The sequence below is a fragment of the Agarivorans sp. genome, assembly GCF_050295395.1.
Taxonomy (GTDB): domain Bacteria; phylum Pseudomonadota; class Gammaproteobacteria; order Enterobacterales; family Celerinatantimonadaceae; genus Agarivorans.
Genome location: NZ_JBNKPP010000292.1, coordinates 1 through 53,370, shown reverse-complemented (window position 1 = coordinate 53,370; position 53,370 = coordinate 1). Strand labels below are relative to the sequence as shown.

Here is a 53,370-nt window from a genome sequence, read left to right as displayed (position 1 = left end):
GAGTCAGAAGGTCCAGATGGCGAAAAAATTGCTGCTGTACCGGGTGAGTGGGAGTCGATTAACAAGGCGACTGCATTATGGACGCGCTCAAAAAGTGATGTGTCTAAAGAAGAGTACAACGAGTTTTACAAGCACATTTCTCACGACTTTGCCGATCCATTAACCTGGGCCCACAACAAAGTAGAAGGTAAGCAGGATTACACCAGTTTGCTTTACATTCCTAGCAAGGCGCCTTTCGATTTGTGGAACCGTGAGCGTCAACACGGCTTAAAACTGTATGTGCAACGTGTGTTTATTATGGACGATGCTGATGAGTTTATGCCGGGCTACTTGCGTTTCGTTAAAGGTGTGTTGGACTCAAATGACTTGCCGCTAAACGTGTCTCGCGAAATTCTACAAGACACCAAAACCACCGCTAACTTGCGCAGCGCTTGTACTAAACGCGTACTGACCATGTTAGAACGCATGGCAAAAAATGACGCAGAGAAGTACCAAACCTTCTGGTCTGAATTTGGTCAGGTGCTTAAAGAAGGCCCTGCTGAAGATTTTGCTAACAAAGAGCAAATTGCTAAGCTGCTACGTTTTGCTTCTACCCATAATGATAATGCCGAGCAAAATGTATCGTTTGCCGATTACGTTGAGCGCATGAAAGAAGGCCAAGACAAGATTTATTATGTGACTGCCGATAGTTTCGCAGCCGCTGCTAATAGCCCGCACTTAGAGATCTTCAAGCGTAAAGGCATTGAAGTATTATTGATGCATGATCGCGTTGATGAATGGTTAATTAGTCACTTGCCTGAAGCAGAAGGTAAGAGCTTGGTGTCTATCACTAAAGGCGACTTAGATTTAGGTGATTTAGATGATGAAGAAACCAAGAAGCAAAAAGAGCAGGATGAGACCGAATACGCCAGCTTTGTAAGTCGAGTTAAAGAAACCCTTGGTGACAAGGTGAAAGACGTGCGTTTAACTTACCGTCTGACTGATACTCCGTCTTGTATTGTGGTTGATGATCATGACATGAGCACACAAATGCAGAAACTGATGAAGGCGGTGGGTCAAGATGTGCCTGAGCAGAAGTACATTTTCGAATTGAATCCACAACACGATTTAATTAAGCGTGTGGCCGATGAGCAAGACGAAGAAAAATTTGCCGAGTGGGCAAGTTTACTGTTGGATCAAGCTACCTTGGCAGAGCGCGGTAGTTTAGAAAACCCTTCTGACTTCATTAAAAAGGTCAATAAGTTACTTTTATAGCCCGGTTTTAGTTGGAAAAGGCGGCCATTAGGCTGCCTTTTTTTTGAGCTAAAATCGCTCGAATACTACTTAGATTACAGTAAAATTGTTTAAGTTTTTGGCAGATCATTGAATTGGGAATTATTAGCATAGAAATAGCTCACAGTTAAATTGTTGGATCATTGCTAGAATGTGAAAAAAAATAATAACAGGCGGCTAACATGCGTTTTGGAATACTGGCTTTAACTATGGCCTGCTTGTCGGTGCAAGCAGCCGATAAGCTTACTCTTTGGAATGCGCACAATCCTTCACAATATCTTGATAGTGCGATACTGCAATTTGAGCAAAACCATAAAATTACCATTGAGAAGAACAACTTTTTATCTGAGCGCTTGCGTGAAGAAGTATTAAATCAGGCGCGCACTAATACGCTACCCGATATCTTATATGTACCCAGCGATTTCGTTGGTATGCATCAACTTATCTCATTAAGCCCGGTGCCAAAAGATTGGATTGCCGAAGATAACCAACAGCGGATCCTAAGTGCGGGATTTACCGATGGCGAGCAGTACGGTGTTCCTTTATTCCAAGGTAATCACTTGGTGCTTTATTATAATAAAAACCTAGTAAAACAGCCGGTAACAAGTTGGTCTGAATTATTGGAACAACAAGCCGCTTTGGCTCAGGACGGGCAGGAAGCCATAGTATGGAATTTTGCCGAAATGTATTGGTTTATTCCCTTTTTAACCGCCTTCGATGGTTGGCCCTTAGACCAAGGAAAAATTACCTTAGATACTGAACCTATGCGTAATGCTTTACGTTATTACAAGGAGCTAAGAGATATTGGTTTGGTAGACCCTGCTTGTAACCATGACTGTAGTGTAGAGCGTTTTAAAAGTGGCGAAGCCGCGTACATGATAAATGGCGATTGGATATACAGTGATTTAAGCCAAACAATGGGTGAGCAACTAGGGGTAAGTATGTTGCCAACTATTCAAGGTAAGGCAATGAAACCGATGTTTTCGGGTTATGTTTTAGCTTTCCCAGGCTTGTCTAAAAACAGCAAAAAATATCAGTCAATCAAAGCATTTACCCTGTATATGCAAAGTGCCGAGGCGCAGGGCATTATTTATGAAGAGGGGGGCTTAATTCCGGCAAACAAGCATCTGTTAAGTCGATATCAGCATAGTCAGTCGGCCAACGATCAGCAGATGTTATTGCAAATGGAGCAGACCAAGGCGATGCCCAGCGCCAAGCAAATGACTATTGTCTGGTTGGCTCTTGAGCGTGGTTTTAGCCGCTATATGGAACACAATTATAGCGTGGAGCAGGCGACCCAATATATGCAATCCATTGCAGATAGAGAAACAGAGAAACGCGGACAGTAACAATGACTATCAGACTGCGGTCTATCACTTTTCTGTTATTAATTTTTGTGGCGGTTGTCCCGGTATCGGTGCTGTCTTTTACCTTATATAAGCAAATGTATAATTTTGTTTATAGGTCGGTAGATAGCCGTTTGGCAGCATCGGCCAACCAAATTGCGGCGGAGCTGCGTCATAACAACGAAATATTAACTAGTGGTTTGCGTTTGCTGTCTGAGCAAGATGCCATCGTTAAGGGCATTGATGACCTGCTGTATTCCATTCATTTACCGGATGTACTGTCCAACTTTGTTTTAGATGCTCCTTTAATCGAATCCTTATATTTAGTGGATGACGACGGTTACGTTGTCGACTCTTACGCGGGTAATATTCTTGCCTTAGAGCGCTCTGGCTTAATATTATCGACCTATACTGGGCCCTTTGAAATTAAAGATATTGCGGCTAAAAGTAGGGTGTTTTTAATCAATGATAATGCGCTGGTAGCCAAGGGCGGCAAGCATAAAGCCTTGGCCTATGTCGTACCTATTTATTCTGATAAAGCCATCGACCATATTACCGTTAGTGGCTACCTTGTGGCCATTGTGCCAATTTATAAGCTGGCAGAGTTGGTACAAGGCAACCTTAATCAAAACGAAAGTTTGGGATTTTTCTATAAACAACAGCAAATAGAAGGCAACTTGATTGATGACTCAGACTACGATGTGGCGCATGCTAGCCGTTTAGTCATCACTGGTCGCAATTATCACAACTCAGTTTGGCTGAAAGTGAAGGTGGGTCAAGGTTTAGAAAGTTTAGCCGAGCAGGTCAGAGCTACTATGGCTCCGGGTATGGCTTCTAGCATCGTAGTTATCGCTATTATCATGGTGGTGATTATGTTGTTTGCCCATTTAGTCGCTCGCGCCTTTGGTCGCTTATATGGCTTAATTCACGATTTTGAAAAGGGCCGGGATTCTGATTGGGTGAGCGACAGTAAGTTAGCCATTCAAGAGTTTGCTGATGTGGCCAGTTTATTGGCACAAATGAAAACTACCATTGGTAAACAGCTACGTACCGTTCAAGACAAAAACCAAGAATTAGCTCGTATAGACAAGTTGCGAGCCGGTTACCTAGAAGAAGTGCAAAACCTTAACAGTCAGCTTGAATACAAAGTAGAGGAGCGCACTCGGGATTTAGAATTGTCGATGGACAACCTTGCCCAAAGTAACTTTTTCTTTCAACAGTTAGTGCAGTTTCGCCGAGTATTGGAAGCTAGCACTGGTAATCGTCAAATCGCGATAGATGCGTTGCGAATACTGGCCATGTGTTTTCCTAATATTGGCTTGATGATTCATCTTCCGCAGTCGCGTGGGCATAGAAGTGTACATGAGTCTCTGTCGGTTGAGGTAGAAGAGTTCGATGAATTACAACTGCAGATAACAACTAAAGCCAGGCAGCGTTGGGATCGTTTTAGCGTCGAACTTAACCAACAATGGGTGAATGTATTTGGCATTCGTTGTGGTGGCGATAGCATGGGGTGGTTATTGATAAACGAGCCTAAGTTAAGTGAAGAAAGCAGTAATCGGATCATGCTGTTTGTGACCGAGTTGAGTGCCTTCTTAGAAAACCGCAGTTTGAATGAAGAGCTCGATTACCTTGCTAGAACTGACTCTCTTACCGGAATAAAAAATCGTAAGGCCTTTGATGAATTGCAATTCACCTTAGAAACGCAGTTAGATGCCGAGGTGTGCATGTTCGTTATTGATGTGAATGGCCTGAAGCGAATGAACGATGAAAAAGGTCATGAAAAGGGCGATAAATTGATTCAATCGGTAGCGGAAGTCTTGGCTGAGTGCTGTGCAGACATTAGTAAAGATTATTTTCGTATTGGTGGTGATGAGTTTGCCATCGTCTTGGCTGGGCCTCAGTTACAGCATACCGAGATGCTGGCCGCACGTTTAACTGCACGACAAAATAATCAGGTGGCAATTGACCTGAATAGCTTTGGCGGTGAACCTTTAGTGAGCTTTTCCTTTGGTTACGCGTCTACCCACGAGGTTGATTTTAGTAGCTTGTATAAACAGGCCGATCAGAACATGTACAGTAATAAGCAGCGTTATTATTCGCGGCTTCGTCAGACTCAACTTTAGTCGAGCTTGACTTGTAGTCTGCGGCTCATCAGTGTAAATTCACGTCTCTTGTAAAAAGCACTAAAACTAAATCAAGGAACAGCAATTATGCGCATTATTCTTTTAGGCGCTCCTGGCGCGGGTAAAGGTACCCAAGCACAATTTATTATGGAGCGTTACGGCATCCCTCAAATTTCTACTGGCGATATGTTACGCGCGGCCGTAAAAGCAGGCACTGACTTAGGTAAAAAAGCCAAAGAAGTGATGGATGCAGGCCAATTAGTGTCAGACGAATTGATTATTGGTTTAGTTAAAGAGCGTATTCAACAAGAAGACTGCCAAAAAGGCTTCTTGTTAGACGGTTTCCCTCGCACCATTCCTCAAGCGGATGCGATGAAAGAAGCGGGTATTAGCATTGACGCAGTGCTTGAGTTTGACGTAGCTGACGAAGAAATCGTTAAGCGCATGAGTGGACGTCGTGTTCACCCTGGTAGCGGCCGTGTTTACCACGTGGTTTACAATCCACCTAAAGTGGAAGGCAAAGACGACGTAACTGGTGAAGACTTGGTGATTCGCCCTGATGATGAAGAAAGCATTGTGCGTGACCGTTTGGCTATTTATCACGAGCAAACCAAGCCGCTAGTGAACTACTATGGAAAAGAAGCAGAGCTTGGTAATAGCAAATACTTCAAACTAGACGGTACTCAATCTGTTGAGGCTATCAGCAACCAATTGGTTGAATTACTTGATTAATTGCTACTGCGAATAACTGAAAAAAGCGGCTTTAGCCGCTTTTTTTTATCCGAGTAAATACCGTAAACTGGTGACTCGCAATTTAAGGAAGTGTGCATGTCAAAAGTCGACAACGAATTGAAATGTGCTGTGGTATTGGTCAACTTAGGTACCCCTGAGCAAGCCACGCCAAGTGCTGTAGCCAGCTTTTTAGGGCGTTTCTTATCAGACAAGCGGGTGGTTAATCTGCCTCGTATACTGTGGTTACCATTATTGTATGGACTAATTTTGCCACTGCGCTCTCGTCGCGTCGCAAAGCTTTACCAGCAAATATGGTTAAAAGGCGGTTCGCCACTGAAAATGTTTAGTGAGCAAATTCGTATCAAGTTAGCTAAAAAACTGGCGGGTAAGTATGAAGTTTATTTGGCGATGACTTACAGTGAACCTGATATTCCTAAGGTAGTGCAGCAAGTATTAGCGGCTGGCCATCAACGGGTATTGTTATTGCCGATGTATCCGCAATATTCGGTATCCACTACCGCGCCAGTGTTTGACAGTTATACGAAGTCCTTAAAAAACACTTATAACATTCCTGAGCTGCGTTTGGTAAAAGAGTATTATGACGAGCCTGCCTATATTGCAGCCCTAGCGCATTCGATAAAGCAGCATTGGGAGCTGACAGCGCGCGGCGAAGTATTGTTGTTTTCTTTTCATGGTATTCCAGAACGTTATGCGCGTAATGGTGACCCGTATCCGCAGCAGTGTGAAGATACAGCGGCGAAAGTGGCAGCCCTACTTGGCTTGAAACAAAGTCAGTGGCGCTTATGTTATCAGTCCCGCTTTGGCAAAGATCCATGGGTTAAACCCTATACCGACCAATTGCTAACTCAGCTTGCAGAGCAGGGCGTTAAATCGGTGGATGTGATTTCTCCGGCTTTTTCGGTGGACTGTTTGGAAACCATTGAGGAAGTCTCTTGTGAGCTTCGCGATGTGTTTATTGAAGCCGGTGGCGAGCAATATCATTATATTTCCGCTTTAAATGACAGCCCCGAACAGGTGGACTTATATTGCCAAATAATCGAAAAGCATACTCAAGGTTGGTAGCCTAATAGAAAGGCCTCACCGCGGTGAGGCCTTTCTATTTAAAGTAGCGCGGTTTTAGCCTTAGCGGCCTTTATTCAGTAACTCTTCAAATTCATAAGGCGACAGAATAAGCCCTTCTTCTTGCTCGTTAGGGAATACCGCCACATACAGTTCATCATTGCTAAGGCCGTCGGTCCAGCGGCTTTTCCACTTCGCTAGGGAGATGGACTCGGGTTTACAATGTTGCCAATCACCGGTCGCCCAAGCGGCAGCAAATTCTTGATTAGGCCATACCGGAACACAATCTTCGTCTTCCGAATTCAACATTACACAGCCATCGTCATCAACTAAGATCCATAATTGCTGTTGTTTACGACTTTCTTTCACTAAGTATTGCAAGCGACTCTCGCTGTCTGCCTGGGCAATGTTTGCTAGTGCATCGGGTTGGTTAGAATTAGCCATCAGTCGTCCTCATTGTTGTTCTCCTTCTGAGAATAATGCAATTGAGTTAAAGGGTCACACAAAATGCGTTTAGCGAGGTTTAACTGGTGATTATTCACGCGGTTTGGCTGTGTCGAGCCTGAATTGTGTGATCTTACGCATTAGGTGTGCGAAGTTTAAGCGAGTTGTGGCATAATGCGCGACCAAATATTTAGTCTCATGTTTTAGTAGCGAGTAGCTGAGCTAAAACTCAACCAAGCGGAATACTACATTGCTTATATCTTCTAATGTCACCATGCAGTTTGGCGCAAAGCCTCTTTTCGAAAATGTATCAGTTAAATTTGGCGAAGGTAATCGTTACGGCCTAATTGGCGCCAATGGCTGTGGTAAATCTACGTTTATGAAGATTTTGGGTGGTGATTTAGAGCCCAGCGCGGGTAATGTCTCTAAAGATCCTAACGAGCGTATAGGTAAGTTGAAGCAGGATCAATTTGCCTACGAAAACAATGCTGTTATCGATACCGTGATCATGGGTTATGAAGAGCTATGGGCAGTAAAAGCCGAGCGTGATGCTATTTATGCTAATCCAGAGATGAGCGAAGAAGATGGCATTCGCGCCGCCGAACTAGAGGCCGAATTTGCCGAAATGGATGGTTACACCGCCGAAGCCCGTGCTGGTGAATTGTTATTAGGTGTGGGCATTCCCATCGAGCAACACTATGGGCCGATGAGTGAGGTGGCACCAGGCTGGAAATTGCGGGTATTGCTGGCTCAAGTCTTGTTTGCCGATCCCGATATTATGCTGCTTGATGAACCGACCAACAACTTGGATATTAATACGATTCGTTGGTTGGAAGGGGTACTAAACGAGCGTAACTGCACCATGATCATCATTTCTCACGACCGTCACTTCTTAAACAGTGTGTGTACTCACATGGCGGATTTGGATTACGGTGAATTGCGTACCTTCCCAGGCTCTTACGATGAATATATGACAGCGGCTACCCAAGCGCGTGAACAAATGTTGGCAGATAACGCCAAGAAAAAAGCACAGATTGCCGAGCTTAAGTCTTTTGTTAGTCGCTTCTCTGCCAATGCTTCTAAGTCAAAGCAAGCGACTTCGCGAGCCAAACAAATTGATAAGATCCAATTGGCCGAGGTAAAACCATCAAGCCGTCAAAATCCCTTTATTCGTTTTGAAGAAGAGAAAAAACTGCACCGATTAGCCTTAGAAGTGGAAGGTTTGGCTAAAGGCTATGAAGAAATGCTATTTAAAGATCTTAACTTCATGGTGGAAGTGGGTGAGCGAATTGCGGTTATTGGCCCTAACGGTATTGGTAAAACCACTTTATTAAAATGTTTAGTGGGTGATACAGAAAGTGAAGGGATGATTAAATGGTCTGAGAATGCCCAAATTGGCTATTACGCGCAGGATCATGCCGCCGACTTTGCTGAAGACAAAACCTTGTTAGATTGGATGTGGCAGTGGGGTAAAGAAGGCGACGATGAGCAGGCGATCCGCGGTACCCTAGGGCGTTTGTTGTTTTCTCAACAAGAAATTCATAAATCGGTGAAGGTGATCTCTGGTGGAGAACAAGGCCGGATGTTGTTTGGTAAGCTTATTTTACAAAAGCCAAACATTATGGTGATGGATGAGCCCACTAACCACTTAGACATGGAATCGATTGAATCCTTGAACTTGGCCTTAGAAAATTACCCTGGCACCTTGATTTTTGTGAGTCACGACCGTGAATTTGTTTCTAGTTTGGCGACCCGAATTATTGAGTTAACCCCAGATGGCGTGGTTGATTTCCATGGTAATTATGAAGAGTACTTGGCTAGCCAAGGTGTTAATGGCTAAGCTGTATTGTTAGTAAAAAAAGCAGCTTTAAGCTGCTTTTTTTAGGTCTGCGTAAATTAAGAGTGCGCTATGCAATGTCTGTTAGCGCATGCCTTCTTGGCCCCATTATAACGACGTCATAAAGGTGCCTTGAGGCTGTACCGGCAGGTATTTTTTGTAGAAGTCTTGATAGCTTGCGGCGGGATCTAAGTCACTAAATAATTTCGGGTACATCGCTTTAGCGTAAAATTGCAGCATGGCTCCATCAAAAATGGTACGGCAAGCACCGTGATAGGCGGCATATAAGCGATTATTTTTGACCGCGCTGAGGGTAGACCAACCAACGCGCTGTTTAAAACCCGTTAAGCGTTGCTTGACGGTGGCTTCATCTATACCTTGGCCGATTAGCATGGCGTCTTCACCACTATTTGTTTCGTAACCGGTGATGACGATGAGCTCGGGATCGGCAGCAAGGATTTGCTCAGGGTTAAGTTTTCCCCACCATTCAACATAAGGAGCGGAAATATTGTCGCCACCTGCAGTAGTGGAGATGCCCCCCCACATGTTTTTGCCAAAAGTGTAACCTATTTCATTTACTCCAGCTGCACCAAACTCAGTGTAAATACGTGGTTTAGGTAACTTGGCAGCGGCAAGACGCTGGGTAATGGCCTCAACATTCTCTTGGTATTCTTTAGCAATTTTGGCTGCACGGTCCGCTTGACCAGTAATGGCGCCGATAATCTGGGTGCTTTTGACATGACGCTCGACCGTTTGGGCGTTGTAATCCACTACCACAACAGTGATTCCAGCACTCTCTAAACGTTCGATATCGCTGCCTAGGCCTTTGAATTGCCAATCAGCTAACATGATTAGGTCGGGATTTAAGCTGATAACTTTTTCCACTGAAAAGGTTTTGGTATCAACCCGTCCAATTGCCGGAATGTCATTTAACGAAGGACGGTAGTTGACATACATCTCCCAGTTCGCTGAGCGAGCTTGCCAGATGTATTTTGCCATGCCGACAACATTATCGTAGGCGGCCTCGGTGCCAATGGCCATATAATCTTCAGGATAGAATCCCACGATAACGCGTTGTGCGGGAGAGTTGAAAGTAACCTCGCGGTCTAGTACATCGGTAATGGTCACCGTTTGGCCAACACTGCAGGTGCTGAATATAACAGCGAATAGGCCGAAGAGTTTGTGAAGCATAATAATCCTTTAATAAGTCATGCTAAGTAGGTTAGTCGGGATGGGCTTGATAAATAGTCGTATCAATTACGATTAAAAGCTTGAACGTATTCTATGTTAAAATATAATGCTCATGCAAATCATTATCATTTGCATGGTGTCGAACTTAGTTACCCACAAACTCAGTACGATTACTTATAAACCGATTAGAGTCGCAAGAGTATTTTACGCCATGAGTAACATACAATTTTGCTCTATATGTGAGTGAACAGAGGATGTTCACTGGCTGTCACCAAAAGTTATAGCATGTTAAATCAACAACTTATCGATGATGCCTTACTTGCTCAGCGGCGCCATGAAAAACGGCGTTGGTGGGTAGTAAGTGGCTTGTTACTTATTTTAGTTTTGTCTTTCCTATTTGATCTAGCCACTGGGCCTTCCATGCTGAGTGTGCTTGATGTAGCCAGCGCGTTGGCTAACTGGCTTGGCATGCCAATTGATGTGGCCGCTACCACCAAAGTTATCGTGACCGACTTGCGTTTACCCATTGCACTGATCGCCATTTTAGTTGGTGGTACCTTGGGAGTAGGGGGTGCGGAAATGCAGACTCTATTGAACAACCCCATGGCGAGTCCTTATACCTTGGGGATGGCCGCCGCTGCGGGATTTGGTGCTGCACTCATGTTGTATCTAGGCTCTTTGGGGCTGAGTTCGCAAGTTGCGGTGCCGATAGGCGCATTTGTCTGCTGTATGTTTTCTGCAAGTCTACTGTTCGGCCTAGCGATGATGCGTCATATCAGTTCTGGGCAACTCATTTTGGCGGGCATTGCCTTATTGTTCTTATTCCAATCCTTGTTGTCTTTGGTGCAGTTTGTTTCGTCGCCGGAGTTAAGCCAGCAGATCTTATTCTGGTTGTTTGGCAGCTTAACTAAGGCGACTTGGTCGAATGTGGCGATTATTGCGGTAGTTTGTTCTGCATGTTTTCTGGTGCTACTTAAGGATGCGTGGAAACTCACTGCCTTGCGTTTGGGCGAAGAGAGAGCGAAAAGTTTAGGGGTAAACGTGTCCCGGCTGCGCCTTAAAACCTTAGTTTTGGTCGCAGTGATGACTGCAACGGTCACCAGTGTTGTGGGCATTATTGGCTTTATCGGCATTGTTGCCCCGAATATGGCCAGAATATTGGTGGGGGAAGATCAACGCTATTTTCTACCTTTGTCTTTTTTAATTGGGGCCTTTTTGCTTTCTACTGCCTCGGTGTTATCAAAAATCATTGTTCCTGGTGCTTTGTTTCCGATAGGCATTGTTACGGCGATTATTGGCGTGCCGTTTTTCTTTTGGCTGATTATGAGTAAGAGGCGATAGCGATGTTGCGAGTATCCAATTTAGATTTGGCGTTTGATCAGTTGATTTTGGCTCACAATATGAGCTTTGAGCTAGCCCCAGGTAAAACGCATGTGATTATTGGCCCTAATGGTACGGGCAAAAGCTCCTTGTTAAAAACCTTGTTTGGTGAGGTTCGCCCGCAGCGTGGCGCAATAAGTTTTGCCGAGCAGCCGCTGGATTATAAGCAGCTAAACCAGTGGCGGCAAAGCTTCGGTTATATGCCACAAGATATTCGTTTGGATATTGGTTTATCGGTATTAGAAGTGGTACTGCTTGGCCAGCTTAAAGCCTTATCGTTGAAATTAGCTGATAGTCTATTAGAGCAGGCGCTGCGTGCCTTGGATCAAATTGGTCTGCTGCATCTGGCACATCGTGATATTAGAACCCTGAGTGGCGGGCAGTGTCAGATGATATTGTTTGCTCAGGCCTTAATGCGTGACCCCAAGGTTCTGATGCTAGATGAACCCGTGAGCGCCTTAGACTTACATTTTCAGCAAGTGCTGTTAGAACATTTACACCAGCAAACTCAAGAAAATAACTGGGTGTCGATTATGGTATTACATGATCTGAATCTGGCGGCGCAATATGCCGACAATCTGTTGGTGATAAAGCAGGGCCAGTTAATCGCCCAAGGTTCGCCCAAACAAGTATTAAGCGCCGACTTGATCCATCAGGTCTATGGGGTTGAGACTGACGTGCTTTATGATAGCCTCGGCCTGCCGTTTATTCGTACTCAACGCCGACAGAAGCAAGTGGCTTGAAATTTCTTACCTAGTTGTTTGATTAGTTAGTAACAGATCGTTTATGAATTTTCGACATTTTCTTGCCGATTGGCGGCAGCTGTCTGCGGCAAGTAGAGTATTAGTGATAAATGGCTTTAGCTTTAATCTTGGTTTTTACATGCTATTGCCGTATTTGTCAGAGCATCTACAGACTGATTTGAACCTAAGCCCATGGCATGTAGGCATAGTGATAGGCTTACGTGTACTGAGCCAGCAAGGATTGTTCTTGGTGGGAGGAACTCTTGGCGATTATCTAGGCTATAAGCGGTTGATCTTATTAGGCTGTTTGGTCAGGGTTTTAGGTTTTTTACTATTGGGGTTTTCTCATAGCCTAACTTTATTGCTACTAGGAGCCTTTTTGACAGGCTTTGCTGGAGCGATGTTTACTCCTTCAAGCAATGCCTATTTGGCTAATGAAGCGCCCGACCAGCTAAGTCGTCATCGTCTATTTGCGATGCAAAGTTGGATGAGAGAAGCAGGAATGTTGCTTGGGCCTTTGGTAGGGCTTAGCTTACTAGGGTTTGACTTTTTTTGGGTGGGTTTGAGCTCGGCGCTCATGTTTTTGTTGTTATTTAGTATTCAATGGCGTTATTTGCCCAATCTGGCAGCCTCAAGAGTACATTCCAGCGAACAGCATTTTCTACAGCAATGGAAAAGCATGCTGTTAAATACGGATTTTATGCGGTTTGTTGGCTGCGCGTGCGCTTTCCAACTGTTTTTTCACCAGCTTTATTTGGCACTACCCAGCGAAGTCGCAGCCAGGGGCTTGGGTGCCAATGTCATTACTTGGGTGTTTGTTACTACTTCGCTGCTGGGCATTGGCTTGCAATTACCGATTAACCGTTGGGGGCGCGACTATCTTGGGCGCGCCTGGGCAATGGGCCTAGGGTTGATGTTGATGGGGGCATCGTTTTTATGGTTTCTCATCACTATTAGTCAGTGGCCTTGGCTAAACTTCATTGGTTTTGCAGTGACCTTTAGTATCGGTTCAATGCTGGTATTGCCGTTGTTAGAATCTACGGTAGCGCACTTCGGTCACCGTTCTGAACTGGGTAGTTATTATGGTTTATATTCATGCATTGGCGGTATTGTCGCCTTTTTGGGAAACCTAGGTGTAGGCTGGTTATTATCCCTCGAACAGCTAGCTACTCAATGGATATGGTTAGGCTTGGCCAGCCTCGGTTTTCTCGCTGGCTTTAGCCTCTACCGACAAGTGCATCGCATGGATTATCCCACTCAGGCTACCAGCCTGTAAGGCTAAGCGGCTACACTCGATTAGCTATCATTTTATTTTCTAGCGCGCCACTAACACTTAAGCAAACCATAGCTGTTTGGCCAATTCATTAGCCAAACCAGCTGGTTGCTAACGGTGCTAGTGGTGAGCTAGCAACCCTGCTTCTGCGTTCAGCTAGCAATAGCGCTACTGGTTAACTATTGTACTCTCGCTAAATCTGTGCCAGTGTAATAACAAGGTGTTACGTAAAGTAATGGCCAATCTTGTGTTAAATGGCTGTGCCAATAACACTCTGTAGGAGGACATTATGACGACTCTAGTTAAAATGGATGTTTATATTCCGCCGCGTGCTGGCTTGGTATGCGTCTGTAACCCTACCTTCATGTCGCCTCATTATTAAGCTCTTCTGCACCGCTCTTGGTGCTTTATCTAATTGATTAATCTATTTCTCAGCCACTGAGAAATACCGCCGAACTGTTGGAACTAATCTATGAACCAGAGTCAATTTTGGCTGGAGACGCTTACCTTTGCTAAGCGTTTTCGCCATCTGTTACATCGTCAGCCAGAGCTGAGTTGGGCAGAGGTAGAAACTGCAAAGTTGATCCAAACTGCCTTAACTGAGCTAGGCATTGCTTGGCGCAGTTGTGCTAAGTACGGCACGGTGGCTAGCTTAAATGCTCAAGGCTCTGGCTCACACATTGCTCTGCGCGCCGATATTGACGCACTACCGATTGCAGAACAAACCGACGTGGCGTGGCGCTCTAATTATCAAGGGGTCATGCATGCCTGTGGTCACGATGGTCATGCCGCTGTGTTACTGGGCACCGCACGTTGGTTAAAGCAGCATGAAGCGCAGTTAACTGGCCCCGTTTCCTTGATTTTTCAGCCCGCCGAAGAAGGTGGGCATGGCGCTAAACAAATGATTGAAGACGGCGCCTTGACTGGAGTTGATGTGATTTATGGTTGGCATAATTGGCCCGCTTTGCCCTTGGGCAACATGCTCTGCCCCGATAGCACCATTATGTCGGGTAATGGCACCTTTGTGATAGAGCTGCATGGAAAAGGAGGACATGCCAGTCAACCAGAACAGTGCCGCGATCCGGTACTAGCCGCTGCTGCTTTAACGGTAAATTTGCAGCAAATTGTGGCAAGACGGATCGCGCCACAATCAGCAGCGGTAGTGAGCGTAACCAGTATTGAAGCGCCTAGCGGGCTTACGGTTATCCCCGATAAGGCAAAAGTGTCTGGCTCGATACGTTTTTCTGAGCCTAGCGACCAGCCCTTAATCGAACAATATTTGTTAGAGATTAGCGAGGATACCGCTGCCAGCTATGGCGTAGCCTGTAGCGTTGAGCTTCAGCCGCGTTACGCCCCAACGGTAAACCACGCAGCGCCAGCAGAGCACGCTAGAGCATGTTGGAAGGCGCTGTATGGTGAATCGGCTTTATTAAACCAAGGACTGGCGCCTTTGATGGCCTCTGAAGACTTCAGTTATTACTTAAACGAAATAGCCGGAGCCTACGCCATTATTGGCGCGGGAGAGTCAAGTGATTGTCCACCTTGTCATAGTCCTCATTACGATTTTAATGACCAACTACTCGAAACCGTCATCCGTTGGTACAGCCAATTGGTTGGCGTATCTAGTCCACCACCTAGATGAAGGTAGCTTGATGTAACGACTAACCAATCAGCCCATAGGAGAGATTGATGAGTATTTTTGATGAACGAGAATCCAATTTGCGCGCCTATTGTCGAGTATACCCAACGGTGTTTGACAAGGCCTTTAACGCTCGCCAAATTGATGAAAACGGAAAACAATATATCGACTTTTTCGCCGGGGCCGGAGTGTTAAATTTTGGCCATAACAATCCCAAAATGACCACGGCGATTATTGATTACATTCAAAATCAAGGTGTGACACATAGCTTGGATATGAGCACCACCATTAAACGTAGATTTATGGAGGTATTTAGCGAGCTTATCTTACAGCCGCGTAAGCTGCCTCATCGTATGCAATTTGTAGGTCCCACTGGGACTAATGCGGTTGAGGCTGCGCTAAAACTGGCTCGCCGCGTTACTGGGCGTCAGTCGGTGGTGGCCTTTAACCATGCTTTTCATGGAATGACTTTAGGCTCGTTAGCCGCCACGGCCAATAGCTATTTCAGAGGCGCCGCAGGTGTGCCGCTTAACCATGTGATTCATTATCCCTTTGGCGCAGAAGATTCGCGACTGAGTGCAGAGACCGGCAATGGCGCCGAGCAATTAGATGCCTTGCGCGCACAATTTTCTGATAGTTCGTCGGGGCTTGAAGCGCCAGCGGCCTTTATTGTGGAAGTGGTGCAGGCTGAAGGCGGGGTGAATGTGGCCGATAAAGCTTGGTTGCAAGCCTTAGCTCAGTTAGCTAAAGATCTAGGCGCGCTGCTGATTGTTGATGATATACAAGCGGGTATGGGGCGAACCGGCTCGTTTTTTAGTTTCGATGACTACGGCATTGAGCCTGACATTGTCTGCCTTGCTAAAGGGCTGGGTGGTTTTGGTACGCCATTGGCGATGAATTTGGTTAAGCCAGAGCACGATGATCATTGGTCACCCGGTGAACATACCGGCACCTTCCGTGGGCAAAGCTTGAGCTTTGTCGCGGGCATAGAAGCGCTTAACTATTTTCGTGATGAGCAGCTGATGAATCAGGTGGCAGAAAAAAGTGCTCAAATGCGTGAAGCGCTTAGCGCATTGGCTCAGCATCCGGCGATTCAAGTTCGTGGTAAAGGCATGATGCTGGGCATTGATGTGGGCGATGGCGCAGTGGCCAAGTCGGTTGTGGCCAACTGCTTTGAGAATGGTTTGTTACTGGGCGCCTGTGGCACTGGTGGACGAGTGGTTAAATTGATCCCTCCTCTAACGATTGAGCAAGATGACTTAGCACAGGGCATGTCGATAGTGATTGACGCGGTTAAGCACGCACTAGAGACCAGCTAGTAAAGTAACAATATCAAGGAGGTAGTGATGATAGTGACAACCAATCCTAGCACCGGAAAAGTGATTAAAGAGTATGCTGCGCTGAGCGAGCAGCAAGTCGATCAGCAGGTTAAGCGCGCCAAAGCGGCATTTCCAGCTTGGTCGGCACTAAGCTATGCAGAACGCGCTCAAGTGTTACAGCGGGTCGCAGCGAGCTTGCGCAACAACAAGGCTAAGCTCTCTCAACTGATGACCGATGAAATGGGCAAGCCGGTGAAAGAAGCAGGCCCCGAGGTAGAAAAATCCGCTTGGTGTGCTGAGCATTATGCCGAGCATGCCCAAGCCTATTTAGCCGATTTAGAGCTGCCTTCCGATGCCCAGCGCAGTTACGTTAAACATCAAGCTTTAGGTACCTTGTTGGGCGTTTTACCTTGGAATGCACCGTTGTGGATAGCCTTTCGTTATTTAGCGCCAGCGCTAATGGCGGGGAATACTTGTGTATTAAAGCATGACCCGCATGTAGCCGGCTGCGGCGAGGCCATCGTTGAGCTGTTCCATGAGGCTGGGGCACCCGAAGATATAGTAGTGAATTTGCCGATAGCTAACCAACAAGTGGAACAGGCAATTCGCCACCCAGATATTGCCGCAGTCTCTTTCACCGGTTCTGCTAAGGCTGGCGCAATAGTTGCCAGTATCGCCGCTTCTGAAATTAAGCATGCGGTGCTGGAGTTGGGGGGCTCCGATCCGCTGATTGTATTAGAGGACGCTGACCTAGAGGCCGCCGCCGATATTGCGGTATTATCACGCATTATCAACGCTGGGCAATCCTGTATTGCGGCTAAGCGGATCATCGTGGCGCAGTCAATCTATGCCAGCTTTATCGATAAACTGCAGCAGCGCTTAGGTCAACTTACTGTGGGTGATCCTAATGATGTGGCTACCGATGTTGGCCCCATCGCACGCGCTGATTTACGCGACAACCTCCATCGACAAGTGTGCGAAAGCATAGCACAAGGCGCCAAGTGTTTACTCGGGGGAGAGATGTCAAAAACGGAAGGCTTCTTTTATCCAGTGACGCTATTGGTTGATGTAAGCCCCACTATGACAGCCTTTAAAGAAGAGGTGTTTGGTCCGGTGATGGTGGTCAGTTCGGCTCGAGATGTTGAACACGCGATTGCCCTAGCTAACGATAGTGAATATGGGCTGGGGGCCGGCGTGTGGACTAACAATGCGCAATTGGCAGAGCAACTGGCTTGGCAAATCGAAGCCGGGCAGGTGGCGATTAACGGCATTGTTAAAACCGATCCAAGGCTTCCCAGTGGGGGGATTAAACGTTCAGGCTTGGGACGCGAGCTGGGCCCTCATGGCATTAAAGAGTTTGTTAACGCCAAACAAGTGTGGATTAAATAACCAGCAACTTAGTCGAACTTGTTGCGGAGCCTTAGGGCTCCGCTTTATTGTTATTTGATAAACAGCTTTCTGGGAAAGTTGCTTAGCAACTCGACACCGCTATCGGTAATGTGGATGCTTTCGGTGATTTCCATTCCCCAGTCATCTTGCCAGACGCCAGGCATCAGGTGAAAGGTCATACCGCTTTCCAATACTGTTAAATCGCTAGAGCGCAGCGAACAGGTGCGTTCTCCCCAATCTGGTGGATAAGACACACCGATGGGGTAGCCGCAGCGAGCCCCGTTTCTATCTATGCCATATTTCAGCATTACCGAGTCGATGGCGTTGGCAATGTCGGCAGTGAGGTTTCCCGGTTTGGCGACTGCTAAACCGGCGTCGATGGCTTCAATGAGCGCTTTTTCAGCATCGAGAAATTTTTGCGGGGGCTTTCCCATAAAGATGGTGCGTGACATAGGAGCATGATAGCGCTTATAACAACCGGATATTTCAAAAAAGGTGGCCTCGTTACGCTTAAATGGTCGCTCATCCCAAGTGATGTGCGAGGCGCTGGCATCGGCGCCAGATGGTAGTAGGGGGACAATTGAAGGGTAGTCGCCGCCATGGCCATCTACCCCGGCAATAGCTGTTTCGTAGATTTGCGATACCACATGACTTTTAGGTATGCCAGCACTTACCGTATCTAGTATTCGGCGGTGGATTTTCTCGGTAATGCTTCCGGCGATGCGCATATACTCGATTTCTTTTTTGGATTTAACCCCGCGCACCCAGTTAACCAAGTTATTGGCGTTTACCAGGTTGGCCTTGGGCAAGGTGGCCGCGAGTCTAAAGTGGGCCTCGGCAGAATAGTAATAATTGTCTCGTTCGGTAGCGATGACGCAACGTGACCACCCATTTTTTTGAAATATGTTTTCGCCAATCCAAGTCATCGGATGTTCGTCAATATTTTGTACATACTTTTCTGGATAACCAACCAGATTGTCGCGTTGCATAAAACACTTTAACAATGCGGCATTCCTGTCCATGGCGCGGCCAAACCAAATCGGTTCTTCCATATCCAGTGAGATAATTACACCTTGATGCACGTAAAAGGACCAGCCGTCGTAGCCGGTTAGCCAATTCATATTGCCGGGATCGGTGGCCACCATCACATCGATACGTTGTTGCTGCATGATGGATTTAACTTTCTTGACCCGCTGTTGATATTCTTTCTTGGTGAAGGGCAGTTTAGCTTTCAAGATAGTCTCTCCTTATTCATTTACTGAGGCTGCTGCAGTTACAGGGCCGCTGAGGATCGCTTGCTTGAGCTGTCGATAAGCTAATGATTAATTAATAAAAACCTATCTACACTCTACGCTAGCACGATTAAGGCTTGGCTTGAAGGGGATGGGCAATACTAAGTAGGAATATAAGGGGGCGAGAGGCTGCAGGGTGTTTAATTATTAATAAAAAAGCCACAACGCTGTTGTGGCTGCTAAAGCATGTGCTTATGGCTGAGCAGATTGCCAGCCTTAGCTTAACTTACAGTAGGTCAACCAGTTTTACCGCATCACCGATGTAGTTAGCTGGTGTCATTTTTTTCAGCTCTTCTTTAGCTGACTCTGGCAACTCCAAACCGTCGATAAACTCACGCATGGCTTGTGCATTAACACGCTTACCGCGGGTTAGCTCTTTGAGTTTTTCATAAGGTTTTTCGATGCCATAACGACGCATAACAGTTTGTACAGGCTCGGCCAATACTTCCCAGTTGCTGTCTAAATCGCTCAACAGATTTTCTTGGTTAACTTGCAACTTGCTTACGCCTTTTAGGGTTGCTTGATAGGCGATCAGCGAGTAACCCATGGCCACACCCAAGTTACGTAGCACGGTTGAGTCGGTTAGGTCGCGCTGCCAACGTGATACTGGCAATTTAGCCGCTAGGTGGCCAAACAAGGCGTTAGCAATACCTAAGTTACCTTCTGAGTTTTCAAAGTCGATGGGGTTAACTTTGTGTGGCATGGTGGATGAACCAATTTCACCGGCTACGGTTTTTTGCTTGAAGTGACCTAGGCAGATGTAGCCCCAAATATCACGGTCGAAGTCCAGCAGAATCGTATTGAAGCGGGCAATCGCATCGTACAATTCGGCGATGTAATCATGTGGTTCAATTTGCGTAGTGTAAGGGTTCCATTGTACCCCTAGGCTAGTCACAAACTCTTCTGAGAACTGGTGCCAGTCTACTTCAGGGTAAGCGCTTAGGTGAGCATTGTAGTTACCTACCGCGCCGTTAATTTTACCTAGTACTTCAACTGCTTCAATTTGCTTAAGCTGACGGCGTAAACGTGCTACCACGTTGGCCATTTCTTTACCCATGGTGCTAGGAGACGCGGGTTGGCCGTGGGTGCGAGAAAGTAGCGGGGTATCGCGTAGCTCTTTAGCTAAGGCGGTAATCGCATCAATCAGTTTTTGTAAGTAAGGCACTAATACTTCACTGCGGGCTTCGTTAAGCATTAGTGCATGTGAAAGGTTGTTAATGTCTTCAGAAGTACAAGCAAAGTGAATGAATTCAGATACTGCGTCCAGTTCAGCATTGCTGGCTACTTTTTCTTTTAGGAAATATTCAACCGCTTTGACGTCGTGGTTGGTGGTGCGCTCAATCTCTTTGACACGAGCAGCATCGGCTTCACTAAAGTTGTCGTTAATGCTATCTAGAAAGGCGATAGCTTCAGGAGAAAAGGTGGGCACTTCAGCGATGTTTTGCTGTTGAGCCAGTTTTTGTAACCAACGAATCTCTACTCTAACGCGGTATTTAATTAAGCCAAATTCGCTAAAAATACTGCGTAGTTCAGAAGTTTTATCCCCGTAGCGTCCGTCTATTGGGGAAATGGCTGTCAAGGCCGACAGTTCCATGGTGCTCTCCTAAATTAACTAATCAATGGTGTGTAAAAGTTGTAGTGTTTGCTCTAGATATTTCTTACGTGAGAACAATAGCTGACGGCGCTGACCGCCAAGCTGTCGCCACAATACGCAGGCGCGGATCCCTGCCAGCAGTAATGCTCTCACTTTGTGCTGAACGATATTTTGCTGTAGATAGTTAACATTACCCGCCACTTGAATACGTGGCCCCAAGGGACTGATGATGTCACTATAAATATCGGCAATGCCACCCAGCACTTGGGCATCTAATAACTTGAAATGTTGTAATTGGCGCTCTAACTGAGAGATGCGTTCACCCATCATGTTTAATAAGTCTGGGCGTTTGTTCAAGCGGCGCTCTAGGGCTAGCAAACTGACTAAGTAGCGGGTGATCTCGGCATTACGCTTTTCTTGTTTCTGGCTTAGCTGAGTATTCATCACACTTAAGCCCAACTTGAGTTGCGGCAAAGAGCCAAAAACGTCCACGGTTTGTTCGGGATTGGTGACCAAGATACTGTTTAAGCTGGTACTTAACGCGGCCTCTTCACAAGTACTGGTGCGTGCGACGTCTTGAACTAACTTGGCCGCTTGGCAAATTCCAGCAAAGGCAATGACGCGGTTTTCAAGAGAGTGACTCATAGTGCTTAAAGGCCAATTTTTTGTTCGATAATACCACCACCTAAACAGACTTCGTTTAAGTAAAATACCGCTGACTGACCGGGGGTCACTGCAATTTGTGGTTCATCGAAGGTAACTTTAATTTCGCCATTTTCCAAAGGCACGATGGTGCATGGAACATCTTGTTGACGATAGCGTATTTTAACGCTGCAGCGTAGTGTTTCAGTTAAGGGCTTGCGATCTACCCAGTGCAGCTGCCCAGCGATTAAAGCGGTGGACTTTAGGCGAGGGTGGTCGTGGCCTTGACCTACAATTAACACGTTGCGATCAACGTCTTTGTCTACCACATACCAAGGTGTTTCATCGCCGTCTTTGGTTCCACCAATGCCCAAGCCTTTGCGTTGGCCAAGGGTGTGATACATCAAACCTTGGTGGGTGCCCATTATCTGACCCTCGCAATTTTCTATATCGCCGGGTTGGGCTGGTAGGTATTGTGCTAAAAAGTCGCTGAACTTACGCTCGCCAATGAAGCAAATCCCAGTTGAATCTTTTTTATTGGCAGTGACTAAACCTTGCTCTTCGGCGATGCGACGCACTTCGGGTTTTTCTATTTCACCTACAGGAAAGAGCGTTTGTGCGATGTGCTTTTCTTCTAAGGTATATAAGAAGTAGCTTTGGTCTTTATTACTGTCTAAGCCGCGAAGCATTTGCCAGTGACCGTCTTGAAAACGGCGTTGCACATAGTGACCGGTAGCGATGTAGTCGGCAGAGAGTTCTTCTGCGGCAAACTCTAAAAAGGCTTTAAACTTAATTTCCTTGTTGCACATGATATCAGGGTTAGGCGTGCGACCGGCTTTGTACTCTTCGAGGAAGTGTTCAAACACGTTATCCCAGTATTCGGCAGAGAAGTTAATGGTATGAAGTTTAATGCCCAATTTGTCACAGACCGCTTGTGCGTCGGCTAAATCTTCGGCCGCTGCACAATATTCGCTGTTGTCGTCTTCTTCCCAGTTCTTCATAAAAAGGCCTTCAACCTGATAGCCTTGCTCTAATAGCAAGTAGGCTGAAACGGAAGAGTCGACACCGCCGGACATTCCGACGATCACTTTTTTTGTGCTGTTTGAATTCATGCTTAGCTATCGGGAAAAATTTGCGGCGAATTCTATCAGAAAAACTGTGATGAAAACAGCATTTCAATGCCGCAAACTATGCGATCTCCTGTTCTAATAATTGCCGGTATTTTCCGCTGTCTATTCCCTCAAGAGTATAGGGGCCAATTTGATAGCGAACCAGCCTTAAGGTAGGAAAACCAATGGCGGCAGTCATTCGTCTGACTTGGCGATTACGCCCCTCTTTAATGGTTATACTCAACCAAGTGGTGGGAATAGATTTACGTTCACGCACCGGAGGCTCCCTAGGCCAGAGCTCAGGCTCTTGGATCAAGGTTACTTTGGCCGGTAAACACGGCCCATCTTTGAGAGTAATACCTTGGCGCAGTGGGCTTAAGTCTTGCTCACTCGGGACGCCTTCCACTTGTACCCAATAGGTTTTGCTAGTTTTGGACTTAGGGTTAGCTAACTTGTGTTGTAATTTGCCATCGTTGGTCAGTAGTAACAGTCCTTCACTATCACGGTCTAAGCGCCCCGCAGCATAAACATCAGGAATGTTAATGAAATCTTTTAAGGTGGCGCGACCTTGGCCGTCGGTAAACTGGCTTAATACGTCAAAGGGTTTGTTAAACAAAACTAAACGGCGCGGTCCGTTGAGCGGTTTATTAGCTTTAGCTTCCGTCTTTCGTTTAAAACGGCGTGACGGTAACGTTTTTGCAAACTTATTCATGTCGGCAATTGTAACAGCTATTGGATGTACCACTAGTAAAACAATGTTAATGCGTTTGTAAATGGTTTATTATTTTGGCCGAATTAATTGGATGAACGGGGCATAAGTCGTCGAATGATGGATTTAACACCCTGTTACAAACCATCTCGCGGAGGCGAGCAAGTCGATAAATATCGCTAGTAATAGCGAGAGCAACCACAACTTTAGGGACCGACATGACGTCAAAGATTATTTATACCTTAACGGACGAAGCGCCAGCCTTGGCCACGTACTCATTGCTACCTATCGTACAAGCGTTTACTAATGCTGCCGGCGTAGCCGTAGAAACTCGTGATATTTCTTTAGCGGGTCGTATTATTGCCAGTTTTCCAGAATGTTTAACTGAACAGCAACGTATTTCTGATGCCCTAGCCGAATTGGGCGAGCTGGCTAAAAAGCCAGAAGCAAACATCATCAAGTTGCCAAACATTAGTGCTTCGGTTCCTCAGCTCAAAGCGGCGATTAAAGAGTTACAAGCTCAGGGCTATGCGCTTCCAGACTACCCAGAAGAGCCAGGTAATGAGCAAGAGCGCGAAGTTAAAGCCAAATACGACAAAGTAAAAGGCAGCGCGGTTAACCCGGTATTACGCGAAGGTAACTCAGACCGTCGCGCACCCAGTTCGGTAAAACAATATGCCCGTAAAAACCCACATTCTATGGGCGCTTGGTCTAAAGATTCGCTAAGCCATGTAGCTAGCATGAGCCAAGGTGATTTTTACGGTAGCGAAGTATCAACCACCATCGCCGAAGCTGGCAGCGTAGCGATTCAACTTAAAACTGAAGCGGGTGAAGTGATTACCCTAAAAGAAGCCTTCCCGGTATTAGCGGGCGAGGTGATTGATGCCGCCGCCTTAAGTGTGAGTGAGCTGGCTTCATTTATTGAAGCGGAAATTGCCGATGCCAAGGCTAAAGGTGTGTTGTTCTCTTTGCACATGAAAGCCACCATGATGAAGGTATCTGATCCACTGATTTTTGGTCATGTAGTGAAAGTCTTCTTTAAAGATGTATTCACTAAATACGGTGAATTATTTACCCAGCTTGGTGTGGATGTCAGCAATGGGCTGGGCGATGTTTACAGCAAAATTGTTAACTTGGATGAAGCCAAGCAAAACGAAATTAAAGCTGCTATTGAAGCGGTGTATGCCTATGCACCAAGTTTGGCGATGGTAGATTCTGATAGAGGCATTACCAACTTGCATGTGCCTAGCGATGTCATTATCGATGCTTCTATGCCAGCGATGATTCGCTCTTCAGGTCAAATGTGGAATGCCGCTGGCAAACTACAAGATACTAAAGCGGTGATCCCTGATCGTTGCTACGCGGGTGTATACCAACAAACCATCGATTTTTGTAAGCAAAATGGTGCATTTAATCCTACCACTATGGGCTCGGTGGCCAACGTGGGTTTGATGGCGCAAAAAGCCGAAGAATACGGTTCGCATGATAAGACTTTTGAAGTGCCAGCAGCGGGAACCGTTGAAGTGGTGGATCAAGACGGTCAAGTCCTGTTGAGTCAGTCGGTAGGTCAAGGCGACATCTTTAGAATGTGTCAGGTTAAAGACGCGCCAATTCGTGATTGGGTGAAACTGGCAGTGAATCGCGCACGTTTAACCGATACTCCGGCGATTTTCTGGTTGGATGCGCAGCGCGCCCATGATGCACAGTTGATTGCTAAGGTTGAGCGTTACTTGCAAGATCATGATACTGCTGGTCTAGACATCCAAATTATGGCGCCAAACGAGGCAACTCAGTTCTCTTTGGAAAGAGTGAAACAGGGGCTAGATACCATTTCGGTTACCGGTAACGTATTACGTGATTACCTTACCGATTTGTTCCCTATTCTAGAGCTAGGTACTTCGGCAAAAATGTTGTCGATTGTTCCGCTAATGAACGGCGGCGGTTTATTTGAAACTGGCGCGGGCGGTTCTGCGCCTAAACATGTGCAGCAATTTGAAAAAGAGAATCACCTTCGTTGGGATTCTTTAGGTGAGTTCTTGGCCTTGTCGGCGTCGTTAGAACACCTTAGTCAGGTGAGTGACAATCCAAAAGCCGCCGTATTGGCGAGTACTTTGGATAAAGCTACGGGCATTTTCCTTGATCAAAATAAATCGCCTTCGCGCAAGGTTAACGAGTTGGATAACCGCGGTAGCCATTTCTACTTGAGCTTATACTGGGCACAGTGCTTGGCCGAGCAGACTGAAGATCTGCAACTACAAGCAAGCTTTGCCGCTGTAGCTGAAAAACTAGCAGCCGAAGAAGCGACCATTGTTGAACAGTTGAACGCGGCTCAAGGGCCGTCGGTTGATATTGGTGGTTATTACCAACCTAATCGAGAAAAGGCATCAGCAGCAATGCGCCCAAGCCCGATTTTTAACGAAATCATCGATAGCCTTAAATAACCCAGATGTTACCGGAAAAGCGAGCTTAATTCGTTTGTCCTTGGTTCGATAAACACAATAAAAAATGCCAGCATTTAGCTGGCATTTTTGTTGGTTCAACTTAAAGGGCTATTTTTGACTGTCGTCAAAAACAATACTCACTGCATGGCTACCCTTCGGCCCTTGCTGAGTCTCAAACTGAACCGATTGGCCAGCTTTTAAGGTGCGGTACCCTTCCATTTGAATGGTCGAATAGTGAGCGAAGATATCTTCTCCACCGGTATCCGGGCAAATAAAACCAAATCCTTTTGCGTTGTTAAACCACTTAACTGTTCCGCTTGGCATACGACATATCCCTATAATGTTTACCTACCATACTAATTCGAACTAACCGAGTTGCTCACTTTTGAGGCAACTTAGAGTCAGTTGTTTAACAATTTAGTAAAATATTTACTACAGTCAAGTTTTGAATGTATTTTTCTACTAGCCTTGTTAAGTCAAAGGCGTTATGTTGAGAATAGAGTCGTGTTTTAACCACTATAGTTGTTATGAGTAAATTATCAGATTGGCTAGATATAGAAGAAATAGTCAAAGAAGCCGAAAGTAAGACGGCACCCCCACCAATGTATAAGGTGGTTTTGAATAATGATGACTATACTCCTATGGAGTTTGTTATTGAGGTGTTGCAGTTGTTTTTTAATATGGAGTTGGACACAGCGACCCAAGTCATGTTGACCATTCACTATAAGGGAAAAGGAGTTTGTGGGGTTTTTACGGCCGAAGTAGCTGAAACCAAAGCTGCACAAGTAAATAGCTATGCCAAGCAAAATGATCATCCATTGATGTGCACCATGGAGAAGGCATAGCTAAGTAGTATTGATTGTCTTTAGGGGGCCTATGTATGCTAAATAAAGAGTTGGAACAAACGTTAAATCAAGCGTTTAAAGAAGCAAGACAGCAACAGCACGAATTCATGACAGTGGAACACCTGTTATTAGCTTTATTAGAAAATGCCGCCGCAAAAGAAGCCTTATTAGCCTGTGGCGCCAATCTGCATCAGTTAACTCAAGAACTCAGTAGTTTTATTGAGCAAACCACCCCAGTTATTCCCGAAGATGATAGCGATAGAGAAACTCAGCCTACTTTAGGTTTTCAGCGAGTGCTGCAGCGCGCAGTGTTCCATGTACAGTCATCGGGTAACAGTGAAGTGAGTGGCGCTAATGTGCTGGTGGCCATATTTAGCGAGCAAGAAAGCCAAGCGGTGTACTTCCTGAAAAAGGCGGATATTAGTCGCCTGGATGTAGTGAATTTTATTTCCCACGGTATTCGTAAAGATGAAGAACCTAGTTCTGAACAGGGCCAAGTGGATAGCGAGGCTCAGTCTGAAGAAGTTAAGCAGCTAGAAAGCTTCGCCAGTAATCTAAATCAGCTGGTGCTTAAAGGTAAAATAGATCCCCTTATTGGTCGTGACAAAGAGCTGTCTCGCACTATCCAAGTATTGTGCCGTCGTCGCAAGAATAATCCCTTGTTGGTGGGTGAGGCTGGTGTGGGTAAAACCGCGATAGCTGAAGGTTTAGCCTACCGCATCGTGCATGATGACGTTCCTGAAGTGATTAAAGACGCCACCATCTATTCTTTGGATATTGGTTCTTTATTGGCGGGGACTAAATATCGTGGCGACTTTGAAAAACGCTTTAAGTCCTTGCTCAAGCAGTTAGAGAACGCTGAGAACGCCATTTTATTTATTGATGAAATTCATACCATTATTGGTGCTGGAGCGGCATCTGGTGGTCAGCTAGACGCGGCTAATTTGATTAAACCTCTGTTAAGTAATGGTTTATTACGCTGCGTGGGTTCAACGACCTATCAAGAATACAATCAAATCTTTGAGAAGGACCGCGCCTTAGCTCGTCGTTTCCAAAAAATTGATGTAGTCGAGCCAACGATTGAAGATACCACAAAAATCTTACTTGGCTTGAAGAGTCGTTATGAAGCGCACCACGATGTGCGTTATACCAAACAGGCCATGCGCAGTGCTGCTGAATTGGCGGCTAAGTACATTAACGAACGGCATTTACCGGATAAAGCGATTGATGTGATTGACGAAGCGGGCGCTAGCATGCGTATGCTGCCAGCAAGCCGTCGCAAAAAAACCATTGGTACGGCCGATATCGAGGCGATAGTTGCCAAAATTGCGCGGATCCCTGAAGCAAAAGTTTCTTCGTCAGACCGTGAGACTTTACGTAGTTTGAATGACACCCTCAAAATGGTGGTATTTGGTCAAGATCAGGCCATTGATGTGCTGGTAGATGCTATTCGGCTAAATCGTTCAGGCTTGGGCGCAGAACAAAAACCTGTGGGTTCGTTCTTGTTTGCCGGGCCGACTGGGGTGGGTAAAACAGAAGTGACTCAGCAACTGGCCAAAGCGCTTGGCGTTGAGCTGATCCGTTTTGATATGTCGGAGTATATGGAGCGACATGCTGTATCAAGACTCATTGGGGCTCCTCCGGGCTATGTGGGTTATGACCAAGGTGGTCTGTTGACCGACGCGGTGTTAAAACACCCTCATTGCGTGGTATTGCTGGACGAGATAGAAAAGGCTCATGAAGACGTATTTAACCTATTACTACAGGTAATGGATCACGGTACCCTAACCGATAACAATGGCCGTCATGCTGATTTCCGTAACGTTATTTTGGTGATGACCAGTAACGCAGGGGTTAAAGAGACTCAGAAAACTGCCATCGGCTTTAAAGAGCAAGATATGAGCTTTGATGCGATGGATGAAATCAACCGTATTTTTGCTCCCGAGTTCCGTAACCGTCTCGATAATATCATTTGGTTTAACCATCTTAATGAAGAAATCATTGAACAGGTGGTAGATAAGTTTATTGTTGAGTTACAAGCGCAGTTGGATGCTAACGGCGTATCGATGGAAGTGGATTTTGATGCGCGACAATGGTTGTCTGAACAAGGTTATGATAAAGCCATGGGGGCAAGACCAATGGCCAGAGTCATTCGAGAGCAATTGCGTAAGCCCTTGGCTAACGAAATTCTGTTTGGTCGCTTAAATCAAGGTGGGCATGTTGATGTAGGGCTTAAAGACGGCAAACTTGATTTTCAATATGAAGATGAAGTGGCTGAGGTATAAGCCCAACTAAGTTGCATACTAAAAAGCCAGCTTCAAGCTGGCTTTTTAATTGCAGTTCTCTGCAAATGGAGCGGATTAGCGCGCGCGGAAAACAATGCGCCCTTTTGACAAGTCGTACGGCGTTAATTGAACCGTAACTTTATCTCCAGTTAAAATGCGGATGTAGTTCTTGCGCATTTTTCCAGAAATGTGGGCAGTAACAACATGTCCGTTTTCTAGTTCTACACGGAACATTGTGTTAGGCAAGGTGTCTAACACTGTGCCTTGCATTTCAATATTGTCTTCTTTCGCCATTGAGTCCTCTGTTTGACACGCACTTATAAAAACGCAGGGAGAATGCCAGATTTACCGCCTTGTGTAAAGTTTATCCGCTAAAACTCTTGCCATTTCCCATCAATATATCGTTGATTTGGTAAATAGTGGCTTTTGTAGTTCATTTTTTGGCAGGCGTCGATTTGATAACCAAGGTACAGCCAAGATTTATTGGCTTTATTACTCTGTTCTATTTGTCTTAAAACGGCTAAACGGCCTAAAGATAAGTGCGTCAGAGTGGGCTCAAAAAAGGTATATACGGCACTTAGCGCCTGCGGCAAAACATCACAAACACAAACCGCGACCAGCTGCTGTTGATGATAGAGTTTTAAGTAGCGAGTAGTAGACCAGCCTGCGCCTAAGAAGTCATCGAACGCTTTGCGGCTTGTTGGGTACATCGGGCCGTCTTTATGGCGTGCCTCAATGTAGCGGGCGAATAAACGGTAATCTTCATCGTCAAGCTGTTGATGCCATTCGCATGATACTGTGAATGCTTTGTTTAATATCCGCTTTTGTGAACGACTGGCACTAAACTGTTTTACGTTCACTCTTAGAGATTGGCATTGTGAGCAAGCAGGGCAGGCTGGTGCATAAAGGCTATCACCACTGCGTCTGAAGCCGAGTTCGAGTAAGCTTTGGTAGTATTGAGCTTTCTGTTGAGCCTCTGCCAGCAATACGCTGAGTTGCTCTTGCTGCCTAGGTAAATAAGGGCAGGGCGAGGGTGGAGTTAATCCTATAGGTAGTTGCATGGTTTAAGTATTTGTGTTTGCCAGCATGGTGCTGCAACAGGGCTTGTTTTGTGTTGTTCCAGCAAAGCTAAAAATGCTTGTCGAGCCAAAGGCTGCATACCAAGACTAAGTAGGTGGGGGTTTTCTACTTGGCCATCGACATACACGCCGCCATTATTTTTGAAATGCAGACAAAACAAATGAAAAGCTAACTTAGAGGCGTTACTGACTAGGTGAAACATAGACTCTCCACAGAACACCTGACCAACCGCTACCCCATATAGGCCGCCAACTAGGTGCTTGCCTTGCCACACTTCTACCGAATGGGCATGCCCCAGTTTATGTAATTTATTGTAGGCGGTGATCATATCCTGATTGATCCACGTTTCATTTTTTCGAGTGGCCGAGCATAATTGAATAACTTGCTCAAAGGCCATATTAAGGCTGACCTTTAACGCTGTTTTGCGGATTAGCTTACGCATGCTTTTACTGATGTGGTGGGCTTCGAGAGCTAAACCAATACGTGGGTCAGGGCTCCACCATAATACCGGCTGATCGTCGCTAAACCAGGGGAAAATTCCAGCATGATAGGCGGCTATTAAACGCTGTGGACTTAAATCTGCGCCAATGGCTAATAGGCCATTAGGCTCGGCCAGTGCTTTATCGGGTGGGGGAAACGGACGATTAAGTTCTAATATTTCAGGATACACAAATAGCCATTTCTCTGTTTTTGTATTTGTTAACTATATCAAGAATAGCTCAAGTCTAAATATTAAAAAGCCGGTTATTTAACCGGCTTAATAGCATTTAGTCGTTTAGGCTATCGAGGTAGCGTTCGGCGTCTAAGGCCGCCATACAACCTGCGCCTGCCGAGGTAATGGCTTGGCGATAAATGTGGTCAGCCACGTCACCTGCGGCAAAAATACCAGGGATACTGGTTTGAGTGGCGTTGCCTTCGGTACCTGATTGAATACTAAGATAGCCATCTTTCATGGCTAATTGCCCTTCAAAAATACCGGTATTGGGTTGGTGGCCGATGGCGATAAACGCGCCCATTACATCGATATCTTGGCTAGTATCATCAATAACATTTTTGGTTCTCACAGCGGTGACACCCATTTCATCGCCCAGTACTTCGTCTAGGGTTTGATTGAGGTGTAATACGATGTTGCCGTTAGCCACTTTGTCCATTAAACGTTTAGTCAGAATTTTCTCGCTGCGAAATTCTTCGCGGCGGTGGATAAGGTGAACTTCAGATGCAATGTTAGATAGATATAAGGCCTCTTCTACGGCGGTATTCCCACCGCCCACTACCGCGACTTTTTGGTTGCGGTAGAAAAATCCATCACAGGTTGCGCAAGCAGATACGCCTTTGCCTTTAAATGCTTCTTCAGAAGGCAGCCCTAAATATTTTGCCGAAGCGCCAGTGGCAATAATTAATGCATCACAGGTGTATTCACCGCTGTCGCCTTTCAGCCGATAAGGCTTTTGTTGAAAGTCCACTTGATTGATGTGGTCAAACACGATTTCAGTTTCAAATTTCTCAGCATGGGCTTGCATGCGTTCCATGAGCGCTGGACCCGTTAAGCCTTCAGCGTCACCCGGCCAGTTTTCTACTTCGGTAGTGGTGGTTAATTGTCCACCCTGTTGAATACCGGTAATTAATACTGGGTTTAGGTTGGCGCGTGCCGCGTATACAGCTGCGGTGTAACCGGCAGGGCCTGAGCCTAGGATAATGAGCTTGTGATGCTTGGCGTTAGTCATGGTTAATGCAATTCCTTAATAGTCTATGTATGGTATATGAGGGTGCATAAATCGATATCAAGCGTTAGTTTGTGAATATTTCGTTATTGATATGCAGCCACCTATCTTATGCTAAACAGGATAATAGGCTTTACGCATAGCAACAAATAATAAAACTTTATATGGATATGCGTATTTATCTAGCCATTAATTCGGTTTTTTACTTGATAGTGCGTGAATTTTGTGGAATAAATAATGCCTAGGGATAAAACAAAAGTTTATAAAACACTATGCGCTTGGGTTTTAGCTCTGCATCTCGCTTGGAATGACTTATTTATGTGGGAAGGGAACGCCACATTGGTTATGCAAATTTCTTCGATGGATTATGCATAATTAGTCAACACAACTTGGTGTGCTTAGGGACTATAACTGTATCACCACTAATGGAAGCAAAAGGTCGACCAATGAAGGAACTGGATCGTATTGATCGCAACATATTAAATGAGTTGCAAAAAGATGGCCGCATATCAAATGTGGAACTGTCAAAACGCGTGGGCTTAAGTCCAACGCCTTGCCTTGAACGAGTTAGACGCCTAGAGCGCCAAGGTTACATCTCTGGTTACACTGCCATTTTAAACCCTCAGTACTTGGATGCTTCACTGTTGGTTTTTGTTGAAATCACCTTGAATCGCGGCGCACCTGATGTATTTGAGCAATTTAATCATGCTGTTCAACAGTTGGAAGAAATCCAAGAGTGTCATTTGGTTTCTGGTGACTTTGATTATTTGTTGAAAACGCGTGTGGCAGATATGTCGGCTTATCGTAAGTTGTTAGGTGAAACCTTATTACGTTTGCCTGGGGTTAACGATACGCGTACTTATGTTGTGATGGAAGAAGTCAAACAGAGTAATAGGCTAGTTATCAAAAACTAACGGAGACGTTTCCCCCTCCAAGAGGTTTTTGGTAAAGTTAAACGAGCGGCTAAGGCCGCTTGTTTTGTTTTTAGCCAATGGAATTTTGATTGGATACTTTTAGTTCAAGGGAACGCTTGTGACAGATACAACAGACAACAAATTGTCTGGCTTTGCGCGAATCGCAGAAGCGAGTGCTATTGCTCTGGGAGCCTTAGGTGTGTACCTAATGGTGGCTTTGCTAACGTTTAATCCCAGTGACCCTAGTTGGTCTCAAATAGGCACGCAAGAAAGCATCGCTAATGCTGCCGGCAGCTCTGGCGCGTGGTTTGCTGATCTATTGTTATTTAGTTTTGGTTTTATGGCCTATAGCGTGCCGTTTATTTGCGGTTTGTTAGCATGGGCACTGTTTTGGCGACCTTGTCCCATTGCTCAAGTGAGTTTCTTCACTTTAGGCTTACGTTTAATTGGTTTTGTTTTCACTTTCGCCAGCCTAACTACTATGGCGAGCATTCATATTGATGATTTCTACTTTTTTTCTTCAGGAGGCTTAGTGGGAGATATTTTCACTCAGCTAATGATTCCAGTGTTTGGTTTACTCGGTACTAGCATCATTTTATTAGCCGTTTTTGCCGGTGGTATTACTTTGTTTACCGGCCAGTCTTGGGTCTATGTGGTTGAACAGATAGGTGCCGTTCTTACCCGTGCCACTCAACGGGTAACCAGCTTACCGCAGCAAATCAGTCGTTCTAAACAACAAGCTCAACATCAGGATGTATTGATGCGTGATTTTGAGCAGCCAGTGCCTGCGGTGGATCAGCCCATCAATCTAGAACAAAGTGGCCAAATCGCCGACCAGCCCGAACCGTCATTGGATGAGCTGGATATGCAACAAGATATGGAGGCCAATGGGCCGATTGAACCTAGCTTTTCATTGCACCAACAAGATGATGATTTTGAAGCGGCTTTATCTGATGCCAAGCAAGAGCTAGAGTTTGCTTATTCGGATGAGGCAATTGACCCGCCCAGTGTGATTATCGATGAAACGCCGCCAGAGCCGATGCCTGAAATTAGTTTTGCTGATAACGCTGCTGCCCCAGTAAAAGCTGCTCAAACACCTCAGCCTGCAGCAAGACCGGCGCAACCGAGTTTAAGTCGTTTGCCCGATATGAATTTATTGGATCGGCCAGATAAAAAACAAAACCCGATTTCACCCGAGGAGTTGGAGCAAGTATCTCGCTTGGTTGAAGCCAAGTTACTTGATTTTAATATTCAGGCTTCGGTTGTTGCGGTGCATCCCGGGCCGGTGATTACCCGTTTTGAGCTTGATTTAGCGCCGGGTGTGAAGGTAAGTAAAATTACCAACTTATCTAAGGACTTGGCTCGCGCTTTATCGGCGATAAGTGTGCGGGTGGTGGAAGTCATTCCCGGTAAGTCGGTGATAGGTTTAGAGTTGCCGAACCGTTTTAGAGAAATCGTTTACTTAAGTGAAGTCATCGACAGTAGCGCTTTTCATCAGTCGAAATCGCCTTTAGCCATGGTATTAGGTAAGGATATTGCCGGCCAACCGGTGGTAGCTGACTTGGCTAAAATGCCTCACTTGCTGGTAGCGGGTACCACTGGTTCGGGTAAATCGGTGGGGGTGAACGTGATGATTGTTAGTTTGCTGTATAAATCTACGCCAGATGATGTTCGTTTAATCATGATCGACCCTAAAATGCTGGAGTTATCGGTGTACGAGGGCATACCGCATTTATTGTCTGAAGTGGTTACCGACATGAAAGAAGCCGCCAATGCTTTGCGTTGGTGCGTTGGAGAGATGGAGCGCCGTTACAAATTGATGTCCGCCTTAGGGGTGCGTAACTTAAAAGGTTTTAATCAGAAAGTCTTGGATGCGGCTAAATCTGGCAACCCCATTGTCGATCCTTTGTGGAAGCCAGAAGACAGTATGGCAGAGACGGCTCCAGTGTTAGAAAAACTGCCGCATATTGTGGTGGTGATTGATGAATTCGCCGACATGATGATGATTGTGGGTAAGAAGGTAGAAGAGCTGATTGCCCGTATCGCGCAAAAGGCGCGGGCGGCGGGGATCCATTTGATTCTGGCTACCCAGCGCCCATCGGTAGATGTTATTACTGGTTTGATTAAAGCTAACATTCCTACTCGAATGGCGTTTCAGGTGTCTAGCCGTATCGATTCTCGGACTATTTTGGATCAACAAGGCGCCGAAACTTTGCTAGGCATGGGCGACATGTTATATCTACCGGCAGGGACTGGTGTGCCAACACGGGTGCACGGTGCCTTTGTTGACGATCATGAAGTACACGCCGTGGTATCGGCTTGGAAAGAGCGTGGCGAGCCTAATTACATCGATGAGATCCTTAACGGCGAAGCTGGCCCCGATGCGATGTTACCCGGTGAAGTTACTGAATCAGATGAAGAGTTGGATGCCTTGTTTGACCAAGCCGTTATGCATGTAACAGAAACCCGCCGAGGCTCGGTGTCGGGGGTTCAACGTAAGTTTAAAATTGGTTATAACCGCGCAGCACGTATTGTGGAGCAAATGGAAGCGCAAGGCATTGTTAGTGCACCCGGTCACAATGGTAATCGCGAAGTGATAGCGCCTCCACCCGTTAAAATAGATTAAGAGTAAAGATGAAGACATTATTGAGTATCAGTTTTTCTCTGTTGTTAGCTACCCAGGCCTTAGCCAGCGAACAAGCGGCTCTTGAGTTACAACAACATTTATCCCAGCTACAGGGTTTTCAGGCTCAGTTTGAGCAAACCGTGATCGACGCCGATGGTATCGAAATCCATCAAGCTGAAGGCAAGTTAAGCTTGGCTCGTCCCGCTAAGTTAAACTGGCAGCAGGTAGCTCCTGAGCAAGATATGATAGTGTCTGATGGTGAAACTATTTGGTATTACAGCCCCTTCGTAGAGCAAGTAACCATTATGGATGCCAGTGAAGCTATTAATCAGTCGCCCTTCATTTTACTTGCCGATAACCGTAGTGAAAGCTGGCAAAATTACCAAGTTGAGAAACATCAGCAAGGTTATTTGGTCAGTTCCAAGCTTGATCCAATGCAAGCGGCATTTTGGGTTAAGCTGAACCAAGATAACTCGATTGCCCGTTTCGATATCATAGAAAGCACCGGTCAACGCAGTCAATTTACCCTTGAGGGCTTTAAAGTTAATCCTACTTTCGATCCTAAGTTGTTCCACTTTGATATCCCCGCGAACACGATGATTGACGATCAGCGCTAATGAGTTTCGAGTTAGACTTTTCGGCAGACTTTCGTCCTTTGGCGGCCCGAATGCGGCCGCAAACGCTGGCCCACTATGTGGGGCAACAGCATATATTGGCCGAAGACAAACCCTTGTATAAGGCGGTTGCTTCGGGGCAACTGCACTCTATGATTTTATGGGGGCCACCGGGTACCGGTAAAACCACTATCGCTGAGTTGGCTGCCTATTATGCAGATGCTGAGGTTGAAAAGATTTCTGCCGTTACCGGCGGGATTAAAGACGTGCGGGCCGCTATTGAGCGGGCTCAGCAGAATCAGCAGGTAAATCGCAGAACCATCTTGTTTGTCGACGAAGTACATCGTTTTAATAAAAGCCAGCAGGATGCCTTTCTTCCCTATGTTGAAAATGGCACGGTGATCTTTATTGGGGCGACCACCGAAAACCCATCGTTTGAATTAAATAACGCCTTACTTTCGCGAGCCAAAGTCTATGTGCTGAAAGCGTTAAATCAGCACGACATACTGCAATTGTTGCAACGTGCGCTAAGTGAGGACGCCATACTCAGCCAACAAGTTATTCAAATAGAGGCTGGAGTGTTGGAAGCTTTGGCTAAGTTAGTCAGCGGTGATGCCCGCCGGTCTCTTAATTTACTCGAGATGATGTGTGAGTTGGCAGAACAAGGCCCTTCAGGCAAGCTGCTAAATTTTGATTTATTAGCGCAAGCTGCTGGGGAACGTTATAGCCATATAGATAAAGGCGGCGACCAGTTTTATGACTTGTTGTCAGCCTTACATAAATCAATACGCGGCTCTTCCCCTGATGGCGCTTTGTATTGGTATAGTCGCATCTTAGAAGCCAGTGGCGATCCGCTTTCGGTAGCGCGGCGCTGTTTGGCGATAGCCTCGGAAGACGTGGGTAATGCTGACCCCCGAGCCATGCAGATTGCGGTAAGCGCTTGGGATTGTTTTACCCGTGTCGGCGCAGCAGAGGGCGAACGGGCGATTGCTCAAGCGGTAGTGTACTTAGCCTGCGCACCGAAGAGTAATGCCGTATATAGCGCATTTAAAGCGGCGCGCGAGGCCGCTAAACAATACGGAGACGCCGAGGTGCCAGTGCATTTGCGCAATGCACCAACCCAGTTGATGGCTGAATTAGGCTACGGCGCAGATTATCGTTACTCTCACGATGAACCGAATGCCTATTCGGCTGGGCAGCAATATCTGCCAGATGTATTACAAGGGCAGCAATTTTATTATCCGCACGAGCGCGGCTTAGAAAAGCAAATCGCGGAAAAGCTACGCTACTTGAAGCAGCTTGATCAACAAGCAAAATAGTACCCGCTCAGACAAATATCGGTGAATATTCACTAAGTTGCCGAAAGGCCGATTGTGTCTGCTTAGAGTTGCTTTATAATGAACGCTTCGCAAAGTAAGCATGTTGACTGCCTAATCAGTTGCTCTTCTGACATCGTAGGCAAGTTCACAAATTATCAAATTGAATTGGAAAATAGGTTATTGAATGTTAGACGCTAATTTATTGCGCGGCGAAATCGACAGCACCGCTGAGCGCTTAAAGACTCGTGGATTTGAACTTGATGTGGCTCGCTTGAACGAACTAGAAAGTCGTCGAAAGGAACTACAAGTTCGTACCCAAGAACTACAAAATGAGCGCAATGCCCGTTCCAAGTCAATTGGTCAAGCAAAGGGGCGTGGCGAAGACATCGCGCCACTGCTAGCTGAAGTGGGCCAGCTCGGCGATAAGCTTGATGCGGCTAAAAACGAATTAAATGATGTGTTAGAAGAGATAAAAGCCTACGCACTTACGGTGCCTAATCTGCCTCATCCTAGTGTTCCTGTCGGCAAAGACGAAGCTGAAAACGTTGAACTGCATACCTGGGGACAAATTCCTGAGTTTGATTTTGCAGTGAAAGACCACGTTGATGTGGGCAGCGATTTGGCCGGATTAGATTTTGCCAACGCGGTAAAAATCAGTGGCTCTCGCTTCATTGTGATGAAAGGCAAAATTGCTAAGCTGCACCGTGCCATTGCCCAATTCATGTTGGATACCCATACCGAAGAGCATGGTTACCAAGAGATGTATGTACCGTATTTGGTTAATGCCGATTCTCTATATGGCACAGGGCAACTGCCAAAGTTTGGTAAAGATTTATTTCATACTCAGCCTGCGACCGAAGAAGGTATTGGTATGAGCTTGATCCCCACCGCCGAGGTGCCTCTAACTAACATGTTACGTGACACTATTGTCGATGAAACAGAGTTACCAATTAGAATGACTGCGCATACGCCTTGTTTTCGCAGTGAAGCTGGCTCTTACGGGCGTGATACCCGTGGATTGATTCGCCAACACCAATTCCACAAAGTAGAAATGGTGCAGCTGGTTCATCCTGATAAGTCTTACGAGACTTTAGAAGAAATGCGCCAACATGCGGAAAACATTTTGCAAAAATTGAAGCTTCCTTACCGCGTAGTGACTCTGTGTACTGGTGACATGGGCTTTGGTGCTACTAAGACTTATGATTTGGAAGTGTGGGTACCTGCGCAAAATACTTACCGTGAAATTTCTTCAGTATCAAACTGTGAAGACTTCCAAACACGTCGTATGCAAGCTCGTTTTCGTCCAAATGGTGCGAAGAAGCCTGAACTACTGCATTCATTAAACGGTTCTGGCTTAGCGGTAGGCCGTACTTTGGTAGCAATTTTGGAAAACTACCAAAATGCCGATGGCAGTATTACCATTCCTGAGGCATTACAAGCTTATATGGGTGGCGCAGAGACTATTTCCGCCTAAGCGTTTTAGGCAAACCAAAAAGCGCCTAGAGGGCGCTTTTTTATTGCTTGTGACCAACTATATTTAGATACATTTTACCGGCTTGGGCAGGCCGGCTATTTTTGTTGCCTGTTTTGCTGGCCCTTCAGGAAATAGCTTGTAGAGGTAGCGGCTATTACCTTTTTCTGGTCCAAATTTTTTAGCCATGGCTTTCACTAGTGCGCGCATAGCCGGTGAGGTATTAAATTCTAGGTAAAATGTGCGAACAAAGCGCACAACTTCCCAATGCGCGTCACTCATGTCAATTTGCTCTTGCTGAGCTATGTGTTCGGCTAGGGCTTCAGACCAGCTATCTAGTTCTAATAGATAGCCATTTTTATCGGTGGCATATTGTTGGCCGTTAAATTCAATCATGGTTTTTGTATTACCTTAAAACGGATTCTTGCGTTATTACCATTTGCCGTTTAATAGCAGCTGGCGAATGTTCTTTAAGTCTTTGCCAATTAATTGTAGTTGGTAAGCAATCAGCAGCTCGCTACCCACTAGTTGAGGCAATAGTTGGTTGATGCTTCGGCTATAATCGTCGAAGTCTCGGCTTAGCTGTGGGCGTTGGTTGTTCTTCAGTAATAGGTAGTCATGCATTACTTGCAGCTCATTCTGAATTAGCTGTCCGAGGTTTGCCAAGCTTTGTTCGGCCTGTTTAGACTGTAACTGGGTTCGATGAGTGGATAGAGCTGATAGGTGCGAAAGTAAGTGATGACTTAAGCCTACTAATTGATATAAGTCGGGAGAGAGGCGTTGCTTGTCACTGGGTTCGGCTAGCATGTATTGCCAGTGGCGAACCAATTCGGCTTCACTTTGATAGGCATGGTAGCGACTTAAGCGAAACGCTGTTGTTTCTTCGATTTGGCCGTTGAAATACTGCTCAAAAATAGCCGTTTGATAGTTGGTGATGTTGGCAAATAGTTGACTAATAATGTTGCGGCTCTGTTTGTGTTGCCAGTCTGGCCATAAATAGCGCATGGCTAGCATGGCCATTAATGCGCCTAGTAAAGTGACAATGATTCGAACTAATAGCGCTTCATGGGCCGGGAAGCCTTGCAGATCTAGGGATATCGAAACAAACACCGTAATAAAGGCAACCGATATCGCGTAGTTGAAATGAAAGAACAAGAAAAACACCAACACTAAGCCGGGGATCATGATCACTTGCAAAAGGTTAGGCAGCTGAAAGTAACTCACGGCGGCAGCTAAGGCTACACCAACAATGGTGCCATAAACGCGTTTGTCCACTCGCTTCTTGGTATCGTGATAATTGGGTTTAACTACCAGTAAGCAGCTTAGCATTAGCCAATAAGCATGCTCGTCACCAGAAAGTTGAATTAAACCATAGGCCGCTAGCATCAAGGTCGCCATTCTTAAGGCATGGCGATTTACGCTATGAGAAAAGTCGAGCGCTTGAGAGAGATACTGCTTTAAAGAAATATGCTTAAACGGTGAAAAGCGCTGCTCTGGTTCCGGGAACCGCTGCTCGTGAAAGCATAAGGCTATCACCTTTTTAAGGTTTTTTAGCATATAAGCAAAACGAGGCGGCATGTCTTTCATGCTGGAGCGGGCTTGTTCTATATTGTCCACTGCGGCAATTAGCTCTTGCTCAAGGCTAGGGTCTACATTTTTAGCACCCATTACTCGGGCTATTTTTACTAGCACAGCGCGGGTGTCGGCCAATATTGCCCGCGGCAGTACTCTATGTAGACGCTGATAATCAATATGCGAAGAACTTAAGCGTTCATGGAGCAACTGCGCCTTGAAAAAACGGTCCATTTGAATTGAACCCACCTGCTGTTTATTACGCTGCTGATGCACGTAAAGGGCATGCCGTATTACACCGAGTTGCTCTGCTATGTCGGCGCTTTGCGCGGTAAGTTTGACTTGAATGTCGGTTATATTAGCCTCGCGTTGAAACAGGCGAGTCTTCGTTAACTGATAAAGACTGATTTGACGAAATACTTGGTCGAGTTGTTTGTCTAGCCATCCGGTGGGGTGTAATTCATATACGACGATTGATAGCAGGGCATAACTCAAGGCTCCAATAACTAGCCATAACGGCTGTACCCACGGGTTGTCGTAGGTACTGTAACCGAGCATGGTATAAATGGCGATGATGAGTGAGCACAGCGAAATAGAACCGTATTTTTGCCCTAATACTGGCATTCGCATGAATAAGTAGGTGGAGCTAAATAAGCCAATCGCAAATAGCCATGGCCAAGGAAACAACAAGGTGACCGATAATGTGGCTAAGGAAAAGCTGCCCGCCATCAGTAAAATGCTTTGGCGGCGATGTTGATAGAAGTCTGGGCTGTCGGCCAAGCCCGCTGCCACTACGCCTAGTGTAGCGGTTAAAGCGATGTTAAGGTCGAAAATTAAACCAAGGCAAAGTATTGCTACAGCTAAGCCTGCGGCCTTAACTGCTATCGTCCAATTTAATTTTGTATAATCAAAGTGTTGTATTAATGCCATAAATGAAAACGCCCTGCTAAAAACAGGGCGTATTTTTACTTATTACCACTGTGGCCTAATCATCGTTTAAAAAGCCAAGAATGTGTAGCAGAGATACAAAAATATTAAACACATCAAGGTAAAGGCGAATGGTAGCGCTGATGTAGTTGGTTTCACGACCATTAATAATGTCGCTGGTATCGTAAAGAATGTAACCAGAGAAAATTAATACTGAAACACAGCTAATCATTAAATGAGCCATCGGTGCTTGGAAGAACAAGTTCAACACACTGGCTGCAATAAGAACGATTAGACCAGCAAACAAGAAGCCGCCCATGAAAGAAAAGTCTTTCTTAGTGGTTAGTACATACCCAGATAGGCCAAAGAATACTAAGCCTGTCATGCCCAAGGCTTGCATTACAATGGCGCCGCCTTGCGGGAATTGCAGATAATGGCTTAATAGTGGGCCCAAGGAGCCGCCCATTAGACTGGTGAATACGAAGGTCCAAACGATACCCATCGAAGAGTTAATCGCTTTGGGGAGGACGAAGAATACGATGATCATCGAGGCAACCATCATGCCAATAGATGCCATTTGGCCAATGCCGCTGACTACGGCTAAGAAGGCGGCGATCGCACTGGTAAACAAGGTCATCGATAATAGGGCGTAGGTATTACGTAGTACCTTGTTGGTTTCCAGCTTCGATGCAGCGCTATAGTTTATCGTGCTAGGTTGATTCATGTTATCACTCCGTTTTGACTGAGTTAGTTCGTTCGTTTTTAATAAACGAAATTCTAGTATAACGAGTTTTGGGCCAAATAAAATCAAATTAACCTGTGAGTCATTGTTATAAATTCATCATTTTGGCGATGCTTGGGCTTAGACAAGGGGATGGGCGTTACTACATCTAATTGCAGAAATGGCGGATTAATTTGTAGCTAAGTAAAAGGGAATGTTGCACTCGCTTTAACATAGCCCTATGATCGGAGCAATACAGGGGCCAGGCTCCATTACTATTAACGATTAAGTGAGACGGATAACAGATGTTAGTTTTAGGACACACTAATCCAGACTGCGATAGTATTGCTGGTGCAATATCATTAGCAGAGTTGTTAACCAAGCAAGGTACTCCGGCAACCGCTGTGGCTCAGGGTGAACCTAACCCTGAAGCTCAATTCTTGTTGGATAAAATTGGCTTCAGCGCACCAGAAATCCACACCGAGATTGCGGGTGAAGACGTATGGTTAATTGACTACTCTGACTGGGGACAAGCGCCTAAAGACGCAAAGAAAGCCAACATTCGCGGGATTGTTGACCATCATAAATTGGGCGATATAACTACCGCCGAGCCTTTAGAGTGCTGGATCCGCCCAGTTGGCTGCAGTTGCACCATTGTATACAGCATGTATAAAGCGGCTAATATCACGCCAAGCAAAGAAGCGGCGACCTTAATGTTGGGTGCTATTTTGAGTGATACTGTGAAGTTTAACTCGCCGACTTTTACCCCAGTGGATCGCGAAACAGCTGAAGCTTTGGCTGTAATTGCAGGCGTAGAAGATATCGAAGCCTTTGCTGATGAACAGTTTGCTGCTAAGTCTAATGTAGACGCTGTGCCAGCTGAAGAATTGGTGCTTCGAGATCAAAAAGTGTATGAGATTAACGGTAAACAATTCGCTATCGCTCAGCTAGAGTTAACTTCTGTTAAACCGGTGCTCGCGCGTTTAGATGAATTGGAGCAAGCGCTACAAACCTTAAAGCAAGCCAATAACTACCACACGGCTTTGGTACTGTTGACCGATATTACTACGCTGAATTCTACCGGTCTTATTTGCAGTGATGAAGCAGAATTGGTGGCCAAAACCTTAGGCGGAACCATCGAAGGTTCGATTATCGACTTGCCTGGTGTGGTTAGCCGTAAAAAGCAAGTTATGCCACCGTTACAGCGCGAGTTTGATGTTGCATAAAGCACAGTCACGTTGCCTGTGAAATAAGCCAGCTTTTCTGCTGGCTTTTTAATGCGCGTTTGATGAGCTTGTTCAAAAAAATCGAGCAGTTTTAGTAAAAAGATAAAGATAGCGGCCGAGCTGTCAGTTAGGCATTCGATAGATGCAACTGCAAGATAAGCTTTTCATTAACAATAAATGCTATTTTGGTTTACAAATTACGTTATTTTATTACTTGCTTAGACGTAAACGTAGTTTTGAATAATTTTTTAGTGGTTTTTTCTGCATAAATAAACAGAAAAAGCGCCTTTTTTTAAGCTCTTAGCGGCTAATGTAAAAAAAAATCGTGTTTAATTTCAAGTCAAGTCTGAAATTCCCATTATATCTGTGGTAGCATTTCTTTTACTTTCGTGACGAATGGACTAGCTCCTGCGTTATTGAATGCTGTAGTTTTGGAGGTTTAAAGGATAATTATCTGAAAATGGTGATTGTTCACACATCATCTCTAGATGGTGGGGCTCCTCTTTAAATGAAAATACTATTGATGTCTAAGGTCCTGTCGGTCTGAATAACATTAATATAGCAGTAAATAGGAATTACTGGATGACAAACATAACTCAACACAATAAGAGCCTTTATAGGCCTGAATTCGAACACGATAGCTGTGGCATCGGATTCGTTGCCCATTTAAAAGGGCGTAAAAGTCATGATGTGATCGAAAACGCATTGACCATGCTTACCTGCATGGAGCATCGTGGTGGTACTGGTTGTGACGTCGATAGTGGAGACGGCGCAGGTATTCTCATTCAGCTTCCTCATGAGTTTTTTAACGAAGAAGTAACAAAGCTAGGTTTTAGTTTACCTAAACCTGGAGAGTATGGTGTGGGGATGGTTTACTTCCCAGCCAACGAAGCTATTCGTCGCGAATGCCGCGAAATATTAAATCGAAACATCAAAAAGCTGGGTTTAACGCTGTTAGGTTACCGTATCGTACCTAAAGACAACTCTAGCCTTGGTCAAGCCTCGCTTGACAACGAGCCGCAAATTGAACAGGTGTTCATTGCTCGACCAGCCGATCTTGAGCAGCAAGTGTTTGAGCGTAAGCTATTTGTGTTACGTAAGTACACTTTGCACATTGCTGATGCAACAGTGAGTGGAGTTGATGAAGACTTTTACATGGCGTCGATGTCGTCGCGTACCATAGTATATAAAGGTCAGTTAACCACCGCCCAAGTTCGCAAGTACTATTTAGATCTTCAAGATCCTCGTGTGGTCTCTGCTATTGCAATGTTCCACTCACGGTTCTCAACCAATACCTTCCCTGCATGGCGTTTGGCCCAACCTTTCCGTTACATCGCCCACAACGGTGAAATTAACACGGTTAAGGGTAACGTAAACTGGATGCGCGCACGTGAATCATTATTAGCGAGCGTTAATTTCAGTAAAGAAGAACTGGATATGATTAATCCAGTGTGTGATATCACACGTTCTGACTCGGCCAACCTAGATATGTGTGTTGAGCTGTTGGTGCTAAGTGGTCGTCCTCTAGAACAAGTGATGATGATGGTGGTGCCAGAAGCATGGCAAACTCAAGATGACATGGATCCGGTAAAACGTGCTTTCTATGAATATTATTCTTGCATCATGGAGCCTTGGGATGGTCCGGCCTCTATTTCTTTCACTGACGGTAAAGTCATTGGCGCAACCCTTGACCGTAACGGCCTGCGTCCATCTCGTTACCTAGTGACCGATGATGGTTTGGTTGTAATGGGCTCAGAAACGGGCGCGTTAGTGGTAGACCAATCTAAAGTGGTACAAAAAGGTCGCTTACAACCTGGCAAGATTTTCATTGCAGATCTAGAACAAGGCCGCATCGTGGCCGATGACGAAGTAAAACATTCAGTTTGTTCTGCGCAGCCTTACGGCAAATGGGTAGAAGAAAACAAGATTGTGCTTGATGACCTGCCATTACCAGCGGGCTACGACCGTTTTGCTACTCAGCACAGCTTAGAAAAACGTCAAAAGGCTTTTGGTTATAGCCAAGAAGATATTAACGCTGTATTAAAACCAATGGTGAGCACAGCTAAAGAACCATTGGGGGCAATGGGTACTGATACTCCGCTAGCTATTTTGTCGGATAAAAACCCACATCTGTCTCATTACTTCAAGCAATTATTTGCCCAGGTAACTAACCCGCCGATTGACCCGATCCGTGAAGAAATGGTGATGTCGTTGCGTACTTATGTGGGGGCAGACCTCAACTTATTGGAAGAAACTCCGCTGCATTGCCGCAAAGTTGAGATTAAACAACCGGTTTTAACTAACGAACAATTAGCTAAACTGCGTAGCATTGACCACAACCACTTCCAAGCTGCGACCATTCATACTACTTTCCATGCATCTGGCGAGGAAAATGAGTTAGAGCGTGCGATTGAGCGTATCTGTCGCCATGCTAAAGATGCGGTAGATGATGGTTTCTCTATTCTAATCTTGAGTGACCGTAAAGTAGATAGCGACCACGCGGCAGTACCTTCGGTATTAGCTACAGCGGCGGTACACCACTACTTAATTCGTGAAGGTATTCGCGCTCACGCTGACCTTATCGTTGAGTCTGGTGACGTTCGTGAAACGCATCACTTCGCAACTGTACTCGGTTATGGTGCCGCTGCGGTTAACCCATACTTGGCAATCGAAACGCTATTAGACATGCGTGACCAAGCCATTATTGAAAGCAGCTTAAGCAATGACGCTGTTATTGAACGCTATACCAAAGCGGTTAATGGCGGTCTGCTTAAGATTTTCTCTAAGATGGGCATTTCAACCCTTCAGTCTTATCAAGGTGCACAAATCTTTGAAGCCTTAGGGATTAACTCTGATGTGGTACAAAAATACTTCACCGGCACAGTAAGCCGTATTGAAGGTATTGGACTAAACGGCATCGCTAAAGAGGCCTTGAACCGCCATCGCGAAGGTTTCCCAGCCGACGATAATCCGTTTAATGATTTAATTCTTAAAACTGGTGGTGAGTACGCTTGGCGTAAAGATGGTGAGCGCCATTTGTTTAACCCAACGACTATTCGTTTGTTGCAAAATGCTTCATCAACTAACGACTATAAAGTCTTTAAAGAATATGCTGCTAGCGTTGATAACCAAGCAAAAGAGGCCTACACCTTACGTGGTTTGCTGAAGTTCAAATCTGTTCGACCAAGCGTTCCTCTTGACGAAGTGGAATCGGCGGAAACCATCCTTAAACGTTTCGCAACCGGCGCCATGAGCTTTGGCTCTATTTCTTGGGAAGCCCATACTACGCTAGCTATCGCTATGAACCGTATCGGTGGTAAGAGTAACTCTGGTGAGGGCGGTGAAGATCCGATTCGCTTCAAGCCTTTGGAAAATGGCGACTCAATGATCTCTAAGATCAAGCAGGTTGCTTCTGGTCGCTTCGGTGTTACCAGCCACTACCTAGCCAATGCTGAAGAACTGCAGATCAAAATGGCGCAAGGGGCGAAGCCTGGTGAAGGTGGTCAGCTACCTGGTGATAAAGTCGATGCGTGGATTGGTAAAACCCGTGGTTCTACACCGGGTGTAGGTTTGATTTCACCTCCGCCTCACCACGATATCTACTCAATTGAAGATTTGGCTCAGCTTATCTACGATTTGAAGAACGCCAACCGTGATGCACGGATTAACGTGAAGTTAGTGTCTGAAGCGGGTGTAGGTACAATTGCTTCAGGTGTTTGTAAAGGTTATGCCGACGTTGTGCTTATTGCTGGCTACGACGGTGGTACCGGAGCATCACCGCTTAGCTCAATTAAACACGCGGGCTTGCCCTGGGAGTTAGGTTTGGCGGAAACTCACCAAACGCTGATTCAAAACAAATTACGTAGCCGTATTACCGTTCAAGCCGATGGCCAGTTGAAAACGCCTCGTGACTTAGCGGTTGCCACCTTACTGGGTGCAGAGGAGTGGGGCGTAGCCACTGCAGCGCTAGTGGTAGAAGGTTGTACCATGATGCGTAAGTGTCACTTGAACACCTGTCCTGTGGGTATTGCTACTCAAGACCGTCGTTTACGTGAGCGTTATGCTGGTCAGGTTGATCACGTGGTGAACTTCTTCAAGATGATGGTTGAAGGTTTACGTGAAATTATGGCTGAGTTGGGTTTCCGTACTATCAACGAGATGGTGGGTCAAAGCCAATGCTTGACGCCGCGCGAAGATATTGATCATTGGAAATACCAAGGTGTTGATTTATCGCCAATCCTGTACAAAGCAGAAGACAACGGCAATGAAACCCTCTACTGTAGCCAAGAGCAAAAACACCTGATTCATGACATCGTTGACCGTCAGCTAATTAAGGATGCCGCGCAGGCTTTAGAAAAAGGTGAAGCAGTATCTTTGAGCTCTGAAATTATCAATACCAACCGTAGTGTTGGTACCATGTTGTCTAATGAAATTTCTAAGCGTTACGGTGCCGAAGGCTTACCTGAAGACACTATTAAGGTTAAGTTCAATGGTAGTGCTGGACAAAGCTTTGGTACTTTTGCTGCTAAAGGTATTAAATTTGAGCTTGAAGGGGATGCTAACGATTACTTCGGTAAGGGTCTGTCAGGCGCTAAATTGATTGTTTATCCTGATCACAAAGCACCGTTTGAAGCACGTAACAACATTATCGTAGGTAACGTAGCCTTCTTTGGCGGTACTTCTGGTGAAGCCTATATTCGAGGCATCGCTGGTGAGCGCTTCTGTGTGCGCAACTCAGGTGTAACCGCGGTTGTTGAAGGTGTCGGTGACCACGGCTGTGAATACATGACCGGCGGTAAAGCGGTTATTCTTGGTGAAACAGGTCGTAACTTCGCTGCCGGTATGTCTGGTGGTGTGGCTTACGTACTGGACCGTAATCAACTATTCGCTAAACGTTGCAACATGGAAATGGTGAAGTTAGGTGGCGTGGAAGACGCGGCTGAAGCGGCCGAACTAAAAGCGCTAATCGAGAAGCACCTAGAGTACACTGGCTCAGATGTGGCTAAAGAATTACTCGAAGATTGGGACAAAGCGCTAGGATTGTTTGTTCGTGTTATGCCAACCGACTACGAGCGTATGCAGAACTACATGAAAGAGGCTAAAGCTACCGGTGAATATGAAACGGATTACGATGTAGCCGTAGCTGCATTTGATATGCACCTAGATAAAGTAGCGCAAGCGAAAAAAGCCCAAGCAGAACAAGCCAAACAAAAAGCTGAAGTGGTTTAGGAGAGAGACATGGCAAATCCAACAGGATTTTTGGAAATAGACAGGAAGCTATCAACAGACCGCGACCCAGCAGAGCGTTTGATTGACTGGTTAGAAGTAAAAACGCCGATGAGCGAACAAGCGGTTAAAGACCAAGCTTCTCGTTGTATGGATTGTGGTATTCCATTTTGTCACTCAGGTGACTCAGCCTACGCGCCTCGCGTAGCGGGTTGTCCTGTGAATAACTTGATCCCAGAATGGAATGACTTGGTATACCGTGGTCGTTGGAAAGACGCGATTGAGCGTTTGCACAAAACCAATAACTTCCCAGAGTTTACTGGACGTGTATGTCCTGCGCCTTGTGAAGATTCATGTGTTCTGGGCATTAACGCTCCACCGGTGACGATTAAGAGCCAAGAAGTTAATATTATCGAGCGTGCGTTTAAAGAAGGTTGGGTTAAACCCAACCCACCTAAACTGCGCACCGGTAAAACCGTGGCTATTATTGGTTCTGGCCCAGCCGGACTAGCAGCAGCGGCTCAGTTAAACTCAGCCGGCCATACAGTGACGGTATTTGAGCGTGCCGATCGGATTGGTGGTTTGTTGATGTATGGCATTCCCAATATGAAACTACAAAAAGAAATTGTAGAGCGTCGTATTGAGATAATGCGTCAAGAAGGCATTATCTTTAAGACTTCGGTTGAAGTGGGTAAAGATATTTCGGTTAATCGCCTACATGAAGATTTTGACGCCTTGTTGTTAGCCACAGGGGCGACGGTTCCGCGTGATCTACCCGTTGAGGGACGCGAGTTAAACGGTGTTCATTTTGCGATGGAGTTCTTGGGTAAAAATACCAAGAGCTTGTTAGATAGCAACTTGGAAGATGGCCGTTACATTAGCGCTAAAGATAAGCACGTAGTGGTTATTGGTGGTGGTGATACCGGCACTGACTGTGTGGGCACCGCTTTGCGCCATGGCTGTAAGCATGTAATGCAACTAGAGATTATGCCGCAGCCTCCAATGGAACGAGCGCAGGATAACCCATGGCCAGAATTTAAGCGTACGCTTAAACGCGATTACGGCCAAGATGAAGCGATTGCCATTCAAGGTGAAGACCCGCGCCGTTACTTGGTTATGACCCAAAAAATGGTGGGTGATGAGCAAGGCAACGTGACTGAAGTTCATACCACTAAGATCGAATGGATTAAAAACCCAAATGGGCAAATGGTGCCTCAGCCAATAAAAGGCAGCGAAGAAGTGATTAAAGCTGACCTCGTGTTATTGGCTATGGGCTTCATGGGGCCAGAAGCAGGTATTATTGATGAGCTTGGTGTAGAGAAGGATGCACGCTCTAATGCTAAAGCCGAATACGACGAATACGCGACCAATGTTAAAGGCGTATTTGCAGCTGGTGATGCTCGTCGTGGCCAAAGCTTGATTGTTTGGGCGATTAATGAAGGTCGTGGCGCCGCGCAAGCGGTAGACACTTTCTTAATGGGCAAAAGCTACTTACCTAAGTAAGTGCTTCTACTATAAAAAAACCGGCTTACGCCGGTTTTTTTATATCAAAGTGACTGGCTTTTAGGCAATTAAGCGTAATTTGTCAAAAACCTAAAAAAGACAGTTTACAAGTATTAAAATGCTAGGTAATATGCGCCCCGTTGCTGCGGAGGGGTGGCAGAGTGGTCGAATGCACCGGTCTTGAAAACCGGCAGGCGTTAATAGCGCCTCGAGAGTTCAAATCTCTCCTCCTCCGCCATATTCAAGAAAAACGCCAACCAATTAGGTTGGCGTTTTTTGTTTCTCGCCTGCTGTTTCTCTAGCATATTGCTAGTTTCTTAGTCGATCGATCAAGAATCTTTGGTACTAACTTAAACTTATACCGCTTAAGCCTTTAAATTATTATCTTGATGAGATATAACGTTGACAGCGTAGATCTATATGGTCTTGCTAGCTGCCTTATTCGCAGATTGATGTTTTTATAACAGCGGAGAAAATGCTTGATAAACGTATTTCTGGTTGACGATCATGAGCTAGTGCGTACAGGGATCCGTCGCATTTTAGAAGACGTTCGAGGATTTAAAGTTGTTGGTGAAGCTGAAAGCGGAGAAAAAGCCGTTCAGTGGTGTAGAAACAATCAGGCCAACGTTATCCTGATGGATATGAACATGCCAGGTATTGGTGGTTTAGAAGCCACTCGCAAAATCTTGCGTTATGATCCTGATGCAAAAATTATTGTCTTAACTATACATAGCGAAAACCCATTTCCGACTAAAGTCATGCAAGCCGGCGCCTGTGGTTATTTAACCAAGAGCGCAGGCCCGGACGAAATGCTACAGGCGATCCGTGCGGTCAATGTGGGTCAGCGTTACCTCTCTCCGGAAATTGCTCAACAAATGGCGCTCAGCCAATTTAGTCCTGCTGAGGATAATCCTTTTCAAAGTCTGTCTGAACGTGAATTACAAATCATGTTGATGATAACCAAAGGTGAGAAGGTGACAGACATCTCTGAGCAGTTAAACCTTAGTCCTAAAACGGTAAATTCCTATCGCTATCGCTTATTTAGCAAACTAGGCATTAGCGGTGACGTAGAACTGACTCACCTAGCGATACGCCACGGTATGATAGACAGTGATAAGTTGTAGTTTTGCAGCAACAGCCCGTCCCATTTGATAGTAAGGCTTTTCTTAGCCAAGTGACCGAAGCTAGCGGTGTTTATATGATGTATAACGCCGCTAAAGAAGTCATTTATGTTGGTAAAGCTAAATCTTTAAAAAAAAGACTCAGTAGTTACTTTCGTAAAAACGTCGATAGTAACAAAACGCGAGCCTTAGTTGCCAATATTGCCAATGTTGAAGTGACCGTAACGCATAGCGAAACGGAAGCATTGATTCTTGAACATAACTTGATCAAGAAATACCTGCCTAAATACAACGTATTACTAAGGGATGATAAATCTTATCCTTATATTCTAATCAGTAAGCATAAGCATCCGCGGATCTCCATGCATCGCGGGGCAAAGCGTAATCAAGGTGACTATTTTGGCCCTTATCCTAACGGTAATGCGGTAAGAGAAAGCCTGCATTTAATGCAAAAGTTGTTTCCAATTCGCCAATGCAGCGATAGTGAATATGCTAACCGACAGCGGCCCTGTTTACAGTATCAATTAAAGCGCTGTTCCGGGCCTTGCGTCAACTTGGTGAGTGATGAGGAATATCAACAACAGGTTGAATTAGCGACCTTGTTTTTAAAAGGTAAAAGTCAGCAGGTGATCAATCAGTTGGTCGAGAAAATGTCTGCGGCGAGTGACTCTTTAAATTTTGAAGCTGCTGCAGGATTTCGCGACCAGATTCAAGCCTTACGTAAAGTTCAAGAACAACAGTTTGTTAGCGGCAATACCGCGCACAGCGATGTGCTTGGCTTTGCTTTTCGTAACGGTATTGCGGTGATTCATTTATTGTTGATTCGAGACGGTCAAGTTTTAGGAAGCCGTTCATATTTTCCAAAAGTGCCAAAACAAGTCGATGCAGCAGAAATTCTGCGTAGTTTTGTGATGCAGTATTACTTGTCGGAACAACGAAAAGGTAATCAGCCTAATGAGGTGCTGCTACCTAACTTAGACGGCGATTGGGCGGCCATTGAGGCCGCTATTGAGAGTGAATTAGCCTGTAAAGTGACACTGCATATACCTAAGCGAGGAGAGAAAAGTCGGTTTGTTGCCTTGGCCAATACTAATGCCGAAAATGCCTTGTTAAGCAAGCTTAACCAAGAGGCAACTATTCATCACAGAGTGACCGAGCTAGAGGCCTTGCTCAAGCCTGAGCGGCCTATCAAACGGATGGAGTGTTTCGATATTAGTCATACCCAAGGGGAGCGAACCGTTGCTTCCTGTGTGGTATTTGACCGCAGTGGACCAAACAAAAGTGAGTACCGGCGCTTTAACATCGACGGTATAACCGGGGGAGATGATTATGCGGCCATGGCTCAAGCCTTAACCCGTCGATACCAAAAAGTACAACTAGTAGAAAAGATCCCCGATGTTTTGTTTATTGATGGTGGTAAAGGTCAGTTGGCGGCCGCGTTTGCCAGTATTGAACCGTTAAACTTAAATCCTATGCCGTTGTTAGTAGGGGTAGCAAAAGGGATAACACGTAAACCTGGCTTAGAGACCCTATTAATAGGTAAAGAAATGCGGCAGTTACACTTACCCGGTGATTCAGCGGCATTGCACTTAATTCAGCACATACGTGATGAAAGCCATCGCTTTGCTATTACCGGACATAGAAATCGTCGCGACAAGGCTAGAACAACTAGCGTGCTGGAAGACATAGATGGGGTAGGGGCGAAAAGGCGCCAGGCATTGTTGACCCACTTGGGGGGAATGCAGCAACTAAGAAGTGCTAGCGTTGACGAAATCAAGAAAGTACCTGGAATTAGCCCCTCATTAGCGCAAAAAATTTTTGATTCGTTGCATCACTAGCCAAGATTAGGCAACATAGCGGCAGTTGCTTTATAAATGAAAAATAATGATAAATATTCCAAATATACTAACCGCGTTTAGAATCGTATTAATTCCGTTTTTCTTGATCGCTTTTTACTTGCCCGTAGAGTGGGGAATGTCATGTGCCGCGCTGATTTTTGGTTTGGCCGCTGCCACCGATTATTTAGATGGTTACCTAGCTCGTCGACTTAAGCAAACCACACCCTTTGGCGCTTTTTTAGACCCAGTAGCAGATAAAGCCATGGTGGTTGCTGCGCTAGTTGTGTTAGTGGAACATTACCAGACTTTTTGGGTGACCATTCCTGCGGTGATTATGATATCTAGAGAGATTATTATTTCAGCGCTTCGAGAGTGGATGGCCGAACTGGGTAAACGTTCTAGTGTTGCGGTGTCATGGTTAGGAAAATATAAAACGGCTGCTCAGATGATAGCCATTATCGGTTTAACCGCACAGGTTTCTAGTGTGCTGACCGACTTCAGTTTCGTGATGTTTTATGTAGCGGCGGCATTAACCTTGTGGTCTATGGTGAGTTACTTAATCTTGGCTTGGCCAGAATTAAGCCAAAATGATAAATAAACAAGGGCTTTCGGCTAAAAATCAGGCGAACGGTAATAAACTTAGTAAAAGACAGTTGACGTAGGCATTTAGCTCGCTAAAATGCACAGCACATTCAGCAGCGCTTGTTCGCTGTCAATGTAAATAATTGAGCGGCACTAGCTCAGTGTGGACATAAAGAGTAGCGCAACCTTTAGGTAAAGCGAACACATACTAAATAGTGATA

41 protein-coding genes and 1 tRNA gene are annotated in these 53,370 nt (G+C 45.6%); 27 read left to right on the top strand and 15 right to left on the bottom strand.

From position 1 onward, the window contains the following. The 5 genes from htpG to hemH form a co-directional block, all read left to right on the top strand. Window positions 1–1,254 (top strand): molecular chaperone HtpG (gene htpG / locus ACQY6Q_RS17455; RefSeq protein ID WP_427983407.1); only part of this gene is annotated, 1,254 nt, incomplete at its 5' end. A gap of 200 nt (window positions 1,255–1,454) precedes the next feature. Continuing rightward, window positions 1,455–2,621: a sugar ABC transporter substrate-binding protein gene (locus tag ACQY6Q_RS17450; protein ID WP_427983405.1), complete on the top strand. Its 1,167-nt coding sequence runs from the start codon at window positions 1,455–1,457 to the stop codon at window positions 2,619–2,621. Window positions 2,622–2,623: 2 nt separating this feature from the next. Continuing rightward, window positions 2,624–4,744, top strand: coding sequence for a GGDEF domain-containing protein (locus ACQY6Q_RS17445; protein ID WP_427983404.1), 2,121 nt, complete (start codon window positions 2,624–2,626; stop codon window positions 4,742–4,744). A gap of 87 nt (window positions 4,745–4,831) precedes the next feature. After that, entirely contained in the window at window positions 4,832–5,476 is a 645-nt protein-coding gene (gene adk / locus ACQY6Q_RS17440) for an adenylate kinase (RefSeq protein ID WP_427983402.1), read from the top strand. 96 nt (window positions 5,477–5,572) lie between these two features. Beyond that, on the top strand, window positions 5,573–6,559 hold the full coding sequence (gene hemH, locus ACQY6Q_RS17435) for a ferrochelatase (RefSeq protein ID WP_427983401.1): 987 nt from the start codon (window positions 5,573–5,575) through the stop codon (window positions 6,557–6,559). Window positions 6,560–6,619: 60 nt separating this feature from the next. Here hemH and ACQY6Q_RS17430 read toward each other — a convergent pair whose 3' ends face one another. Continuing rightward, a complete protein-coding gene (locus tag ACQY6Q_RS17430; protein ID WP_427983400.1) occupies window positions 6,620–7,000 on the bottom strand; it encodes a DUF2750 domain-containing protein in 381 nt (126 codons plus the stop codon). 250 nt (window positions 7,001–7,250) lie between these two features. Between ACQY6Q_RS17430 and ACQY6Q_RS17425 the strand changes: the two genes are divergently transcribed. Continuing rightward, entirely contained in the window at window positions 7,251–8,840 is a 1,590-nt protein-coding gene (locus tag ACQY6Q_RS17425; RefSeq protein WP_427983398.1) for an ABC-F family ATPase, read from the top strand. 105 nt (window positions 8,841–8,945) lie between these two features. Here the strand turns inward: ACQY6Q_RS17425 and ACQY6Q_RS17420 are convergent, their stop codons facing one another. After that, window positions 8,946–10,028 (bottom strand): ABC transporter substrate-binding protein, encoded by a 1,083-nt coding sequence (locus tag ACQY6Q_RS17420; RefSeq protein WP_427983396.1) that lies wholly within the window; start codon window positions 10,026–10,028, stop codon window positions 8,946–8,948. Between the two features lie 285 nt (window positions 10,029–10,313). Between ACQY6Q_RS17420 and ACQY6Q_RS17415 the strand changes: the two genes are divergently transcribed. The 6 genes from ACQY6Q_RS17415 to ACQY6Q_RS17390 all read left to right on the top strand — a co-directional run bounded on the left by ACQY6Q_RS17415 (window position 10,314) and on the right by ACQY6Q_RS17390 (window position 17,771). Next, window positions 10,314–11,369, top strand: coding sequence for a FecCD family ABC transporter permease (locus ACQY6Q_RS17415; protein WP_427983394.1), 1,056 nt, complete (start codon window positions 10,314–10,316; stop codon window positions 11,367–11,369). A 2-nt stretch (window positions 11,370–11,371) separates the two neighbouring features. After that, entirely contained in the window at window positions 11,372–12,151 is a 780-nt protein-coding gene (locus tag ACQY6Q_RS17410; protein WP_427983393.1) for an ABC transporter ATP-binding protein, read from the top strand. A gap of 43 nt (window positions 12,152–12,194) precedes the next feature. After that, a complete protein-coding gene (locus ACQY6Q_RS17405) occupies window positions 12,195–13,427 on the top strand; it encodes an MFS transporter (RefSeq protein WP_427983392.1) in 1,233 nt (410 codons plus the stop codon). Window positions 13,428–13,896: 469 nt separating this feature from the next. Then, complete coding sequence (doeB2, locus tag ACQY6Q_RS17400; RefSeq protein WP_427983390.1) at window positions 13,897–15,066, top strand: N(2)-acetyl-L-2,4-diaminobutanoate deacetylase DoeB2; 1,170 nt, start codon at window positions 13,897–13,899, stop codon at window positions 15,064–15,066. A 47-nt stretch (window positions 15,067–15,113) separates the two neighbouring features. Next, window positions 15,114–16,382, top strand: a complete 1,269-nt coding sequence (locus ACQY6Q_RS17395; protein WP_427983389.1) for an aspartate aminotransferase family protein — start codon at window positions 15,114–15,116, stop codon at window positions 16,380–16,382. 27 nt (window positions 16,383–16,409) lie between these two features. Beyond that, window positions 16,410–17,771, top strand: a complete 1,362-nt coding sequence (locus ACQY6Q_RS17390) for an NAD-dependent succinate-semialdehyde dehydrogenase (protein ID WP_427983388.1) — start codon at window positions 16,410–16,412, stop codon at window positions 17,769–17,771. A gap of 50 nt (window positions 17,772–17,821) precedes the next feature. Here ACQY6Q_RS17390 and ACQY6Q_RS17385 read toward each other — a convergent pair whose 3' ends face one another. The 5 genes from ACQY6Q_RS17385 to ACQY6Q_RS17365 form a co-directional block, all read right to left on the bottom strand. After that, entirely contained in the window at window positions 17,822–19,006 is a 1,185-nt protein-coding gene (locus ACQY6Q_RS17385) for a M24 family metallopeptidase (RefSeq protein ID WP_427983387.1), read from the bottom strand. A 283-nt stretch (window positions 19,007–19,289) separates the two neighbouring features. Beyond that, window positions 19,290–20,657 (bottom strand): adenylosuccinate lyase, encoded by a 1,368-nt coding sequence (purB, locus tag ACQY6Q_RS17380; protein ID WP_427983386.1) that lies wholly within the window; start codon window positions 20,655–20,657, stop codon window positions 19,290–19,292. A gap of 18 nt (window positions 20,658–20,675) precedes the next feature. Next, window positions 20,676–21,302, bottom strand: a complete 627-nt coding sequence (hflD, locus tag ACQY6Q_RS17375; RefSeq protein ID WP_427983384.1) for a high frequency lysogenization protein HflD — start codon at window positions 21,300–21,302, stop codon at window positions 20,676–20,678. 5 nt (window positions 21,303–21,307) lie between these two features. Continuing rightward, complete coding sequence (gene mnmA, locus ACQY6Q_RS17370) at window positions 21,308–22,411, bottom strand: tRNA 2-thiouridine(34) synthase MnmA (RefSeq protein ID WP_427983382.1); 1,104 nt, start codon at window positions 22,409–22,411, stop codon at window positions 21,308–21,310. A 76-nt stretch (window positions 22,412–22,487) separates the two neighbouring features. Next, window positions 22,488–23,120 (bottom strand): pseudouridine synthase, encoded by a 633-nt coding sequence (locus tag ACQY6Q_RS17365; RefSeq protein ID WP_427983380.1) that lies wholly within the window; start codon window positions 23,118–23,120, stop codon window positions 22,488–22,490. A gap of 215 nt (window positions 23,121–23,335) precedes the next feature. Between ACQY6Q_RS17365 and ACQY6Q_RS17360 the strand changes: the two genes are divergently transcribed. Then, on the top strand, window positions 23,336–25,558 hold the full coding sequence (locus ACQY6Q_RS17360; protein WP_427983378.1) for an NADP-dependent isocitrate dehydrogenase: 2,223 nt from the start codon (window positions 23,336–23,338) through the stop codon (window positions 25,556–25,558). Between the two features lie 108 nt (window positions 25,559–25,666). Here the strand turns inward: ACQY6Q_RS17360 and cspD are convergent, their stop codons facing one another. Beyond that, window positions 25,667–25,882 (bottom strand): cold shock domain-containing protein CspD, encoded by a 216-nt coding sequence (cspD, locus tag ACQY6Q_RS17355; protein ID WP_055731836.1) that lies wholly within the window; start codon window positions 25,880–25,882, stop codon window positions 25,667–25,669. Between the two features lie 203 nt (window positions 25,883–26,085). On the opposite strand from cspD, the gene clpS reads away from it, so the two are divergent. Both clpS and clpA read left to right on the top strand, forming a co-directional pair. Next, window positions 26,086–26,403 (top strand): ATP-dependent Clp protease adapter ClpS, encoded by a 318-nt coding sequence (gene clpS, locus ACQY6Q_RS17350; protein ID WP_427983376.1) that lies wholly within the window; start codon window positions 26,086–26,088, stop codon window positions 26,401–26,403. Window positions 26,404–26,438: 35 nt separating this feature from the next. Beyond that, window positions 26,439–28,688, top strand: a complete 2,250-nt coding sequence (clpA, locus tag ACQY6Q_RS17345; RefSeq protein WP_427983374.1) for an ATP-dependent Clp protease ATP-binding subunit ClpA — start codon at window positions 26,439–26,441, stop codon at window positions 28,686–28,688. A gap of 75 nt (window positions 28,689–28,763) precedes the next feature. Here clpA and infA read toward each other — a convergent pair whose 3' ends face one another. The 4 genes from infA to trxB form a co-directional block, all read right to left on the bottom strand. Further along, on the bottom strand, window positions 28,764–28,982 hold the full coding sequence (gene infA / locus ACQY6Q_RS17340) for a translation initiation factor IF-1 (RefSeq protein ID WP_016401030.1): 219 nt from the start codon (window positions 28,980–28,982) through the stop codon (window positions 28,764–28,766). 77 nt (window positions 28,983–29,059) lie between these two features. Further along, window positions 29,060–29,749: an arginyltransferase gene (locus tag ACQY6Q_RS17335; RefSeq protein ID WP_427983372.1), complete on the bottom strand. Its 690-nt coding sequence runs from the start codon at window positions 29,747–29,749 to the stop codon at window positions 29,060–29,062. Beyond that, entirely contained in the window at window positions 29,734–30,438 is a 705-nt protein-coding gene (aat, locus tag ACQY6Q_RS17330) for a leucyl/phenylalanyl-tRNA--protein transferase (RefSeq protein WP_427983370.1), read from the bottom strand. Before aat ends, ACQY6Q_RS17335 begins: the two co-directional genes overlap by 16 nt. 97 nt (window positions 30,439–30,535) lie before the next feature. Then, entirely contained in the window at window positions 30,536–31,492 is a 957-nt protein-coding gene (trxB, locus tag ACQY6Q_RS17325; protein ID WP_427983368.1) for a thioredoxin-disulfide reductase, read from the bottom strand. Between the two features lie 422 nt (window positions 31,493–31,914). Between trxB and lrp the strand changes: the two genes are divergently transcribed. The 5 genes from lrp (at window position 31,915) to serS (ending at window position 38,436) form a co-directional block, all read left to right on the top strand. After that, on the top strand, window positions 31,915–32,403 hold the full coding sequence (gene lrp, locus ACQY6Q_RS17320) for a leucine-responsive transcriptional regulator Lrp (RefSeq protein WP_427983366.1): 489 nt from the start codon (window positions 31,915–31,917) through the stop codon (window positions 32,401–32,403). Window positions 32,404–32,521: 118 nt separating this feature from the next. Next, a complete protein-coding gene (locus tag ACQY6Q_RS17315) occupies window positions 32,522–35,029 on the top strand; it encodes a DNA translocase FtsK (RefSeq protein ID WP_427983364.1) in 2,508 nt (835 codons plus the stop codon). A gap of 8 nt (window positions 35,030–35,037) precedes the next feature. Next, the gene (lolA, locus tag ACQY6Q_RS17310; protein ID WP_427983362.1) at window positions 35,038–35,646 is read left to right on the top strand and encodes an outer membrane lipoprotein chaperone LolA; all 609 of its coding nucleotides are present in this window, start codon (window positions 35,038–35,040) and stop codon (window positions 35,644–35,646) included. Next, complete coding sequence (locus ACQY6Q_RS17305) at window positions 35,646–36,962, top strand: replication-associated recombination protein A (protein WP_427983360.1); 1,317 nt, start codon at window positions 35,646–35,648, stop codon at window positions 36,960–36,962. Before lolA ends, ACQY6Q_RS17305 begins: the two co-directional genes overlap by 1 nt. Window positions 36,963–37,146: 184 nt before the next feature. Beyond that, window positions 37,147–38,436, top strand: a complete 1,290-nt coding sequence (serS, locus tag ACQY6Q_RS17300) for a serine--tRNA ligase (protein WP_427983358.1) — start codon at window positions 37,147–37,149, stop codon at window positions 38,434–38,436. Window positions 38,437–38,499: 63 nt separating this feature from the next. Here the strand turns inward: serS and ACQY6Q_RS17295 are convergent, their stop codons facing one another. From ACQY6Q_RS17295 to ACQY6Q_RS17285, 3 genes are read right to left on the bottom strand one after another with little or no spacing between them, the layout of a single operon-like run. Then, a complete protein-coding gene (locus tag ACQY6Q_RS17295) occupies window positions 38,500–38,829 on the bottom strand; it encodes a TusE/DsrC/DsvC family sulfur relay protein (RefSeq protein ID WP_427983356.1) in 330 nt (109 codons plus the stop codon). A gap of 36 nt (window positions 38,830–38,865) precedes the next feature. After that, complete coding sequence (locus tag ACQY6Q_RS17290; RefSeq protein WP_427983354.1) at window positions 38,866–40,935, bottom strand: FUSC family membrane protein; 2,070 nt, start codon at window positions 40,933–40,935, stop codon at window positions 38,866–38,868. Between the two features lie 55 nt (window positions 40,936–40,990). Next, window positions 40,991–41,656 carry a Bax inhibitor-1/YccA family protein gene (locus ACQY6Q_RS17285; protein WP_427983353.1) on the bottom strand — a complete coding sequence of 222 codons (666 nt, stop codon included), beginning with the start codon at window positions 41,654–41,656 and terminating at the stop codon, window positions 40,991–40,993. 302 nt (window positions 41,657–41,958) lie between these two features. Between ACQY6Q_RS17285 and ACQY6Q_RS17280 the strand changes: the two genes are divergently transcribed. The 7 genes from ACQY6Q_RS17280 (at window position 41,959) to pgsA (ending at window position 53,165) form a co-directional block, all read left to right on the top strand. Beyond that, window positions 41,959–42,879, top strand: a complete 921-nt coding sequence (locus ACQY6Q_RS17280) for a manganese-dependent inorganic pyrophosphatase (RefSeq protein WP_427983351.1) — start codon at window positions 41,959–41,961, stop codon at window positions 42,877–42,879. Between the two features lie 582 nt (window positions 42,880–43,461). Then, window positions 43,462–48,108, top strand: coding sequence for a glutamate synthase large subunit (gene gltB, locus ACQY6Q_RS17275; protein WP_427983350.1), 4,647 nt, complete (start codon window positions 43,462–43,464; stop codon window positions 48,106–48,108). A gap of 9 nt (window positions 48,109–48,117) precedes the next feature. Continuing rightward, window positions 48,118–49,608: a glutamate synthase subunit beta gene (locus tag ACQY6Q_RS17270; RefSeq protein ID WP_427983349.1), complete on the top strand. Its 1,491-nt coding sequence runs from the start codon at window positions 48,118–48,120 to the stop codon at window positions 49,606–49,608. A 147-nt stretch (window positions 49,609–49,755) separates the two neighbouring features. Next, a tRNA-Ser gene (locus ACQY6Q_RS17265) sits at window positions 49,756–49,846 on the top strand. 241 nt (window positions 49,847–50,087) lie between these two features. After that, entirely contained in the window at window positions 50,088–50,732 is a 645-nt protein-coding gene (gene uvrY, locus ACQY6Q_RS17260; RefSeq protein WP_055731821.1) for a UvrY/SirA/GacA family response regulator transcription factor, read from the top strand. Window positions 50,733–50,734: 2 nt separating this feature from the next. Further along, a complete protein-coding gene (uvrC, locus tag ACQY6Q_RS17255; RefSeq protein WP_427983347.1) occupies window positions 50,735–52,567 on the top strand; it encodes an excinuclease ABC subunit UvrC in 1,833 nt (610 codons plus the stop codon). A gap of 43 nt (window positions 52,568–52,610) precedes the next feature. Further along, the gene (pgsA, locus tag ACQY6Q_RS17250) at window positions 52,611–53,165 is read left to right on the top strand and encodes a CDP-diacylglycerol--glycerol-3-phosphate 3-phosphatidyltransferase (RefSeq protein WP_427983408.1); all 555 of its coding nucleotides are present in this window, start codon (window positions 52,611–52,613) and stop codon (window positions 53,163–53,165) included. The last annotated feature ends 205 nt before the right edge of the window (window positions 53,166–53,370 follow it).

Coding starts and splice junctions, on each gene's coding strand:
- ACQY6Q_RS17430 (WP_427983400.1), bottom strand. CDS start 7,000: ATGGCTAATTCTAACCAACCCGATGCACTAGCAAACATTGCCCAGGCA.
- ACQY6Q_RS17395 (WP_427983389.1), top strand. CDS start 15,114: ATGAGTATTTTTGATGAACGAGAATCCAATTTGCGCGCCTATTGTCGA.
- ACQY6Q_RS17305 (WP_427983360.1), top strand. CDS start 35,646: ATGAGTTTCGAGTTAGACTTTTCGGCAGACTTTCGTCCTTTGGCGGCC.
- infA (WP_016401030.1), bottom strand. CDS start 28,982: ATGGCGAAAGAAGACAATATTGAAATGCAAGGCACAGTGTTAGACACC.
- ACQY6Q_RS17415 (WP_427983394.1), top strand. CDS start 10,314: ATGTTAAATCAACAACTTATCGATGATGCCTTACTTGCTCAGCGGCGC.
- hemH (WP_427983401.1), top strand. CDS start 5,573: ATGTCAAAAGTCGACAACGAATTGAAATGTGCTGTGGTATTGGTCAAC.
- ACQY6Q_RS17360 (WP_427983378.1), top strand. CDS start 23,336: ATGACGTCAAAGATTATTTATACCTTAACGGACGAAGCGCCAGCCTTG.
- doeB2 (WP_427983390.1), top strand. CDS start 13,897: ATGAACCAGAGTCAATTTTGGCTGGAGACGCTTACCTTTGCTAAGCGT.
- clpA (WP_427983374.1), top strand. CDS start 26,439: ATGCTAAATAAAGAGTTGGAACAAACGTTAAATCAAGCGTTTAAAGAA.
- hflD (WP_427983384.1), bottom strand. CDS start 21,302: ATGAGTCACTCTCTTGAAAACCGCGTCATTGCCTTTGCTGGAATTTGC.
- ACQY6Q_RS17420 (WP_427983396.1), bottom strand. CDS start 10,028: ATGCTTCACAAACTCTTCGGCCTATTCGCTGTTATATTCAGCACCTGC.
- ACQY6Q_RS17285 (WP_427983353.1), bottom strand. CDS start 41,656: ATGAATCAACCTAGCACGATAAACTATAGCGCTGCATCGAAGCTGGAA.
- ACQY6Q_RS17445 (WP_427983404.1), top strand. CDS start 2,624: ATGACTATCAGACTGCGGTCTATCACTTTTCTGTTATTAATTTTTGTG.
- ACQY6Q_RS17450 (WP_427983405.1), top strand. CDS start 1,455: ATGCGTTTTGGAATACTGGCTTTAACTATGGCCTGCTTGTCGGTGCAA.
- purB (WP_427983386.1), bottom strand. CDS start 20,657: ATGGAACTGTCGGCCTTGACAGCCATTTCCCCAATAGACGGACGCTAC.
- ACQY6Q_RS17365 (WP_427983380.1), bottom strand. CDS start 23,120: ATGAATAAGTTTGCAAAAACGTTACCGTCACGCCGTTTTAAACGAAAG.
- cspD (WP_055731836.1), bottom strand. CDS start 25,882: ATGCCAAGCGGAACAGTTAAGTGGTTTAACAACGCAAAAGGATTTGGT.
- ACQY6Q_RS17295 (WP_427983356.1), bottom strand. CDS start 38,829: ATGATTGAATTTAACGGCCAACAATATGCCACCGATAAAAATGGCTAT.
- ACQY6Q_RS17280 (WP_427983351.1), top strand. CDS start 41,959: ATGTTAGTTTTAGGACACACTAATCCAGACTGCGATAGTATTGCTGGT.
- ACQY6Q_RS17410 (WP_427983393.1), top strand. CDS start 11,372: ATGTTGCGAGTATCCAATTTAGATTTGGCGTTTGATCAGTTGATTTTG.
- clpS (WP_427983376.1), top strand. CDS start 26,086: ATGAGTAAATTATCAGATTGGCTAGATATAGAAGAAATAGTCAAAGAA.
- ACQY6Q_RS17405 (WP_427983392.1), top strand. CDS start 12,195: ATGAATTTTCGACATTTTCTTGCCGATTGGCGGCAGCTGTCTGCGGCA.
- lolA (WP_427983362.1), top strand. CDS start 35,038: ATGAAGACATTATTGAGTATCAGTTTTTCTCTGTTGTTAGCTACCCAG.
- trxB (WP_427983368.1), bottom strand. CDS start 31,492: ATGACTAACGCCAAGCATCACAAGCTCATTATCCTAGGCTCAGGCCCT.
- ACQY6Q_RS17270 (WP_427983349.1), top strand. CDS start 48,118: ATGGCAAATCCAACAGGATTTTTGGAAATAGACAGGAAGCTATCAACA.
- ACQY6Q_RS17390 (WP_427983388.1), top strand. CDS start 16,410: ATGATAGTGACAACCAATCCTAGCACCGGAAAAGTGATTAAAGAGTAT.
- ACQY6Q_RS17335 (WP_427983372.1), bottom strand. CDS start 29,749: ATGCAACTACCTATAGGATTAACTCCACCCTCGCCCTGCCCTTATTTA.
- serS (WP_427983358.1), top strand. CDS start 37,147: ATGTTAGACGCTAATTTATTGCGCGGCGAAATCGACAGCACCGCTGAG.
- lrp (WP_427983366.1), top strand. CDS start 31,915: ATGGAAGCAAAAGGTCGACCAATGAAGGAACTGGATCGTATTGATCGC.
- mnmA (WP_427983382.1), bottom strand. CDS start 22,411: ATGAATTCAAACAGCACAAAAAAAGTGATCGTCGGAATGTCCGGCGGT.
- ACQY6Q_RS17290 (WP_427983354.1), bottom strand. CDS start 40,935: ATGGCATTAATACAACACTTTGATTATACAAAATTAAATTGGACGATA.
- gltB (WP_427983350.1), top strand. CDS start 43,462: ATGACAAACATAACTCAACACAATAAGAGCCTTTATAGGCCTGAATTC.
- adk (WP_427983402.1), top strand. CDS start 4,832: ATGCGCATTATTCTTTTAGGCGCTCCTGGCGCGGGTAAAGGTACCCAA.